Source organism: Micromonospora sp. LOL_025, assembly GCF_048060285.1.
Classification (GTDB): Bacteria; Actinomycetota; Actinomycetes; order Mycobacteriales; family Micromonosporaceae; genus Micromonospora.
Window position 1 is genome coordinate 1 of record NZ_JBHMIR010000009.1, and the last position, 56,977, is coordinate 56,977.

Below are 56,977 nucleotides of genomic sequence, written 5' to 3' on the forward strand. Positions count from 1 at the left end.
CGCAAAAGAGCCGAAGGCAAACGCCACAACGCCGCCCTCATCTGCCTCGCCCGACGCCGCTGCGACGTCCTCTACGCCATGCTCCGCGACAAGATCCCCTACCAGCCACGCCCCACCAGCCCCGTCCCCGCTTGACGAAACCCATAGGGACACCCCCCGCCCCCGCCCCCGCCCCCCGCCCTCGCCCTCGCCCCCGCCCCCGCCCCCGTCGATCATGCAGTTGTGGTGCCCCACGAAAGGGGCGAAGGCGGGCGGATCGGCCACCACGACTGCATGATCGACGCGTTGCCGGCGCGCCCGGCGCGCACCCGCCGCACTCCGGCTAGCACAGGTGCGGGCGGGGTGGGGGTTTTCCACAGAGGGGGTGGTTGTCCACAGGGGGGTCAGGCGGGGCGGGCGGAGTTAGGGCGCGCTCGGCAGGGTGGCTGTTCATGGCAGAGGGGCTGTACCGGTATCCGGAGCTGATCTCCGCAGGGCTGAGTCGGGAGCAGGTGAGGCGACGCGTCGACACGGAGCGAATGCACCGGCTGTCGAGGGGCGTCTACGGCCGACCGGCCGACCGGGGCGAGCAGTTGAAGGCGATCTTCCGTCGGCTGCCGGACGGGGTGGTGGCCGGGTTCCACACCGGCGCCCGGCTGCACGGCTTCGAAGCCGCGCCCAGCGACGACGTCCACGTGATCGTGCCGGCCGGGCTCGTCGTACCCCGCATCCGGGGCGTCGTGACGCACGAGTCCGTGCTGCCGGTCCAGCAACCGGTCCTGCTGGAAGGGGTCCCTTGCGCGCCTGCGGCCCGGTGTGCCGTCGACCTGGCCAGATCGCCGCACCGGATGAACGCCCTGCCGTTGCTCGACCGGTGCCTGCGCGTGGGTGCCTGTCGGCCTGACCAACTCCGGGCCGAGGTGACGCGACATGCCCGGCTGCGCGCCGTGTGCCAGGCGCGACGGCTTATCGACCTGGCGGACCCGAGAGCGGAATGCCCGCAGGAGAGCCAGCTCAGGCTCCTGCTGATCGACGGCGGATTGCCCGCCCCGGATCCCCAACTGTGGGTGCGGGACGCGGACGGCATTCCCCTCTACCGGCTGGACCTCGGCTATCGGAAGCGTCGAATCGGCATCGAGTACGACGGGAGGTCGCACCTCGACCGCGAACGCCTCCGTCGCGACCGCTCCCGCATGAACTGGCTCGCCGCCCACGGCTGGCGCATGCGCTACTTCACCGACCTGGACCTGTATCGCCGCCCTGCCTACATCATCTCCACCATCGCGGCGCTCTTCGCCGCCTGACCTGAACCGGGCGTTTGCCGGGGACCAGTCCCGGTCACGGTGGACAGATGGCGGTACCCGCCGGTGGGGTGTCCGCGTCTAACCCCGCCGCCCTACCGGCCACAGCTGGATCTGGTACTGCTCGCCCGCCTCGGGAGCGAGCCCTCTGATGTCGTCCAACGCGGCGGCGAACTCCTCGCTCGTCCCGGCCTGCGCCATCTCGAACCGGTCGAGGATCTCGTTGTGGTTGTACGCGATCACTCGCGCGCCGTACGGGCCCGCGCCCGACGGCAGTTCGATGCCGAGACGCACCGGAGGGTCGAGCGACTCGTAGATGCGCCAACAGTCGTCTGGGAAGTCCACGACGCCCTCGAACGCGAAGTCGAACGGACGCTGGTCCGGCAGGATCGACGGCATCCGTGACCACGTCTCCACCGACACGAAAGCTCGGCTGAGCTCGGTTGCTGCACGCACCCCGACGGCGCTGAAGGAGAACCCGACCCCGTCCGCGGAGGCCAGCCGCCCTGCTTCCGCAAGATCCCGCAGAGCGTCCACACCCTGCGAGCACAGGCAGAACGTGGTGTACGACGGCACGACAACGGTGTCCACCTGAGAAGTGAGAACAGGCACGCCCAAGCATGCCGCCTCACCCCCATCACGAAGCAGCGGCACTGGCAGAACGGGGGCGATCATGCAGTTGTGGTGCCTCGCAAAACGAGCGAGTGGGGGCGCTCCGCCCACCACAACTGCATGATCGCCGGGGCGGGGCGGGTGGGTGGGTGTGGGTGGGAGGGAGGGAGGGAGGCTGAGGGGCCCCTCGTCAGGCGGGAGCGTGGCGAGGGGCCCCTCAGGCTGTGCTTCGGCTGAGGAGTCCTAGAGGGTCAGGGTCCAGCCGTCGATGTAGCCGGTGTCGCCGGAGGCGGCGTCCTGGACGCGCAGGTTCCAGGTGCCGTTACGCGTCTCCGTGGAGAGGTTGACCGTGTAGGTCTGGTTGATGTTGTCGGCGGAGCCGCCGGTGCGGTTGTGCAGGGTGTAGGCGCTGCCGTCGGGGGCGACGAGGCTGACGACGAGGTCACCGACGTAGGTGTGCACGATCTGCACGGCGACCTTGCTGGTCGACGAGGCGGTGCCCGTGCAGCCGGCGATCGCGACGCTGCTGGTGACCGTCGCGTTGTCGCCGACGGTGACGTTGTTGGCGTTGGTGCCGGTGCAGTTGGTGGTGCCGGAGCCGCCCAGGTTGAGCGTCCAGCTGTTCACGTAGCCGGTGTCGCCGGCGCCCGCGTCCTGGACCCGCAGCTTCCAGGTGCCGTTGGCGACCTCGGAGGAGAGGTTGACGGCGTAGGTCTGGTTGATGTTGTCGGCGGAGCCGCCGCTGCGGTTGTGCAGGGTGTAGGCGCTGCCGTCGGGGGCGACGAGGCTGACGGCGAGGTCACCGATGTAGGTGTGCACGATCTGCACGGCGACCGTGCTGGTGGAGCCGGCGGTGCCGGTGCAGCCCGCGATGGTGATGGTGCTCTCCACCGTGGTGTTGTCGCGGATGGTCACGTCGGTGCCGTTGGTCTGGGTGCAGCCGGTGGGCGGCGGGGGCGGCGGGGGCGTGGTGCCGCCGTCGCCGACGTACAGCAGCTTGTTGGGCGAGCCGGTGCCGGGGCTGGTCACCGCGTTGCTGGTGGCGTCGGCGACGAGCTTGTCGCGCACCTGCTGCGGGGTGAACGTCGGGTTGGCGGCGAGCACGAGTGCGGCGGCGCCGACCACGTGGGGGGTCGCCATCGAGGTGCCGCTGATGCTGTTGGTGGCCGTGTCGCCGGTGTGCCAGGCCGAGGTGATCGAGCTGCCCGGGGCGAAGATGTCCAGGCAGGTGCCGATGTTGGAGAACGACGAGCGGGCGTCGGTGTTGGTGGTCGAGCCGACGGTGATGCCGGCGAGGAGGCTGGCCGGCGAGCTGTTGCAGGCGTTGGCGCCGTAGTCGTTGCCGGCGGCCAGCCCGTAGGTGACGCCGTCGGCGATGGACCGCGCCACCGCGTCGTTGAGGGCCTGGCTGAACCCGCCGCCGAGGCTCATGTTGGCCACCGCGAGCTGGCCGGCGGCGTGGTCGCCGGTCACCCAGTCGACGCCCTGGATGACGCCGGCGTCGGTGCCGCTGCCCTCGCAGTCGAGCACCCGGACGCCGACCAGCGTGACGCCCTTGGCCACCCCGTAGGCGGTGCCGCCGACCGTGCCGGCCACGTGCGTGCCGTGCCCGTTGCAGTCGTCGGCGCTGCCGCCGTCGATCGAGTCGAAGCCGGTGACGGCCCGACCGCCGAAGTCGCCGTGGCTGAACCGGATGCCGGTGTCGATGATGTACGCCTTCACGCCCGAGCCGGTGTTCGGGTAGGTGTACGAGCTGTTCAGCGGCAGGGCGCGCTGGTCGAGCCGGTCCAGGCCCCAGGAGGGGGTGGGGCTCTGCGTACCGCTGATCCGCATGGTGTGGTTCTGCTGGACGTAGCGCACCGAGGGGTCGGCGGCGAGCCGCTTGGCCTCCGCCTCGGACATCCGGGCCTCGAACCCGCGCAGCGCGTTCTGGTACGTCCGGTTGACCGCGCCCCGGTGCCGGCCGGCGAGGTCACGCGCCTTCTTCGTGACGTCGGTCCGGCCGACCGAGGTGTCCTTGAACACCACGATGTACGAGTCGTCGACGGCGGTGGCGCCGCCCGCCATGAGAATCTGTCCCTCGGCGGGGGCGGCCGTCGCGGGGGCGCCGAACGCCACGGCGGTGGCGACGGCGGCGGTCAACAAACCGGCGCGCCAGCGGCGCGCGGCGGGGTAGGGGAGTGTCATCCCTCGGGTGTTCCTCTCGCTACACGACGGCGGGTACGCCATCGATCGCAATTGATCAAAGTGAGCAAGAGCGTAGGGCCTCCACGGCAAAATGTGGAGACGTGAGGGGGCCTTGTATTAGGGGGGCGGACTGCGGTAAGGGATCAGCCGGGCTCACTGCCGTGCGGAGGTCTACGCTGCTGCGTGTGGACCCGGTCGCCTTTCATGTCGCCTCCCGCCCCGCCCACGGCGAGGGCGAGGGCGAGCTGACCGTCCACCACCCGTACGACGGGCGCGCCGTCGGTCGTACCACCCTCGCCACCGCCGAGCAGGTCGAAGCGGCCGTCGCGGCAGCCGCCGGGGTGGCCGCGGTGGCCGCGGCCCTGCCCGCGCACGCCCGCGCGGCGGCCCTGGACCACGTGTCCCGCCGGCTCGCCGAGCGGGCCGAGGAGGCCGCGCGGCTGATCACCGCCGAGAACGGCAAGCCGCTGAAGTGGGCCCGCGCCGAGGTCGCGAGGGCCGTCTCCACCTTCCGCTGGGCCGCCGAGGAGGCCCGGCGCTTCTCCGGCGAGCTGCAACGCCTCGACACCGACCCCGCCGCCACCGGGCGGATCGCCCTGGTCCGGCGGGCGCCCAAGGGGCCGGTGCTCGGCATCGCGCCGTTCAACTTCCCGCTGAACCTCGTCGCGCACAAGGTCGCCCCGGCCATCGCGGTCGGCGCCCCGATCATCGTCAAGCCCGCCCCCGCCACCCCGCTGTCGGCGCTGCTGCTGGGCGAGCTGCTCGCCGAGACCGACCTGCCGGAGGGGATGTTCTCGGTCCTGCCGCTGCCCGACGAGCGCGCCGCCGAGTTGGTCGCCGACCCCCGGCTGCCGGTGGTCTCGTTCACCGGCTCCGGGCCGGTCGGCGCCGCGATCCGTCGCCGCGTGCCCGAGAAGCACGTCACCCTGGAGCTGGGCGGCAACGCCGCCGCCGTCATCTGCGAGGACTGGAACACCGACGAGGACCTGACCTTCGCCGCGCACCGCATCGCCACGTTCTCCAACTACCAGGCCGGGCAGTCGTGCATCGCCGTGCAGCGGGTCTACGTGCACGAATGGCTCTACGACGCGTTCCTGCCCCGCCTCGTCGCGGCGGTGCAGGAGCTGCGCGTCGGCGACCCGTCCGACCCCCTCACCGACGTCGGGCCGCTGATCTCCGTCGACGCCGCCCGCCGCGTCGAGGCGTGGGTGGACGAGGCCGTCACCGCCGGCGCCACCATCGAGCTGGGCGGCCGGCGAGACGGCGCGACCTATCCGCCGACCGTGCTTCCCGGCGTGCCGGCGGACGCCAAGGTCTGCGCCGAGGAGGTCTTCGGGCCCGTGCTGGTGGTCGCCCGCGTCGCGCACGACCAGGCCGCCTTCGCCGCCGTCAACGACTCGGCGTACGGGTTGCAGGCGGGGGTCTTCACCCACCGCCTCGACACGGCCTTCGCGGCGCACCGCACGCTGGAGGTGGGCGGGGTGATCGTCGGCGACGTGCCGTCGTACCGGGCCGACCAGATGCCGTACGGCGGGGTGAAGGGCAGCGGCGTCGGGCGGGAGGGCCTGCGCAGCGCCATGGAGGACTACACGGAACCCCGGGTCATGGTGCTGACCGGCCTGTCGTTGTAGCCCTCACCGGGTGCCGCCCGCTCACCAGCCGTCGCCCGCTCACCAGGTGCCGTCGTCGCGGACGCGGGCCGGCGCCCGGCCGAGCAGCAGGGTGGTCAGCGCGGCGTCGATGTCCTCGCCGAGGAACCACTCACCGGCCTGGTCCAACGCGAAGACGCGCCCCCGCTCGTCGACGGCGAAGTTGCTGTCGCCGTGCTCGGATCCGACGGGAAAGAGCCTCGTCCCCAATACGGCGGCGAAGTCGGCGAGTGTGTCGGCCGAGTACGCGCTCCGGAGTGGGTTGGTCGTGAACCGACTTATCCAGACCTGCTCGCCGGGGCCCCGGCGGCTGCTCACGATCGCGGGGAAGGCGGTCAGCGCCCGTTCGGCCGCAGGGAAGGGCTCGTGGCGGTGTCGCTGACCGGCGATCTCGCACGTCTCCCGGATCGCCCCGGCGGCCAGGGCGGGGTTGAACTCGCTGTCCTCCCAGCCGGCATCCATGAGTGCGTCGCCCACCGGGGGCGGGAAGCGGCCCGGATGATGCGGGTGCTGTGGCTGCGGGTGCCACTCCGAGGTGAAGGCCAGGTCTGCCCAGGACAGCGCGTTGAAGTGGACCAGGAAGTTGACGCACGAGTCGCAGGCTCTTTCCGCCCTGCCGCCATAGGGGTCACCCGCCTCCCGTACCCGGAAGACCTCGAAGCGGGCACCGCCCAGCAGCATCTCCGCGTCGGCCATGCCGAGCGGCGCGATGCCCTCGGCGGCGCGGCGGTGGTCGTAGTCGTGCAGGACGTCGGAGACGACGATCAGCTCGGCGTGCCGGTCGCCGCCGCGCACCAGGTGCCCGGGGGGCAACCCGTCCAGGTAGGACCGCACCAGCGGGTGGTGGTTCAACGTGACGTCGCCCTTGGCGCCCTGCGCGCGGAACAGTCGCCCCCCGACCGTCAGGTGCGCCGCCGTGCCGGGGGTCGGCAAGCGGCGGATCTCACGGAGCAGTTGGCTCGCCGGATCGACCGTACGGGGCACCGCGGGGCCCTCCGGCCGGCTCCGGCGGTACATCTGCGCAACGACGTCGACCGGCACCCGCGGCCAGGTGCTCACCTCGCCGGTCAGCTTGTCCACCACCGTGGTCGGCAGGTCGCCGGGCATCGTCCTCGCCTCGATGGGCACGGTGGACGTGATGACGTAGCCGAGCTCGAACTCGTCGACGCTGGGGCGGCACTCGTGTCCCAGGCGCTGTGACTCGCGGCGGGCCCACACGGCGGCGAGCTGCTCGGCCTGCTGGCGATCGATCACGGCTTGAAAGTACCGGACCCCCACGGATTCGTGGCGCCCGGTATGGTTCGCCCTACCGACGGTAACCGGGGAGGGTGGCGTTGGCCGAGAGTGTGGACCGCGACGCCAACCGCGCGCTGCGGGCGCGGTTCGACGAGGTGTACGGGGACTACCAGCGACTGAGGTCCGGTCTGGACGAGCTACAGGGTCGGCTCGCCGAGCTACGGGTGACCGAGCGCTCCGAGGACGGTCAGGTGACCGCCACCGCCGGTGCCCGGGGCGAGGTGATCTCGGTCGAGCTGCACCCCTCCGTCTTCCAGGCCCGGGACGCCAAGGCGTTGAGCCGGAAGATCACCACCACCGTCCACCGGGCCGGTGCTGCGGCGGTCGCGGCCACCCAGGAACTCGTGGCCGGCTACCTGCCCGCCGGGTCCGGGGCGACTGACTTCCTGCGTACCGGTGACTTCGGTTCGTTGCTGGGTCGGGCCGACGCCGTGCTGCGCCGGGGCGAGTGATGGACGGTCAGCTCTGGCTCGACCCGCAGCGGGCCCGGCGCGGGGGCGTCGACCTCTCGCTCTCCGGCGAGGCGATCACGGCACGTCGCCGCCAGGTGGGCGGCGCCGTCGCGGCGGCGAGCGGCCGATCGCCCTGGGGCAAGGACGACATCGGGGCCGCGTTCGAGCAGAAGTACCGCGGCTTCGAGGAGTTGGTTCTGCGCACGTGGGAGGGCGTGGGTCGGCACCTGGAGGGTCTCGGCGCGGACGTGGTCCGGTCGGTGGATGCCAACCTGCGGACGGACGCGGCGGGTGCGGGCCGGCTCGGCCGCGTCGGCGACCGGCACCAGCAGCGCTGATCCGCTGAGGAGACCCGGATGAGTGTGTTGCCGAGCCCCATCCCGCACCCGCTCGACTACTCGCCCTGGCAGTTGCCCGGCTGGGTCTACGAGGCCCTGGACTGCGTCATCGGTGTCGAGTGGCCGGAGGGCAACGAACGCGCGGTCTGGGAACTCGCGGACCAGTGGTACGCGGTGGCCGCCGCGCTGGCCGGGCCGCGTGCCGACGCCGTTGCCGCCGCCGGTGAGGTGCGTAGCGGGTACGGCGGCGTCGGGGCGGTCGCCGCCGCTTTCGACACCGCCTGGCGTCGGGTGGCGGAGGGCGACGAGGCACCGTTGCCCGTGCTGCTAGCCGTCAGCACCGAGCTGGGTCGGCTGGTGGAGGAGTGCGGCTGCGACATCGAGGGCGCCAAGCTCGAGGTCTGGATCGAGCTGGGCATCCTGGTGGTCGAGCTGCTGTCGCTGGCCGTCGCGACCGTGCTCACTGCGGGCGCGGCCTCGCCCGCCGCCGGGGCGGCGATCACCGCCACCAGGCTGATCGTGCAGCAGATCTTCAAGCGGCTGATGGCTCAGCTGGCCCGCAAGTCGCTCAAGCAGGGGCTCAAGGAGGCCGGCGAGCGGGCGGCGAAGGAGGTCACGAAGGGCGGTGTGCGGGGGTTCAGTCGCCGCGCGGCGCTGAGTGGTGTGTCCGAGGCGGCCGAGGAGAGCGGCATCAACCTCGCCACGCAGGCGTACCAGAATTCGACCGGCCGCCGGCACGGGTTGGACGTGACGGAGCTGGGCACCACGGCTCTCGGCGGTATGGCCGGCGGGGCGGTGGCGCCGCTGGCCGGTCTCGGGCGGCACGCCACCGGCCGGGGCGCCCGGATCGGGGAGCACTTCGGCCGCGAGATGGCCGGCGAGGTGATGGCCGATCAGGCCGCGAGCCTCGCCACCGGCCAGGGGCTGACCTCCGTGGAGGACGCGGCCCGCGCGGCGGCGTCCGGTGCCCGTGGTTCCGCCACCGCACAGGCCGACGCGGCGTTGCAGGCACGGCTCAACGGCCAGATGAGCGCTCTGGCCGGGATGCCTTCCATCTCGGTGGACAGTGGGGTTCCCACGCAACCCTCGACCTCCATTGCAGGTTCGATGCCGGGTGTGGAGGCGGCGCGCCACGCGCTCTCGACGCCGGACGTGGATACGCCCCGATCGGTGCCTGCCGTCGGGATCGACACGCCAGTCGAGGCGAGGGCGGCGACCGTGACGCCAGCGTCTCCGGAGGCTGGCGCATCCGAGTCCGACAGCCGGATTCCCGAGCAGCGCGTGGCCTCGTCCAGTACGCCGTCTCAGGTTTCCGACTCGGTCTCCGCCGCCCATGTGGTCAGCCCGGTGGTTGAGGGTGTGCCTGCGGAAGCACGAATCGCTCCACCGTCCCCAACCGGCGTCGATTCCGGGGATCGGTCCGTACTCTCGGCGTCGCAAGCCGAGGCACCCAGGGCCCCGCTCGACCCGACGCTCTCCTCAGTCGCGCCCGCAGCACCTTCGACAGTTGCTCATGCCCCGTCGGTGGCCCCGGGTCCCGTCAACGAATCGGTGCCCGGTTCCGGGCTGGCCGCGCAGAACACCGGCGCCGCGGCAACCAACCCGCCGACGACCGGGGGACCAGCGCCCCACGGCTCAGCAGTGAACTCACCGCTCGCCGGCATCCCGGCGCAGGCGTCCCCGGTCACCACCACGGGGCCGGCAGCGTCCGGTGAGACGACGGCGAGAACCGCAGGGCCGAAGGTGGGGCCATCGCGCATCCCAGAAATGGGGCCGGAGACGCCCGTGGTCCCGTCACCGACAGACCGGACGCCCGAGGCGGTGCCACACCCGTCAAAAGCCGCAGGGCAACCGCCTCCGCGTCCGCGCACGCCGGAGTGGTACGCCGCCAGATGGGCTGCGGACCAGGACGCGTTCGAGCGGCGCCGTTACCGCGGGCACTTCGAGTTCCAGCGCAGGACTCATGAGGAGAACCGCCGCCTGGACAGCGCGGCGCGACTGCGTCAGGCCGCAGATCGGAGCTACGACGAAGCCCGGTGGCTGGTCAGCGAGGGCCGTCGCCTGGCGCAGGCCGGACATCGCGCTGCCGCTGAGCGCCACTTTCTGGGGGCCCGTGAGCGGGAGCGCTGGTGTCACCAGCAGAGGGATCTGGCAGAAGCGGTCCTTGCCGGAGCAGCCGCCCCAGGCGTCGTCGCCGTCGATGGTACGGACTTCCGCCGGATCAACGACGACGTCGGCGACCTGGCATACGGTGCCGTGGAGACAGCCGACCGCTCGGCCTTGACGGGCGACGACTACCCGCCGCCGATCGACCGGTCCCGGAACTACGGCCAGCCCGGCGGTCTGCGGCCGCCGCTGGCACTGCACCAGACCGACATCGAACGGCAGGTGCCCCGAGAACCCGACGGAAGCGTCCGGCGCAACGCCGACCCGCGAGTGGGTGGCTGGTTCGGGTTGGTCAACGACGGCGGACCGCAGGCCGACCCGACCCGCGGCATCAACTGCATCGACTGCACCCTGTCGATGTTCGACACCTGGATGCACGGACGCCCCCGAGTAGCCGCTCCCCGCACCTTCGACGCCTACCTGGCCGGCGACATCACGTGCCCCATCAACGGCGAACGCGACGGCATCGGGCGGGTGGAGGACCTCACCGGAGGACGCTTCCAGCGCCTCTGCCAGCCGACCGAGGACATCCAGGGTGTTGAGCGGCAGCGGGCCATCGACACGGGATACCGCAACCTGCACGACCAGCTCCGCCTCGGCGGCCACGGCAGCTTCGCCTTCGTCATCAACAACTGGGAGCAGGGCGGTTCCCACATCTGGGTCGCTCTCAACCAGAACGGCACCATCCTCTACCTCGACCCGCAGACCGGCGTCGTGTCGACGGCGCCCCTGTACCGGCACCACGGCGTCCCGCATCCGCACAACGCCGTCGACACCGAGGTCCTGGTGATCGGTTCGGACGGCAGACCGATGCCGCTGGGCGGACTGCGGCGGGGGCGGTTCAGCCAGCGACCGGACCTGCCGGATTACCCACCCGTCGAAACCGACCAGGGGTACGGCGAACTGTTCCTCAACCGCATGCACCTGCTGGACGGGCCGGGCTCGGCTCCGTCCGACGGGTCGATGCCACCAGGGTTCCCACGGCAGTCCGACGAGGCGGGACCGGCCCCCGAACGCAGCGACACACCGTCCGAGGACCTGCGGACGGCGCGGGAACGCGCGCAGGCGGAACGGGCGGGAAAGCCGGTTGCCGTCGACGCGGTCCTGGCCGCAGAGCCCAACCTGGAACGGGTCTTCGCCGCAGGCGTGACGGCGGCCGAGGTGGCGGCCGGCGTAGACCCCCCGGCACTCCGGCGACTCGTACCGCAACTTGACGACGCGGGCGCCGAAGACGTGGCACGGCTGTTCGCGGATCCACGCGTGCAGCGGATGCTGGACGAGACGTGGCGGCAGCCGCCCAAGGACGAGCCGATGTTGGCCGAGAGCCTCGTCCGACAGTTGGCGCAGCGACCTGACCTGGCGCGGATGGTCCTCGCTACGCCTGAATTGGCCACTTCGCTGACGGCTCGTCCCGTGACGCTGCATCACCTCGCCAGTCAGCAACAGGCGGTCAACGTCCTCGGGTCGGTCTTGGATCACATCGAGGAGTCCGGTCCCGAAGCGGTGCCCGCCATGGAGGTGCGGCCACCTGAGGGATCTCTGAGTGACGGGCTGAAGGTGCTCGGTGACTCGGTCAGTCCTCGGAAGCGGAAGGTCCACCAGCCGAGCTTCGACCCTTCCTGCAAGGGAGACGAGAACTATCGGTTGAACTACCTCAGCAATCTCTACAGGGAAGCGTGGGCGGCTCAACTGGAACTCAACGAACTGGCGAAACGAATGGCCGGCGAGCGTGGTCTGGCGAGCTGGCGCAAAAAGCCCAAGGACCATCAGCGCGTACTCGACAAGATAAGTGAATATGGGAACGATGTTTCGTCTCTAAAGGATCTCGCCGGAGCCAGGATCCAGTTCAACAGCCTGAGCGACCTGTATCAGACCTTGTCGCGAATCGGTCAGGATCCCAACGTCGAGGTGATAGCTAAGAAGGATCGTTTCCTTGGACCCCAGATGAGCGGGTACCGAGATGTGCTGTTAAGTTTGCGGATGTCGAATGGTCACATTGCGGAACTTCGCCTGCAACTCCTTGCGTTGGATGAGGTGGCAGAGTGGGAGCACGCGCTTTACGAGGTGCGTAGGGACCTTGATGCCATGGCAGAATCGCAAGATCGTCCCTTGACGGCAAGAGAGTTGGCAATCCGGGACGGACTCGTTCTGAAGGAGCAGGAGGCGTTTCGGCTCGCCCTGGAGCGCCACCAGGAAGGAAGGGGAGAGTAGTGAACCACCGACCTCCGGGCAGTCTCCCTGCCTTCTTCAGCTACTACGAGACTCCGGTCAAGCTGGTGGCTGATGAAGTGGGCCATGTGGTCGGATGGAAGCTTTCGAAAGCTGATGGCGGCTGGGAACGAGCCGACAATCTCGTCAGGAAGATCCTCCTTGTCGGCGGCGATGAGATCGAGGAGTTGTCCCGCAGCGAGTTCATCGAGTACACCGAACATGACCGGGGGAGATACCTCCGCGGAGTCGGCCCGATCTTCGCGCTTTACGAGACAGTGAACGCGATCGTGGAGCAGGCGGACCTGGAACGGCGACCGCTCACGCCGCGTGAGTCGGCGTTGGTGGCAGGTATTCGCAGGAAGACCTTCGTCATGTTCGAAGAACAGCTCCAACAGGCAGGCGACCCCGCAGCTGATCCTTCATTGGGGATTGAGGGAAGCGGTTCTTCCTGAGCTTGGCGCGCTGCGGAAACCTGCTGCGGCTCGTCGAGCCTTGGCCCGGGGCGCTGGTACGGCTGACTCTCCATCGACCAAGCCACCGCTCTCCTGCGATGCCCTCACCCGGCGCTTTGGCTGGTCGGACTCGTTCCTCCACCCGACGATGATCCTTGCTCAGGCGGCGACACGGTCGATGGACCGCGTCTGCTCGTCGAGTGCTGCGGGATCAGCGGTCACCTATGAACCGAGGTGCGTCTCCTGGCTGCAGTCGGCTGGTAACCCGCCGTCGCGGAGAGACGCAGATCCAGGTCGGCTTGCCGGATCGGAATACCATGGCGAAATGGCTGAAACAGACAGTGGGCAGAAGTCGTCCGGCCCTGGTGGGTGGCGTTCCAACACCTGGGCTTGGCCGATCGGCCTCATGCTCGGTCTGGTCATCGGCCTGGCCGCGTTGGACGGGGCCGCCGGGGTGGGCGTCGGCATCGCGATGGGGGTGGCCTTCGCCGTCGCCCTGGGAGCCGGCAGCACCCAGGACGACGACAGCGAGGACGAGGACAGCGCCGACAGCGAGGACGACGACAGTGAGGACGCCGTCAGCGATCCCGCCAGCGTGGACGGCGACGGGCGGAACGCTAACGAGCAGAGCGCCGAACGACAGCGAGTCGGCCCGGAGGGTGCCGGCACACCGGGTGCCGACGGGCAGGGCGTCGACAGATCGCGCACCGACGGGCCGTCGTGACCTCGGGCGCACCCGGGGCCGTGCGGGTGGAGACGACCGGGGCGCCGGACCCTCGGACGATCGCGCCCGGCAGTGTGGCGGAGGCGTTGGCCGTACAGGAGCGGTTGCGACCGCTGGTGGACCTGGTCGGGCCCGGTCCGGCCGAGCCCGCGACGGTGGCCGGCCTGGACGTGGCGTACGCCGAGAGTGGTGACCGGCTCGCGGCGGCCGTGACCGTGCTGGACGCCCGGACCCTGGCGGTGATCGACTCGGCGGTGAGCGTGGGCCGGCCCGCGTTCGCGTACGTCCCGGGGCTCTTCGCCTTCCGCGAGCTGCCCGCGCTGCTCGACGCGCTCGACCGGCTGAGCGTGCGGCCCGAGTTGCTGGTCTGCGACGGGCACGGGCTGGCCCACCCGCGCCGGTTCGGGCTCGCCTGCCACCTGGGCGTGGTGACCGGCCTGCCGGCCATCGGTGTGGGCAAGACGCCCCTGCTGGGGGAGTGGGCGCCGCCGGCCGACCGCCGGGGCTCGTGGGCGCCGTTGCGCGACGGGGGCGAGGTCGTGGGTCGGGTGCTGCGTACCCGGGACGGCGTGAAGCCGGTCTTCGTCAGCGTCGGCCACCGGATGAGCCTCGACGACGCGACCGCGCGGGTGCTGGCGTTGACGCCGCGCTACCGGCTGCCGGAGACCACCCGTACCGCCGACCGGCTCTGCCGCGACGCCCTGGCCGCCGGCGAAGCGACCGCCCGCCCCGTCTGAAGCCCGCCGCCGAAACGACCTGAGGCCGCCGACGGACCGACCACCCGCGCCGTCTGGGGCCGCCGCCAATTGCGGCGACCCGGCCCGACCGGCGCGCGAGGGTGTCCCGCCGTGGACCAGGTACGCGGACCCGGTCACGGGGTAATACGGCGCACATCCGGGGCGCTCGATGACCGGGTCCCGTCCGGGCCCGGTAGTAGCCTGACCGGCGGACCCCCGTCGGGGGAGGAACGGCGAGGTGATCATGGCGGTACGTCGGCACGCGGCGCGGCTCGCGACGGTCTGCGCGTTGCTGGGCGGCCTGGCGGCGCTCGGCGCGACGCCCGCGCTCGCCGCAGGCGACTCGGTCCGGGTGCGTTCGGCCGGCAGCTTCACCGCCGGCGGTTCCGCCGGGGGCGTCTCGATCGAGGTGCGCAAGCGCAGCGACGGCTGCGTGCTGCTGCGTACCGCACTGGGGCTGCGCCTGGCCGGCCTACGCGCCGACCAGGTCAGCGCGCAGGTCAACGTGGGCGGACGCTGGTTCCCGGTGCCGCTCTCCGGGGGCCGGGGCAGCGCGGCCACGTCGGCCACCTCGCCGCTGAACCCGAGGCTCTGCAAGGGTAAGAGCATCACCGTGCGCTACCGGGTGGCGTTCGCCGCGGAGGTGCCGGGCGGCCGGCTGACCGTGAGCGGCGCGGCCAGCGACGCGCTCGGGCGGGCCCTGGGCCGGGGCGCGGTGGCGTCCCGGGTGGTCGGCGACCTGGCCACGCCCTCGCCGACGCCGAAGCCCTCGAAGAAGCCGTCGCCCACCCCGAGCGCGGTCGCCACCGAGGTGCGGGCCGGCGCGGCGGACCCGAGCCTGGCCGCCGGCCAGGGCGTTGGCGCCGTCAGCAACGCCGCCGAGGAGGAGTCCTCCGGCGGCTCGGTGGTCATGTTCTTCGGCATCGCCATGGTCGTCGTCGGGATCCTGCTCATCGTCCTGCTGTTCCGCCGCTCGCGGGCGGACAAGGAGCCGGCCGACCCGGGCCACGTCCCGCTGCCCCGCAACCCCGGCGGCACCACCTACCGCTCCGGGCAGGGCCCGGCCGCCGCCCCCGGCCCACCCGGCCAGGTGTACGGGCAGCAGCCGCCCGCCCCCGGCCGGTACGGCGGCACGCCCGCGCCGCGCCCCGCCGGCGGCGTGTACGGCAGCCGCCCGGCACCGGCCCCGGAGGCCACGCAGGTGGTGCCCGGCGCACCCGCCTCCCCGCCCGTGTCGGCCCCGCCCGCGAGCCCGAGGCCGACGCCCCCGGTGCCGGGGCAGTACGGGGCGCCGCCGCCCGTGCCGCCCGCCCAGGGCAAGCCCGGTGACCCGCCGCCGGAGACCGGCGGTGGCGACCACACGGTGTTCATGCCCCGGCTCCCCGGCTGAGCCGGGCCGCGCGGCACCCCTCCGATACGCTCAGGCCGTTGAGGACCTGCGGCGCAAGGAGCGAGACCGGTGTCTGATCTGTCCCAGATCGTGAAGGCCTACGACGTCCGTGGGACGGTGCCGGACCAGTGGGACGAGCAGGCCGCCGAGGCCCTCGGCGCGGCCTTCGCACAGGTGCTCAACGGCTTCGGCGAGCAGGACGAGGCGGTACTCGTCGCGCACGACATGCGCGCCACCGGGCCAGGTCTGGCCGCCGCCTTCGCCGCCGGCGTCCGCGCCGAGGGGCGCGCGGTCGTCGAGCTGGGCCTCGCCTCGACCGACATGCTCTACTACGCCTCCGGGGCGCTGGGGCTGCCCGGCGCGATGTTCACCGCCAGCCACAACCCGGCGCAGTACAACGGCATCAAGATGTGCCGCTCCGGGGCTCGCCCGATCGGGCAGGACAGCGGGCTGGCCGAGATCCGCGAGCGGGCGCAGGCCCTGCTGGACAAGGGCGAGCGCCTGACCGGGACGTCGGCCGCGCCGGCTGAGCGCCGCGACCTGCTGGCCGACTACGCGGCGTACCTGCGGCGGCTGGTCGACCTCTCCGGCATCCGTCCGCTGAAGGTGGTCGTCGACGCCGGCAACGGCATGGGCGGCTACACCGTCCCGGCCGTGCTCGGCGACACCGTCCTGCCGGCGCTGCCGCTGGAGATCGTGCCGCTCTACTTCGAACTCGACGGCACCTTCCCCAACCACGAGGCCAACCCGCTGGACCCGGCCAACCTGGTCGACCTCCAGCGCGCGGTGATCGAGCACGGCGCCGAGATCGGCCTGGCGTTCGACGGAGACGCCGACCGCTGCTTCGTGGTCGACGAGCGCGGCGAGCCGGTCTCGCCGTCGGCGATCACCGCCCTGGTGGCGGCCCGCGAGCTGGCCAAGCACCCCGGCTCGACGGTGATCCACGGCCTGATCACCTCCAGGGCGGTGCCGGAGATCATCCGCGAGCACGGCGGCGAGCCGGTCGTCTCCCGGGTCGGGCACTCCTTCGTCAAGGCGGAGATGGCGCGGACGAACGCGATCTTCGGTGGCGAGCACTCCGCCCACTACTACTTCCGGGACTTCTGGTTCGCCGACACCGGCATGCTGGCCGCACTGCACACCCTGGCGGCCCTGGGCGAGCAGTCGCTGCCGCTGTCCGTGCTGGCGAGCGAGTACGAGCGGTACGTGGCCTCTGGCGAGATCAACTCGACGGTGGCCGACCAGGCCGCCAAGGTGGCCGAGGTGCGGGCCGCGTACCCGCAGGCCGACGCCGACGAGATGGACGGGCTGACCCTGCGCTTCCCGGACGGCGCGTGGTTCAATCTGCGCGCCTCGAACACCGAGCCACTGCTGCGGCTCAACGTCGAGGCCCCGACGCGGGAGCGGATGGCCGCCCTCCGTGACGAGGTGCTCGACCGGGTTCGCCGATAAGATCGCCTGCGCCGGTCGGCACCGTCGATCGGTGAGACCGCATACGTGGAAGGAGCCGCGCCGTGGCCCTGGACCCGCAGTTGCTGGAAATCCTCGCCTGTCCGGACACGCATCACGCCCCGCTCGACTACGACGCGCAGGCGCAGACGCTGACCTGCACCGAGTGCGGCCGGATCTTCGAGGTCCGCGACGACGTGCCGGTGCTGCTGCTGGACGAGGCGCGCGGCCCTTCGGAGCAGTCATGATCGACGGTACGGCCGGGGTCAGCGGCCGTCGCGAGCCCGACGAGGCACTCCTCGACGACCCGGCCGCGCTGGCCGAGCACGACCCGGGCGGCATGCTGCGGCACACGGCCTCCGCCGGGGCGCAGGTCCGCGAGACGGCCGCCCTGGCCGCCGAGGCCAACCTCCAGGTGCTCGCCGACGAGGGCCGCCCCCGGGCGGTCGTCATCGCCGGCATCGGCACCGCCGGGCGTACGGGCGACGTGCTGGCCACCGTCGCCGGGCCGCGCTGCCCGGTGCCGGTCATCCCGCACCGCAGCGCCGGCGTGCCCGGCTGGGTGGGCGCCGCCGACGTGGTCATCGCCGTCAGCGCGTCCGGTCGCAGCCCCGAGGCGCTGGGCGCCGCCGAGGCCGCGCACCGGCGGGGCGCCCGGCTGGTCGCCGTCGGCGCGCCCGACTCGCAGTTGCAGTCCGTGGCCGAGCGGGCCCGGGCGCCGTTCATTCCGGTACCCCGGCGCGCCCCGGCCCGGGCCAGCCTCTGGGCGCTCACCGTGCCGGTCCTGCTCGCCGCCCGTACGCTCGGGCTCGTGAAGGTCAACGAGGCGGATCTGGCGGAGACCGCGGCCCGGTTGGACGCGGAGGCCGACCGCTGCCGTCCGACGGCCGAGTCCTTCGTCAACCCGGCGAAGTCGCTGGCCCTGGGCCTCGCCGGCTCGGTGCCGATCGTCTGGGGCTCGTCGCCGCTGGCGACGGTGGCTGCCCGCCGGTTCGGCGACACCCTGTCCGCCAACGCCCGCTACCCCGTGGTCAGCGGGGCACTCGGCGAGGCGGGGCGCGGTCGGGTCGGCCTGCTCGACGGCGTCTTCGGCGGTCTGGCCGAGGGGGACCGCGACATCTTCGCCGATCCCGACGCGGAGGTGCCGTCGGGCACCCGGCTGCGGTTGGTGCTGCTGCGTGACGGAGGGCTGAACCCGGAAGACGACGCCGACGAGCCCCTCGACGTCGAGGAGCGCCGCGCGGACGCCGTGCAGACGCTCGCCGAGCGGCGGGGTGTGCGCTGCGACGTGGTGACCGCCGAGGGCGGCTCCGCGCTGGAGCGGCTCGCCTCGCTGGTCGCCGTGCCGGACTTCGCCTCGATCTACCTCGCCCTGGCACACGGACTGGACCCGATGGCCGTGCCGGCCATCACCGAAATGAAGGAGCTGGCAAACCAGTGAGCGATAGCAGGGAACGGGACGAGCGGCGCACCGCGCCGATGCCCGGCGGGGACGCGCGGCGGAACGGGGCGACGGCGTGAGCGCCAACGGCGGTACGAAGGCGATCGTCGCCGCCCTGCTGGCCAACTCCGGCATCGCCGTCACCAAGTTCGTCGCGTTCCTGCTGACCGGGTCGTCGTCGATGCTGGCCGAGTCGGTCCACTCGGTCGCCGACGCCGGCAACCAGGGGCTGCTGCTGCTCGGCGGGCGGCGGGCCAGGCGCGCGGCCACCCCGCAGCACCCCTTCGGCTACGGCCGGGAGCGCTACATCTACGCGTTCATCGTCTCCATCGTGCTGTTCAGCGTCGGTGGCCTGTTCGCCCTCTACGAGGCGTACCACAAGTGGTCGCACGCCGAGGGCATCACCTCGTGGCACTGGGTGCCGGTCGCTGTGCTGGTGGCCGCGATCATCATGGAGATCTTCTCCTTCCGCACCGCCATCGTCGAGTCCAACCTCGTCCGGGGCAACCAGTCGTGGGTGAAGTTCGTCCGGCGCGCCAAGGCCCCCGAGCTGCCGGTGGTGCTCCTGGAGGACCTGGGCGCGCTGGTCGGTCTGGTCTTCGCGCTCTTCGGCGTCGGCATGACGCTGATCACCGGCAACGGCCGGTGGGACGCGGCGGGCACCGCGATGATCGGTGTGCTGCTCGTGGTCATCGCGATCATCCTGGCCATCGAGACCAAGAGCCTGCTGCTCGGTGAGGGCGCTGAGGCGCACGACGTCGCCGCGCTGGAGAAGTCGGTCACCGACGGCCCCGAGTTCGAGCGGATCATCCACATGAAGACGCTCTACCTCGGCCCCGAGGAGCTGATGGTGGCCGCCAAGGTCGCCGTGCCGGCCGGCGTCACCGCGGAGGTGTTGGCGCAGAGCATCGACACCGTCGAGGGTCGGATCCGCGCCGCCGTGCCGACCGCCCGGGTGATCTACCTGGAACCGGACATCTACCGCGCCAGCGCCGAGCGGGCGGGTGCCGGGAGCGCGTCGCCCTCCGAGCCGGGTGAGGTCGCCGGGCGGCCCGGGAGCTGACCGGTGGAACTGCTGCACGGACCGATCCGCGACTACGCCTGGGGGTCCCGTTCGGCGATCGCCGAGTTGCAGGGGCGCCCGGCGCCGAGCGACGGCCCGGAGGCCGAGTTGTGGCTGGGCGCCCATCCGGGCGGCCCGGCCCTGGTCGACCGCGACGGTGACCGGGTGAGCCTGACCGACCTGCTGCTCGCCGAGCCGCACCACTGGCTCGGCGAGCGGCTGGTCGGCCGGTTCGGCACCCGGCTGCCGTTCCTGCTCAAGGTGCTCGCCGCGGACGCCCCGCTGAGCCTTCAGGCGCACCCGGACGCCGAGCAGGCCCGCGCCGGGCACGCCGCCGACGCCGCCCGCCCCGACGGGCAGCGCAACTACGTCGATCCGTACCACAAGCCGGAGCTGCTGGTCGCGCTCTCGCCGATGGAGGCGCTCTGCGGGTTCCGGGACCCGGCGGTCTCGGCGGCGGCGTTGGCCGGCTTCGGCGTACCCGCGCTGGAGCCGGTGCTGGCGGCGCTGCGGACCGGGCCGGCGGGCCTGCGCGACGCCGTACGACTGCTGCTGACCTGGCCCGCCGACCGGCGCGACGCGCTGGTGGCGGCCGTGGCGTCGGCGCCGGTCGCGGGGCCGGACGCGGAGCTGGCCCGGGATCTGGCCGCCGCCTACCCGGGCGACCCCGGGGTGCTGGTGGCGATGCTGCTCAACCGGGTGCGCCTGGCCCCCGGCGAGGCGATCTGGATGCCGGCGGGCAACCTGCACGCCTACCTGCGCGGCACCGGCGTGGAGATCATGGCGGCCAGCGACAACGTGCTGCGCGGCGGGCTGACGCCGAAGCGGGTGGACGTCGAGGAGTTGCTGCGGGTGCTGCGCTTCGAGGTGCTGCGCGATCCGGTGGTGCCGCCGCTGGAGGTCGCCCCGGGCGTGGTCACCTGGCCGGTGCCGGTGGAGGACTTCGCGCTGCACCGGGTGACGGTGGGCGCGGGGCTGCCGGAGGTGACGGTCGAGGTGCCCGGGCCCCGGGTGGTGCTCTGCCGCTCCGGCGAGGTCTCGGCCGACGACGGGGCCGGCGCGGTGACGCTGGCGCCCGGACGGGCGGCCGTCGGAAGCGCCGCCGCCGGACCGCTGCGTCTGGGCGGCACGGGGGAGGCGTACGTCGCGAGCTGCGGCCTGAGCTGAGGCGCGGGGCAGGGGCTCGGGCGGCGCAAGTCCGACTTTCCCGGAATAGCTTGACTCTGTGTTGGCAGAGTGTGATTCTATGGGTACGCAGCGTTATCGCGACGAAGGTCCGAGAACGCGCGGGGGAACCAAACCGGGGGGATGCACGGGGCGGGCGGCTGGTGGACGGGACACCGTTCACGACCGACCGCCCCGTGCGCTGTCCGCTGATGTCTTCGTGCTCTCTTCACCGGCCGGTCCTCGCGCCGGCGGTCCGCGAGCGTAAGGTGAATGGTCGCGCAGCACATCGTCCGACAGGAGATTTCATGACCAGCACCCTCCCGGCGTCCGCCAGCGGCACGCCGTCCGAGGCCCGGCCGAGCACTCTCGCCGAGGGCGACTACAAGGTGGCGGATCTGTCGCTCGCCGAGTTCGGGCGTAAGGAGATCCAGCTCGCCGAGCACGAGATGCCCGGCCTGATGGCGATCCGTCGTGAGTTCGCCGACGCCCAGCCGCTCGCCGGTGCCCGGATCACCGGGTCGCTGCACATGACCATCCAGACCGCCGTCCTCATCGAGACCCTGGTCGCGCTCGGCGCGCAGGTCCGCTGGGCGTCCTGCAACATCTTCTCCACCCAGGACCACGCCGCCGCCGCGATCGTGGTCGGCCCGGAGGGCACCCCCGAGGCCCCGGCCGGCGTCCCGGTCTACGCCTGGAAGGGCGAGAGCCTGGAGGAGTACTGGTGGTGCACCGAGCAGGTGCTCGCCTGGCCCGACGGGCAGGGCCCGAACATGATCCTCGACGACGGCGGCGACGCCACCCTGCTGGTGCACAAGGGCGCCGAGTTCGAGAAGGCCGGCGCCGTGCCGCCGGTCGAGTCCGCCGACTCCGAGGAGTACGCGGTCATCCTCGGCGTGCTGCACCGCTCGCTCGCCGAGGACGGCCAGCGGTGGACCCGGATCGCCGCCGGCATCAAGGGCGTGACCGAGGAGACCACCACCGGCGTGCACCGGCTCTACGAGATGCACCGCGCCGGCACCCTGCTCTTCCCCGCCATCAACGTCAACGACTCGGTGACGAAGAGCAAGTTCGACAACAAGTACGGCTGCCGCCACTCGCTGATCGACGGCATCAACCGGGCCACCGACGTGCTGATCGGCGGCAAGATGGCGGTCGTGCTCGGCTACGGCGACGTCGGCAAGGGCTGCGCCGAGTCGCTGCGCGGCCAGGGCGCCCGGGTCGTGGTGACCGAGGTCGACCCGATCTGCGCGCTCCAGGCAGCGATGGACGGCTACCAGGTCGCCACCCTGGACGACGTGGTCGACAAGGCCGACATCTTCATCACCGCCACCGGCTGCTTCGACGTCATCACCAACGAGCACATGGCCCGGATGAAGCACCAGGCCATCGTCGGCAACATCGGCCACTTCGACAACGAGATCGACATGGCCGGCCTGGCGAAGCGTTCCGACGTCGAGCGGGTCAACATCAAGCCGCAGGTGGACCTCTGGAAGTTCGCCGACGGGCACGCCATCATCGTGCTGTCGGAGGGCCGCCTGCTGAACCTGGGCAACGCCACCGGACACCCGAGCTTCGTGATGTCGAACTCGTTCGCCAACCAGACGATCGCCCAGATCGAGCTGTACACCAAGACCGAGGAATACCCGATCGGCGTCTACGTGCTGCCGAAGCACCTCGACGAGAAGGTCGCCCGGCTGCACCTGGAGGCGCTCGGCGCCAAGCTGAGCACCCTGACCAAGGAGCAGGCGGCCTACCTCGGCATCTCCGTGGAGGGTCCGTTCAAGCCGGAGCACTACCGGTACTGACACCGACCGCACCAACCGGGCCGGCCGCTTCTTCCCAGCGGCCGGCCCGGTCGGCGTTTCCGGGACGGGCGCGCGCCGCCACGGGTCGAGCCCGCCGGCGTCCGCGCGCCGCCACGGGTCGATCCGCCCGGCGTGCGCGCGGGCGGACGCGCGCCGCCGGGCGGTCAGTCCCGGGGGGAGCGGCGACGGGCGGGGCGGATCCAGCTCCACACGCACCAGACGAGCCAGGCCACCGAGACCACGGCCGCCAGCGTGCGCAGGCGCAGCGCGTCGAGCAGCAGCACCACGGCGAGGACGGCCAGCCACGGCCCGAACGCCCTCACGACCGCCACCGGCCGAGCACCATCCGGCGGACCAGCGGCGGAGCGACCCACGACCAGACGCAGAAGAGCATCCAGGCCAGGGCGAACAGGCCGCCGAGCACGTCCAGGCCGGCGGCGCTGAGCAGCACGATCACGCCGACCGCGAGCAGCCAGGTGCGGAAGATCCCCAGCCGGTAGAGCGGGCGCAACGGCAGCAGCAGCGGGTGCGCGTACACCCGGGTCTCCCAGGCGGCGTCCGCGTAGTCGGCGTCGGTCGGGTCGTGCGCCGCCGCCTGCCCGAAGGCGCGGTGGGCGGCGCCCACCCGGCCGCGGTGGGCGGCGGCGACGCCGTGCAGGGCGAGCGCCACCGGATTGCCCGGCCACGCCCCGAGGAACTCCCCGGCGACCCGCTCGGCCGCCCGGTCGTCACCACGGGCGTACGCGAGCTGGAACCGGGAGGCGAAGACGGCCGGGGCGTCCGGGACGATCGCCGCGGCGCGGGCCACCAGGCGTTCCGCCTTGTCGGTCTGGCCGACGGCGCAGCAGAGGTCGGCGTACTGGCAGAGCAGCCACGGGTTCTCCGGCTCGATGGCGAGCGCGTCCAGCAGCGCCCGCTCGGCGAGGTGGTGCTCGCGGCGGTGCCGCAGCGCGAGGCCGAGCCGGCCGAGCAGTTCGGCGTCCGGGCCGTGCTCGGCGAGCCCCTGCCGGGCCACGGCGACCACGTCGTCCCAGCGGTCGAGCACGGTCAGCGCGCCCGCCCGCAGCCGGAACGCGAGCAGGCTGGTGGCCAGCGGGGCGGGCAGCCGGTCGACCTCCGCCAGGGCCTGCTCCGGGCGGTTCACCTCCAGCAACCGGGCCACCCGCGCGAGCTGCATCTCCGGGGCGGTCACGCGGCGGCCACCAGGAAGACCAGCACGGCCTCGGCGAAGCCGAGCAGGAGCACCGCCCCGAGACCGGGCAGCCACAGCGAGGCGGGCTGGCCGCCACGCAGCTCGTACGCCCGGAACTGTCGTTTCTGGGTGGTGGCGGCGACGAGCCAGACCAGCCCGCCGGCCAGCGCCCCGACCAGTCGTACGGGGCGGTTGCCCCCGTCGTCGAAGATCGCGAGCGTGATCGTCAGCCGGGCGATCAGCGCGGCCAGCCCGGTGCCGAGCACCGCCAGGCGTGCCGGGCGGGACACCCCCAGCCGGTGCCCGTTGACCAGGGCCAGCACGGTGACGGCCGTCGGACCGCCGAACACGGCCGGGAAGATCAGCGACTGGGGCCGCCACGGCGGGCGTCGCACCTCGTACGTCGGCGGCGCGATCGTGGGGGTGAACAGGTCGTCAGCCACGGTCATCCTGTCTCGTAGGGGCGAGCCGGATCCTGCCACAGCCGGCGCCCGGCCCGCTTCCGCGCTGCGGCTCAGGTGCGGGAGTCGACCGTGGACGGGGCGTCGTCCCGCGTCGCGGGGAAGACCGCCGGTCGTACCGCCGGGGCGGCCTGCGCCGGCACGGCGGGCCCGGCCACCAGGGCGAGGTCCGGCGCCGCCGGCCGGATCGGGCCGGGCCGGGAGGTGGCGCCGGGCGGGACGGACACCAGCTCGGGCCAGAGCGTCGCGGCGGCCGACCGGCCGAGCCCCAGCCGGTGCCTCGCCCGCCGGTGCCGCTCACCCAGGACCGCGGCCAGGTAGACCGACTCGGGCATGCCCGGGGGCGGGGGCGGCGCGATCACCGCGGAGACCTCGGTCCACAGCCCGCGCCCAAGCCGCCCGCGCGCCGGCTCCGCCAGCTGGTGCACCCGGGCCAGGTACTGGCGGGCGGCCAACGCCAGGCCGTCGTCGAGCCGGCTCAGGTCCACCGTGCCCGCCCAGCCGGCCAGCGCGGGGACCGCCGTGGGGACGGGCCGCCAGGCGGTCGCCGTCCGGGTGTGCACGACGAGCGTGCCCGCCACCAGGTCGCCCAGTCGGCGCCCGCGCCGGTCGGTCACCATCACCGTCACCCCGGCCACCCAGCTCAACAGCGGCAGCACCAGACCGGGCCACTCCACGGCCACGCCGACCAGCGCCCGGATCAGCGACTGCCGCGCCGCGACCGGAGCGCCGTCGGCGCTGACCACGCGCAGCCCGACGGCCATCTTGCCCAGCGTGCGGCCGTGGTTGAACCGCTCGCAGAGCACCGGGTAGCCGATTAGCACCAGGATCAGGCCCACCGTCGCGATCGCGCCGGCCAGGGCGCCGTCGACCAGCCCCTCCGGCAGGTTGAGCAGCGCGACGCCGACGCTCATGGACAGCACCACCATGAGGACCGCCTGCGCCAGGACGTCGAGCAGCAGCGCGAGCACCCGGGAACCGATGCGGGCGGCCCGGACGTCCAGCTCCACGGCCTCCCCGCTGACCAGCCCGGCGTCGCCCCACGGGGCGGGTCGGACCGGCGGTCGCGGTTGTGCTCTCACCCCGACAGTGAACACTATGATCGCCGGACGGGGGTGACGGTGGATCTCGACGCGTACGTCGCGGAACACGGCGGGGAGTGGCGACGGCTGGAGGAACTCTCCGGGCGCGGCCGGCTCGACGCCGCCGAGGTCGACGAGCTGGTCGCCCTCTACCAGCGGGCGACCACCCAGCTGTCGGTGCTGCGCAGCCGCTCACCCGACCCGGCGCTGGTCAGCCAGCTCTCCCAGGTGGTGCTGCGCGCCCGGGCCCGGCTCACCGGGCGCCCGCGCCCGTCGTGGGCGGCGGTCGGACGGTTCTTCGTGGCCGGCTTCCCCGCCGCGGTCTACCGCGCCTGGCCCTGGTGGTGCGGGGTGGCGACCGGGTTCAGCCTGCTCAGCCTCTTCCTCATCTGGTTCGTCGCCGGCAACTCGCAGACGGCGGCGGCCTTCATCGGCGACGCGGCGGCCGCCGACCTGGTCGAGTCCGGCTTCGCCGGCTACTACACCGAGTTCTCCGCGCCGACCTTCGCCTTCCACCTGTGGACGCACAACGCCTGGCTCGCCGCCCAGTGCCTCGCCGCCGGGGTGCTGATCGTCCCGGTGCTCTACCTGCTCTGGCAGAACGCCCTCAACATCGGCGTGGTCGGCGGGGTGATGGTCGCCTACGGCCGCGCGGATGTCTTCTTCGGGCTGATCACCCCGCACGGGCTGCTGGAACTCACCGGCGTCTTCGTGGCCGCCGGGGTGGGCCTGCGCATCGGGTGGGCGTGGATCGCGCCGCCGACGCAGCTCACCCGGGGGCAGGCGGTGGCCCGGGCGGGACGCGAGGGCGTCCTCGTCGCCGTCGGGCTGGTGGGACTCTTCGCGGTCTCCGCCGTCATCGAGGCGTTCGTGACCCCCGCGCCCGTGCCGGTTCCGCTCCGCGTCGCCGCGGGCGCCGCCGTCTGGCTGGCCTTCCTGGCGTACGTGGTGGTCCTCGGTCGCCGCGCCGTCGCCGCCGAGCCTGATCAGAGCTGACCGAGGGCCTTCAGGCGCAGGTAGGTGTCGGCCAGCGTGGGGGCCAGCCGGCCCGCCGGGGCGTCGACCACGGTCACGCCGTGCCGGCCCAGGGCGGCGCGGACCCGGTCGCGTTCGGCGAGCGCCCGCCAGGCCGCCGCCGCGGCGTAGGCGTCCCCCGGGCGCTGTGGAACGCTGGTGGTGAGGGCGGTCAGCACCGGGTCGTGCGTCGCCGCGATCACCACCCTGTGCCGGGCGGCCAGCCGGGGGAGCACCGGCAGCAGCCCCTCGCCGAGGGCACCGGCCTCCAACGCGGTGAAGATCACCACCAGGCTGCGTTGGCGCTGCCGGCGCAGCAGCTCGCCCGCGATCAGGTCGAAGTCGGTCTCCGCCAGCGTCGGCTGGAGCGGGGCGAGGGCGTGCACCACCCGGGAGAGCAGGGCCGGCCCGCCGGTGCCGGTGACGGTGGCCCGCACCGCCGTGTCGGCGGCGAGCAGGTCGACCCGGTCGCCGGCGCGGGCGGCGAGGGCGGTGAGCAGCAGCGCGGCGTCGATGGCGGTGTCCAGCCGGGGTTCGTCGCCGACCCGCACCGCAGACGTCCGCCCGGTGTCCAGCACGCAGAGCAGCCGGCGGTCCCGCTCCGGCCGCCACGTGCGCACCAGGACGTCGGCCCGGCGCGCGCTCGCCCGCCAGTCGATCGACCGCACGTCGTCGCCGACCACGTACTCGCGGAGGGTGTCGAACTCGGTGCCCTGGCCCCGGCCTCGGCTCACCTGGGTGCCGTCGATGACCCGCAGCCGGGACAGCTTCTCCGGCAGGTGCCGGCGGGAGTCGAAGCGGGGCAGCACGCGCACCGTCCACGGCGGGGTGGCCGGTCGGCCGGAGCGCTGCCGGAACCCGAGCCCCAGCGGCCCGAACGAGCGCACCGTCAGCGCCATTGCCGGCCGGTCGCCCCGCCGCACGGGGGTGAGCCGGCTGGGCAGCGCCACCGTCGTGCCCGGTTCGACGCGTACCAGCCGCGCCGGGGGCACGTCGGGGCGGGCGCCGGCGGAGGGCACCCAGGCGTCGCGGACCCTGGCCCGCAGCGTACGGCCGGAGGGGTTGTGCAGCAGCAGCGTGACGGTGGCGGTGCCGCCGAGCCGGACCGCGCGGTCCCCCTCGCGGGCGGCGGTGAGCGCGCCCGGCGGCGTGGCCAGCGCCCGGTCGAGCAGCACCAGCAACAGCACCGCCCCGGTCATCACCAGCAGCCCGGCGAACGGCGACGGCCAGGCCGGCAGGGTCAGCGCGCCGACCGCCAGCAGGAGCGCCGCCCGCCAGGTCATCGCGGCGTCGGCACGGTGGCGAGCACCGTGTCCAGCACCGCGTCCACGCCGACGCCCTCCAGCTCCACCTCGGGGCGCAGCCGCAGCCGGTGCCGCAGCGTCGGCCGGGCGACCGCCTTCACGTCGTCCGGTACGACGTGGTCGCGACCGGCCAGCCAGGCCCACGCCTTGGCCGTGTTGAGCAGCGCGGTGGCGCCCCGGGGCGAGGCGCCCAGCTCCAGCGCCGGGGTGCTGCGGGTGGCCCGGCAGAGGTCCACGATGTAGCCGAAGAGCGGCTCGGCCACGTGCACCCGGCCGACCGCCGCCCGGGCCGCCGCCAGGTCGGCCGCGTCGGCCACCGGCCGTACGCCGGCAGCGCTCAGGTCGCGGGGGTCGAAGCCGGCGTGGTGCGCGCGGAGCACGCCCAGCTCCTCGTCCCGGTTGGGCAGCGGCACGGTGAGCTTGAGCAGGAACCGGTCGAGCTGCGCCTCCGGCAGCGGGTAGGTGCCCTCGTACTCGATCGGGTTCTGGGTGGCGGCGACGATGAACGGGTCGGGCAGCGCCCGCCGTTCGCCCTCCACCGAGACCTGCCGCTCCTCCATCACCTCCAGCAGCGCCGACTGGGTCTTCGGCGGCGTCCGGTTGATCTCGTCGGCGAGCAGCAGGTTGGTGAAGACCGGCCCCTCGCGGAAGGTGAAGGCGGCGGTGCGCGGGTCGAAGATCAGCGAGCCGGTGACGTCGCCCGGCATCAGGTCCGGGGTGAACTGCACCCGCTTGGACCCCAGATCGAGGGCGGTGGCCACGGTGCGGATCAGCAGGGTCTTGGCCACGCCCGGCACGCCCTCCAGCAGCACGTGCCCGCGGCAGAGCAGGGCGATCACCAGGCCGGTGACGACCGCGTCCTGCCCGACGACCGCCTTGGCGACCTCGGCACGCAGCCGGTGCAGCGCGGCGCGCGGGTCTGCGGGGTCGGTGGTCGGCGGCTCGGCGGTACCGGCGGGTCGGGTCACCGGGGGTCTCCTTCGGCTCGGTGCGGGTGCGGTGCGGCTGGCGGGGGCGGCCCTTGGGCGGGCGGGGGCGGCGCCGGCCGCACCGGACCGGGCGGCTGAGCCGCCGGCCCCTCGGCGGTCGGCGGCGGTGCCGCGGCGGGCGGGTGCGGCCCGGCGGCGGTCGGCGGCGGTGCCGCGGCGGGCGGGTGCGGGCCGTCGGTGGCGTGCGGGGCGGCGACGCGGGTCAGCCGGTCCAGCGCGCGGGCCAGGTCCAGCAGGTCCTGGTCGGTCTCGGGCCCGGCGCCGTGCAGCACCTCGGAGGTCCACCGGGGGTCGTCGCCGGTGCGGGCGGCGACCGCCGCGGCCACGTCGGCCGGCGGGGCGGTCGGCGGCAGGTGCAGCCGGGGCGTCAGGCGGTCCAGGGCGGCGGTCCGCAGGGTCCGCGCGGCCGCGTCCCGGGCGCCCGCCTTCTCGTAGAGCCGCGCCCGGCCGAGCACCGTCTCCGCCGAGCGGACCGTGACCGGCAGCGGCTCCACCGCCGGCGGGCCGAGCCGGCGGGCCCGCCAGAGCGCGGCCAGCAGGGCGGCCACGGCGAGCTGGGCCAGCAACGCCCACAGCCACGCGGGGAAGGCGGACCAGAGCGGGTCCGGCGGGTCGGGCCTGTCGGCCCGGGAGTCGTCGCGGCCCTCGCTGTCGCTGTCGTCGTCGGGCTCCCCGCCCGGGTCCGCCGGGTCGCCGGGGCGTCCGTCGCCGGTGCCGTCCCCGGTACCGGTGCCGCGGCCGGGACCGCCGTTCCCGGTGGAGCCGTCCGGCGTCGGCGACCAGGCCGGGCTGCCGCTGCTGCCGTCGCCGAGGACCGGCGGGGGCTCGGGGCCGTCCAGGTCGAGCCACACCACCCGGCCGGCCCCGCCGAGCAGCGCGGTGGCGAACGCCCGGTTGTCCCACTCGTCGATCCGGTCGTTGCGGAACGGATCGCTGGCGCCCACCGCCACGGTGCTCTCGGGGACCCGGGACAGCAGGGCGAGCCCGTCGGCGAAGCAGAACCGGACGGGCGCCGACGCGCCCGGGGCGGGCGCGTAGCGTTGCAGCCCGACCGCCACGCGCCCGAGCTGGCGCAGCTCCGGCAACGGGCAGGGCAGGCCCCGCGCGTCCGGCCCCACCGCCTGCGCGGCCCACCGGCGGCCGGCCGGTTCCACCGGCAGCAGCCTGACCGCCTCCAGCACCCGCCGCGGCGGGTCCACCAGCACGAGCCTGGTCGTCGAGGGCAGCGAGTCCAACGCGCCGACCGTGTCCGGGTGCAACAGCTCCGGCGCGGGCACGAAGAGCGTGGCCGCGCCGCTGCGGGCGGCCAGCAGGGCGCGCAGCGTGTCCGTCTCCCGCTGGACGGTGACGCCCCGCCCGCGCAGCGCGTCGGCGAGCCGGCTGCCGCCGTCGTCCCCGGTCGCGACCGGGGAGAGGAAACCCCGGTCGCCGGGGTCGGGCTGGTCGACCGCGTGGGTGATCAGGGTGGTGGCCAGCAGCGCCGCGGCCAGGCCCAGCGGGATCAGCAGCCGGTGCCGGCGGCGTCGTCGCCGGGGGGCGGCGTCCGCGCGTGGCGCCGGGGGGACGGCGGTGGCCTGTGCGCTCATGGTCGTGGCCCGTCCTCGGGTCGGCCGGTCAGCACCCGGTCCAGGTCGGCGGCGTGCTCCCGCATCCGGTGGTCGTGCTCGGCGGAGGCGGGACGCTGGCCGTACCAGAGTTCGGAGAAGATCGCGCCGGCGGCGCTCAGCGGTGGTCCCACCTGGGGCCGGGTGTCCGTCGCGGCCCGCACCAGCTCGGCGACGGTCATGCCGGGCTGCGGCTGCACCACGCGCCGGGCGGCCAGCTCCCGGACCATCGCACGCAGCCGCTCCCGGACGGCTTCGGCGTACCGGTCCTCGGCGGCGAACCGGTCCGCGAGGGAGACGTACGCGGCGGCGGGCAACTCGGGCTCGCGGGGAGCGGGGACGACCGGCGGCGGGGCGTCCGGCGGCGAGGTCCTCCGGCGGCGTCGGCGCAGCCGGGGCAACCGCCGGGGGACCCAGGAAGGGAACGTGTACCAGCCGGCCGCGACCAGCACCGCGGCGAGCACCAGCAGCAGCGCGACCAGGGACAGCGGCACCCGGTCGCCGAGCGCCGCCGTGGTCTCGGTCCACCATCGGCTGAAGCTCATCGCCCGGCCGCCAGCAGGACGGTCTCCGGCGTGCCCGCCCGGGCCCGGGAGAGCCGGATGTCCAGCCCCTCGGTACGCATCCGGGTCTCCAGGTGCAGCACCGCGTCCAGGCAGGCCAGGGCCGGGTAGGCGACGCTGTTCACACCCGCCCAGACGGCCAGCGACAGCCACCCGGCCCAGTCGCGGTCGACGAGGTCGAACGAGTCCAGCCCGAGGTGGACGCCGACGCCGAGGCCGACACGGACGATCCACCACACCAGGTAGCCGAGCAGCCGGATCCAGCCGCCCCGGCCGGCGGCGCGGACGGCCAGGGCGGCGGCGCGCAGCGGGGCGCGCAGCGGGTGCACCCGGTCCACGACCAGTGCCGGCGCCACGGCGCCGAGCAGGGCGAACCCGACGATCCACAGCGGTCCGAACAGCGCGACCCCGCACATCAGCACGCCGACGAGGACGGCGAGCAGCGCGGTGGCGCCCCAGCGCGCGCCGGCCGGGCGGAGCAGTTCCCGGGGGCCCGCCGCGCGGCCGAACAGCGCGGCCCCGGCGGCCCGGGCGGCCGGGTTGCCGAGCAGCAGGACGATCACCGCCTCGGTCGCCGCGCCCACCGCCAGCAGCAGCCAGTACGCGCCGAACCGCCCGAACTCCGGCAGCCAGGCGGGTGGCGCCGTGCCGGCGGCGAGCCGCAGCGGGTGCAGCAGGAGCTGCTCGGCCACGGCCAGCACGAGGGCGACCGGCACCAGCACCCGGGCCTGCCCGCGCAGCAGCAGGACCGCGGAGTCCAGCAGCTCGCCGACCGTGAGGGGGCGGCGCGGGAGCACGGCGGTCGGGCCGGCGTCGGGCACGCGTACTCCTGGGGAGGGACGGCGGTGGCGCGTGACGGCGCACGCGGGGATCATGGTGACACGCCCGTTCCGATCGGGTGGACCCGCACGTCGGGGCGGCGACGCCGGGCACCTGCTGCTGGGCGGCGACGTCCCACGGCAGTACCGTGCCGGGTGACGGGGATCCCACCGAACTGAAGGGGATGGAAACATTAACCCCATGAGAGCCCGGGTACTGGTGGTCGACGACGACCCCGCGCTCGCCGAGATGCTCGGCATCGTCCTGCGCAGCGAGGGGTTCCTGCCCTCGTTCGTCGCGGACGGGGAGCGGGCACTGGCCGCGTTCCGCGAGAACCGCCCCGACATCGTCCTGCTCGATCTCATGCTCCCCGGCATGAGCGGCATCGACGTGGCGCGGTCGATCCGGGCCGAGTCGGGCGTGCCGATCGTCATGCTGACCGCCAAGAGCGACACCGTCGACGTGGTGCTCGGCCTGGAGTCCGGGGCCGACGACTACGTGGTCAAGCCGTTCAAGCCCAAGGAACTGGTCGCCCGGATGCGGGCGCGGCTGCGCCGGGGCGAGGACGTCGCCCCGGAGATGCTGACCATCGGGCCGCCCGGCAACCAGATCACCATCGACGTGCCGGCGCACACCGTCAGCCGCAACGGCGAGGAGGTGAAGCTGACGCCGCTGGAGTTCGACCTGCTGGTCGCGCTCGCCCGCAAGCCGCGCCAGGTCTTCACCCGGGAGGTGCTGCTGGAGCAGGTCTGGGGCTACCGGCACGCGGCCGACACCCGGCTGGTCAACGTGCACGTGCAGCGGCTGCGGGCCAAGATCGAACCGGATCCGGAGCGGCCGGAAATCATCCTCACCGTGCGGGGCGTGGGCTACAAGGCAGGCACCGGATAGCCTGGTCACACTGTGGCCACCTCCCCGATTCCGGACCTCCCGACGGCAGCTCCGCGCCGGCGTGTCGCCGCGCGCGAGCTGTGGCGTGGCGTGAGCGGCCGGGCCGCGCGCCTGCTCGCCGGGTTGCACCAGAGCTGGCGGCGCTCGCTCCAGCTGCGGGTGGTGACCATCACACTGGTCGCGTCCAGCCTGCTGGTGGGCGGTTTCGCCTACCTGATCGCCGACAAGATCACCGGCATCCTCGTGGAGAACGTCGAGACCGACGTGCGGCTACGGCTGGGCAGCGGCGCGGACTACGCGGCGAAGCAGTTCGGCCTCTACAACCAGCCGCAGGAGGGTCAGCTCCAGGAGACCATCGACGGCACGGTCAACTACCTGGCCGGCGGTGACCCGCAGCAGACCACCGGCGTGATCGTGGCGCTCACCGCCGACAACCACACCGGGGCCATCCAGCCCCGGTCCTCGCCCGCGGTGAACGTCCGCCCGCTGATCAGCCCGGAGCTGCGCGAGACCGTCGCCGGCGGCAAGGTCGCCAGCCAGATCCGCACCGGCCGACTGGGCGAGGAGCGCACGAAATACCTGGTCTACGGCTCGCCGGTGCCCACCCGGTTCGGTCAGGTGGAGCTCTACTACCTCGTGCCGCTGGTCCGGCAGGACGCCACGGCCGCCGACGTACGGGGCACCGTGGCCGCCACCGGAGCGGCCCTGGTGCTCCTGCTGGCCCTGCTCGCCGGCCTGGTCACCCGGCTGGTGGTGACCCCGGTGCGGGTGGCCGCCCGCACGGCCCAGCGGCTCTCCGCCGGCCTGCTCGACCAGCGGATGGTGGTCAACGGCGAGGACGACCTCGCCCTGCTCGCCGCGTCGTTCAACCAGATGGCGACCAACCTGCAACGGCAGATCCTGCGGCTGGAGGAGATGTCCCGGCTGCAACGCCGCTTCACCTCCGACGTCTCGCACGAGCTGCGTACGCCACTGACCACGGTCCGGATGGCCGCCGACCTGATCTTCGCCGAGCGGGACGAGTTCGACCCGGCGGTGGCCCGCAGCGCCGAGCTGCTCCAGGCCGAGCTGGACCGGTTCGAGGAGCTGCTCACCGACCTGCTGGAGATCAGCCGCTTCGACGCCGGCTTCGCCATGCTGGACTCCGAGCCGACCGACCTGGTGCCGGTCGTGCACCGGGTGGCCGACCGCCTGGCCGGTCTCGCCGAGCGGGTCGGGGTGGCCATCGAGCTGGACGTTCCCGGCACCCCGGTGATCGCCGAGGTCGACCCCCGGCGGGTGGAGCGGGTGCTGCGCAACCTGGTCGGCAACGCCGTCGAGCACGGCGAGGCCAAGCCGGTGCTGATCACGCTCGGGGTGGACGACACGGCGGTGGCGATCACCGTCCGCGACCACGGGGTGGGGCTCAAGCCGGGCGAGGAGAAGCTGGTGTTCAACCGCTTCTGGCGGGCCGACCCGTCCCGGGCCCGGCAGACCGGCGGCACCGGGCTCGGCCTGTCGATCAGCCTGGAGGACGCCCGGCTGCACGGCGGCTGGCTGGAGGCGTGGGGGGCGCCCGGGCAGGGCGCCCAGTTCCGGCTCACTCTGCCGTCGCGGGCCGGCGACCGGCTGACGACCTCGCCGTTGCGGCTGGTCCCGGCCGACGCCGCGCTGCCCTTCGGCGGACCCCGGGCGGGCGGGCTGCTGGCCATCGGTCCCGGCACCGGGGGCGCGCTCACGATCGGCCCCGGCGGCGACGGCGCCCTGGCCGTCGGCCCGCGCCGGGCGGGCAACGGGGGGCACGCGGAGGTGGGGTCGTGAGGCGTCGGCTGCTCGCCGGCCTGCTCGGCGGCGCGCTGCTGCTGGGCGGTGTGACCGGCTGCGGCATTCCGGAGAACACCGAGGTCCGGGTGGACGGCCCGGGACCGGCGGCGGAGGGCGGTTCGACCAGCGGCAGCCGGGGCGAGCCCCCGAGCCGGAGCGCGGCCGGCACCGACGCCGAGCAGTTCGTCCAGAACTTCCTCTCCGCCGCGGCCGGCGAACCGGACGGGGCGTACCAGCGGGTCCGGCAGTTCATCGTGCCGGCGGACCGCGACCGCCTCCAGATCAAGCAGGGCAGCGAGGTCGCGCTGGCCGTCGTCCGGCTCACCGAGGAGCCGGTACCCGTCTACGCTCCGGACCGGACCGAGGTCACCCTCAAGGTGCAGCAGGTCGGGCAGCTGCGCACGGACGGCACGTTGGCCCCGCCGGAGACGAGCACCACGACCTACACCTTCGAGCTGCGCAGCCAGGCCGGGCAGGACGGCCTGACGGACGGCGGGCTGTACGTGGCGAACCCGCCGACCGCGCTGCTGCTCAGCGTCGAGGCGCTGGAGACGTACTACCAGAGCCGGACCATCTACTTCTGGAACAACGACCGCACCCGCCTCGTCCCCGACCAGCGCTACCTGCCCCTCGCCGTGCCGGACGAGCGGCGGGTGAGCGAGGTGGTCAAGTGGCTGACCGCCGGCCCCTCCGCCTGGCTCGGCACGGCCGTCAGCAGGCTGCCGGACGGCACCCGGCTGATCAACAACGCCACCCGGACGGACGGCCGCTGGGAGGTCGACCTGGAGATGCCGGAGAACAAGGCCCGGCTGGAGCAGCTCGGCACGCAGCTCGCCTGGTCGCTGCCGGACTTCGACGGGCCGCTCGACATCAAGATCCGCAACCAGTCCCAGGAGTTCATCCCCGACCTGGAGCGGCGCCGCCTGGACCGCCCGGTGCACCAGCTCCCGGATAGCTTCCAGCGGTTCTGCGTCTACGAGGGGGCCGTCCACCCGCTGGCCTACGCCGGCGAGCCCAGCGGCCCGGTGCCCGTGGACGCCAAGGCCAACCGGAACGTCGTGTCCGCCGGGCTCAGCCGCGCCGACAACCAGGTCCTGGCGGCGCTGGTGGTCACCGACGCGGGCCGGCAGTGGCTCTCCGTCGGCACCGGCACCGACCCGGTGGCCGTGTTCAGCCGCAGCGCCAAGGGCTACGCCGCCATGAGCCGGCCCGTCTGGCTGCGCTCGACGTACCGGGGGCAGCCGGCCGGGCTGGTGGTCGCCGACGGAAGCCTGTACCGCTTCGACGCCCAGGCGCAGCTCACCGCCGTGTCGCTGGGCGTACCCGGCCCGGTGACGGCGGTGGCGGCCTCGCTGGACGGCCACCGGATCGCCGCCATCGCCGGGGGCGCGCTCTACGTCGCCGCCCTCAGCCCCGACGGTGCGGGGGTCACGCCCGGCCCGGCCCGTCGGCTGCCCACCCGGCTGACCAGCCTGTCGGCCGTCGACTGGTACGGCGAGAACGCCCTGGTCCTCGCCGGCGCGGTCGGCCGCCCGGCGGTCTACGAGGTCAGCGTGGACGGCGCCCGGGAGAGCCGGCTGGAGGACAAGATCGGCGCCCGCGTGACGCACCTGGCCGCGTACCCGGCGAACGCCGTGGGGCGCGTCGGCGCCGCGATGTACGAGGCGAATGGGGTGGCGTACCGCAGCGGCCCGTTCGAGCGGATTCCGCCCGAGCAGGTGCAGGAGGTCGCGCCGTCGGCCGGGGCGCGCGCCGGCAACCCGACCGCCCCCTTCTTCCTCTACTGATCTCCGTGCGGGATCTCGGCGGGCTCTGGGCGGACCTCACCGACCTGGTGCTGCCCGTGGAGTGCGCCGGCTGCCGCGAGCGCCGACCGGGGCTGCGGCACGGCGTCTGCCCGGAGTGCGTGGCGGCGCTCGGCGCGCTGCGCCCCCGGGCCGTACGCCCCACTCCCGTCCCGCCCGACCTGCCGCCCTGCGTCGCCCTCGGCCCGTACGCGGGCCCGCTGCGGGAGGCACTGCTGGCGTACAAGGACCACGGCCGGCACGGGCTGGCCCGGCCGCTGGGGTCGCTGCTCGCCGAGGTCGTGGCGGCGGCGGTCGGCGGGGTCCGCCCGGTGACGCTGGTGCCGGTGCCGGACACCGCGGCGGCGGCCCGCGCCCGGTACGGCGACCACCTCGGCCGGCTGACCCGGCACTGCGCGGACCGGCTGCGCCGGGCGGGCTGGCCGGTGCGGGTGCGGCGACCGCTGCGGGCCCTGCCCCGCCCGGACTCGGTGACGCTGGACAGCGCGGGTCGGGCGGCGGCGGCCGAGGCGGCCTTCCGGGTGCGCCCGCGGGTCCCGTCCGCGCCCGACGGGGCGGCGGTGGTGGTGCTCGACGACATCCTGACCACCGGGGCCACCCTCGCCGCGGTGGGGCGGGAGCTGACCGCGAGCGGGCTGTCACCGACGGTCGCCGCGGTGCTCGCCGCGACCGAGAGACGCCGCAAGTTGTGACGGTGCGTGTTTCCGTTTCACCCGTTGGTGTATGAGCTGTGAAAAGTTGTTGGCCGTGGTGGCGACCGGGGGTGACTGTCGGGCGAACAGGAGTTAGCGTTTTCGTGTCGGGGGTAGGAGGTCTTTCCACCCGCCCCCGGCGGTGAAAGGAGGCGTAGCCGCACTGACCGGTCGACGCCGAGTGGGACCTCCCCCAGGGGCGCGCGACCGGATGCCGGAACGAACGACCGTCCGAACTAGGGAGGTCACATGGACATCGTGGTCAAGGGCCGTAACGTCGAAGTGCCGGATCACTACCGGGTGCACGTGGCGGAGAAACTCGCGAAGATCGAACGCTACGACCACAAACTTATTCGTGTCGATGTAGAGCTGTTTCACGAGCGTAATCCACGCCAGGCGGACCACTGCCAGCGCGTCGAGATCACCTGCGTTTCCCGTGGCCCGGTGATCCGGGCGGAGGCCTGCACGAACGACTTCTACAGCGCGCTCGACGCGGCCATCGCCAAGCTGGACACCCGGTTGCGCCGGGCGGCCGACCGCCGCCGCGTCCACCGGGGACGGCACGCGCCGCTCTCCGTCGCCGCGGCCACCGCCAACCTGCCGGTAGCCGGCCTCGACGCGCCGCTGGGCGCGTCCCCCGACGGCGCCGGGACGGCCACCGCCGTCGCCGAACGGGTCGAGGAGGAGGAACGCGACCAGCCCTGGCACATCGCGCGGGAGAAGGTGCACCCCGCCGAGCCGATGACCGTCGACGACGCCCTGTTCCAGATGGAACTCGTCGGCCACGACTTCTACCTGTTCCAGGACAAGGAGTCCGGCCGCCCGAGCGTCGTCTACCGGCGGCACGCCTACGACTACGGAATCATCTCCCTCGCCGTCTGACCCTCCGGCGCCGTGGTGGCGGCCCACCCCGCCACCACGGCCCGCCGGGGGCGGGCAAGATCGCCGGGCACCCGGGGCCGACACCGCCCCCGGAGCGCCGGATCCGGGCGGGCGGGTCAGCGGAGTTCGTCGGGGAGCAGCCCGAAGACCAGGTCGTCGAGGCGGGCGCCGGCGAGCCCCGGCAGCCGCCCGCGCAGCAGGCCCTCCCGGCGGAATCCGACCCGCTCCAGCACCCCGTGCGAGGCAGTGTTGTCGGGCACGGTGCCGGCGACCAGCCGGGCGATGCCGGCCGGGCCGAACGCCCAGCCGGCCAGGAGCCGCACCGCCCTGGTGGCCAGCCCGCGTCCCCGCTGGTCGGGCAGGAGCGCGTAGCCGATCGAACCCTCGCCGGCCGCCGGGTCGGAGAGGCTGAGCCCGCAACTGCCCGCCGGCTCGCCGGTGACCGCGTCGACGATCAGCAGGCGGGCGGTGGCGCCGGTGAGCCACGCGCTCTCGGCCAGCAGGCAACGCCGCTCGATGGCCGCCCGGGTCGGGGGCACCGGCGGGGCCTGGTTCGCCACCACCTCCGGCCGGGTGTGCAGGCGGTACATCACGTCGACGTCGTCCGGGCCGAGCCGGCGCAGGGTCACCACGCCGTCGGTGAGCCGGCCGTCGGGCAGGTCCGGCAGGAGCCGGGGGGCGGGACCGGGCGGGTCGTCGGCGAGCCGCACCCATGCGAGCAGGTCCGTCCGGCCGCCGCCGCGCAGCTGGCCGGCCGCCCGGCGTACCCCCTCGTGGCTGAAGCCGGCGGCGAGCGCCACCCGCTGGCTGGCCGGGTTCTCGGCGTGGGTCATCAGCTCCAGCCGGTCGACGCCGTGCCGGAGCGCGGAGTCGGCCAGGGCCCGCGTCGCGGCGGTCGCGATCCCGCGCCGCCGCGCCCACGGCGCCACCCAGTAGCCCACCTCCGCCTGTCGGCGCGGCGCCACGACCTGGCCGATGCCCGCGCCGCCGACCAGCCGGTCGGTGGTCCGGTCGGCGATGGCGTACGCGGCCCCGCCGGTGGCCCAGGCCGCCGGGGCGCCCTCGGCGATCCACCAGCGGGCGTCTGCCTCCGTGTACGGCTGCGGCATGCCGGGGTTGAAGCGCAGGTTGACCGGGTCGCCGCAGCCGGCGGTCAGGTCGGCGGCGTCGGCGGGGCGGAACTGCCGCAGCCGCACCCCGTCGGCCTCGATCACCTCGGGCGTCACGTCAGGTCCCCGGCGAGCAGCGCGCCGACCCAGACGTCCACCCGCTCGCCGCGGTGGGTGAGCCCGCTCCGGGCGATGCCCTCGACCGTGAAGCCGGCCTTCTCCGCGACCCGGCGGGAGGCGGTGTTGCCGACGTTGGCCCGCCACTCGATCCGGGCCAGGCCCAGGGTGGTGAAGCCCCAGGCGCTCAGGGCGGTCAGCGCGGCCGGCAGGTAGCCCCGGCCCCGGGCCGCGGGGGCGGCCATGTAGCCGACGTCGGCCAGCAGCGGGTCGGCGGGGGAGAGTCGCAGGTCGATCGTGCCGACGTACCGGTCCTCGGCGTCGGCGACCACGAAGCAGGCGCTGGTGCCGCCGGCCCAGGTGCCCCGGCCGAACTCCAGGTACGACTCGGCGTCCGCCCGCTCGTACGGGTCGGGCACGCTGGTCCAGCGGAGGGTCTCCCGGTCCCGGCAGGTGTCGACGATCGCGTCCAGGTCGCGTTCCTCCATCGGGCGCAGCCGCAGCTCGGTGGCGCCGGCGGTGGCGAAGAGGACGGGCTGGGACCCGCCGAAGACGGCGGCGCGGCGGGCCTCCAGGGTGCCCGGCCCGGCCGGACCGGTCTCCCCGGGGGCGGGCACCTCGCCGGGGAGCAGGGAGCCGATCCAGCCCTCCGTACCGCCGCCGGGGGCGGGGTCGGCGAGCCGCAGCCGGCCCTCGACGCGGAAGCCCGCCCGGAGCGCGACCAGGCGGGAGGCGTGGTTGCCCACCTCGGCCTGCCAGATCAGCCGGCGCAGCGCCAGCGAGTCGAAGGCCCAGCGGGCGACGGCCCGGGCGGCCCGGACGCTGACGCCCGCGCCCCGGGCCCAGGGCGCGGTCCAGTAGCCGATCTCGCCGGAGCGCAGGCCGGCGTCGATCGAGACCAGCCCGCAGGAGCCGAGCAGCTCGCCGGTGGCGGCGTCGCAGACCGCGAACGGCGCCCCGGTGCCCGCCGCCCAGTCCGCCGGGGTCACCTCGGTGACGAACCCGAGGGCGTGTTCGGCCCGGTACGGGCGCGGTACGGTGGTCCAGCGCTGGATGTCCGGGTCCTGGCACGCCCGGTGCACCGCGTCGGCGTCGGTCGCCCGCCAGGGTCGCAGCAACAGGCCGTCCTCGGTGATCTCCACAGGTTCCACCCGAGCCATCGTGCCGGACCGTTCGCGGACGGCGTAACCGGATTTCGGCGGGCCGGCGCGAGTCGAGCGTGTTATGTCGGTTTCGCCGGCTCGGAGGGCCGCCACCAGTGACCATCGCGCCGATGAAGCGCCTACGATGGTTCGAGACTGTCTAGGGGAGCGTTGATCCGTGTCGATTCTGGAAAAGGTCCTCCGCGCGGGCGAGGGCCGTATGGTGCGCCGGCTCAAGGCCATCGCCGCCGCCGTCAACTCGATCGAGGACGACTACGTCAACCTCACCGACGACGAGCTGCGCGGCATGACCGACCAGTTCAAGGAGCGGCTCGCCGAGGGCGAGACCCTCGACGACCTGCTGCCGGAGGCGTTCGCGGTGTGCCGTGAGGCGGCCGCCCGGGTGCTCGGCCAGCGGCCCTACGACGTCCAGGTGATGGGCGGCGCGGCGCTGCACTTCGGCAACATCGCCGAGATGAAGACCGGTGAGGGCAAGACCCTGACCTCGGTCATGCCGGTCTATCTGAACGCGCTCTCCGGCAAGGGCGTGCACGTCATCACGGTCAACGACTACCTGGCCCAGCGTGACGCCGCCTGGATGGGGCGCGTGCACGAGTTCCTCGGCCTCACCGTCGGCGTGGTGCTGCCCAACCGGCCGGCCACCGAGCACCGGGCCGCCTACGAGTGCGACATCACCTACGGCACCAACAACGAGTTCGGCTTCGACTACCTGCGCGACAACATGGCGTGGTCGAAGGAGGAGCTGGTCCAGCGCGGCCACAACTTCGCGGTGGTCGACGAGGTCGACTCGATCCTGATCGACGAGGCCCGCACCCCGCTGATCATCTCCGGCCCGGCCGAGCACTCCGCCCGCTGGTACGGCGAGTTCGCGGGCGTCGTGGCCCGGCTCCAGCCCGGCAAGGACGGCGAGGGCGACTACGAGGTCGACCACTCCAAGCGCACCATCGCGGTCACCGAGCGCGGCGTGGCCAAGGTCGAGGACCGGCTGGGCATCGACAACCTCTACGAGTCGGTCAACACCCCGCTGGTGGGCTACCTCAACAACGCCATCAAGGCCAAGGAGCTCTACAAGCGCGACAAGGACTACATCGTCAGCGACGGCGAGGTCCTGATCGTCGACGAGTTCACCGGGCGCATCCTGCACGGCCGCCGCTACAACGAGGGCATGCACCAGGCGATCGAGGCCAAGGAGGGGGTGGAGATCAAGCAGGAGAACCAGACCCTGGCCACCATCACCCTCCAGAACTACTTCCGCCTCTACGAGAAGCTCTCCGGCATGACCGGTACCGCCCAGACCGAGGCGGGCGAGTTCAACAAGGTCTACAAGGTCGGCGTGGTGACGATCCCGACCCACCGGCCGATGGTCCGGCAGGACCGGCCGGACGTGATCTACAAGACCGAGAAGGCCAAGTTCAACGCCGTGGTGGAGGACATCGCCGAGCGGCACGCGATGGGGCAGCCGGTGCTCGTCGGCACCGTCTCGGTGGAGAATTCCGAGATCATCTCCCAGCTGCTGCGCCGGCGCGGCATCCCGCACTCCGTGCTGAACGCCAAGTTCCACGCCCGCGAGGCCGAGATCGTCGCGCAGGCGGGCCGCAAGGGCGCCGTCACCGTCGCCACCAACATGGCCGGCCGCGGCACCGACATCCTGCTCGGCGGCAACCCCGAGTTCCTCGCCGCCAACGAGCTGCGCCAGCGCGGCCTCGACCCGGTCGAGCAGGAGGAGGAGTACGCCAAGGCGATGGAGGAGGTCCTGCCCCAGTGGAAGCATGCCTGCGACGCCGAGGCGGAGGAGGTCGCCGCCGCCGGTGGCCTCTACGTGCTGGGCACCGAGCGGCACGAGTCCCGCCGCATCGACAACCAGCTGCGCGGTCGGTCGGGCCGCCAGGGTGACCCCGGCGAGTCCCGCTTCTACCTCTCGCTCCAGGACGAGCTGATGAAGCGCTTCCGCTCCGGCGCCGTCGAGGCGGTCATGGAGCGTTTCAACATCCCGGAGGACGTGCCCATCGAGTCGAAGATGGTCACCAAGCAGATCAAGAGCGCGCAGGCCCAGATCGAGGGCCAGAACGCCGAGATCCGCAAGAACGTCCTCAAGTACGACGAGGTCATGAACAAGCAGCGCCAGGTGATCTACGCCGAGCGGCTGCGGGTGCTCAACGGCGAGGACCTCTCCGACCAGGTCCGCAACATGATCGACGACGTCGTCGAGGCGTACGTGCGGGGGGCCACCGCCGACGGCTACGGCGAGGACTGGGACCTGGAGCAGCTCTGGGCCAGCCTCAAGCAGCTCTACCCGGTGGGTATCACGATCGAGGAGCTGGAGGAGGAGGCCGGCGGCTCGCGGGCCGGCATCGACGCGGACTTCCTGCTCTCCCGCCTCAAGGAGGACGCGCACGCCGCGTACGACCGGCGCGAGGAGCAGCTCGGCGAGGAGGGCACCCGCCAGCTGGAGCGGATGGTCCTGCTCCAGGTCATCGACCGCAAGTGGCGCGAGCACCTCTACGAGATGGACTACCTCCAGGAGGGCATCAGCCTGCGGGCGTACGCCCAGCGCGACCCGGTGGTGGAATACCAGCGCGAGGGCTTCGACATGTTCGCCACCATGATGGACGGCATCAAGGAGGAGACGGTCGGCTTCCTCTACAACCTCGAGGTCCAGGTCAACGAGCCGGAGCCCGAGGCCGAGGAGGTCCAGCTGCTCGACAAGCCGGTCGAGATCCGGGCGAAGGGCCTGGGCCGGGCCCCGCAGCAGCAGGGCCTGCAGTACTCCGCGCCGACCATCGACGGCGAGGCCGGTGCCGGCGCGGTGGCCGTCGAGCGTGACGAACAGCAGGCTCCCGCGCTGGGTGTCGGTCGTCCGGTCCCGGCCGCCCCGGCCGCGCCGGGCACGACCGCCCCGGCGGCGCCGCAGCGTCCGGCGTCCGGTCTGCGCGGCCCGGGCGTCCCGGCCGGCAACAACCGGCGGGTGGCGCCGGGGCAGGCGGAGGCCGGCAACGGCCCGTCCCGCAACGCGCCGTGCCCGTGCGGGTCCGGCCGGAAGTACAAGCGCTGCCACGGCGCCCCCAACGGCGGCGCGTGACAAGCAGTTGAGCGGGCCCGCGCCCGCCCGAGCAGTGTGGAGCCGCGGTCCCCAGACCGCGGCTCGCCTGCGTTTCAGAGCACCTGGAGGGCCGTGCAGAGCCAGCTGCCCCGGCGGTGCTCCAGGCGTAGCGCCATCGCCCAGGTGCGCCCGCCCGTGCTGGCGAGCACCGCGGCCACCTCGACGGCGGCGGCGCGCGGCTCGCAGACCCGCAGCCGGAGCAGGCGTACGGCCGGTCGGGTCGACCGGCGGCGGACCGGACCGGAGCGGGCGGTGGCGCGGGCCAGCTCGGGCAGCAGTCCGGCCGCCCGCGCCGGGTCGAGCAGCGGCCTGAGCTGCCCGGGCGGGCGGTAGCCGTTGAGCACCTCCAGGCAGGTGCGGAGGAAGCGGTGCGCGGCCCGGGTCGCCTCGGGGGTGGCGGTCACCAGCGCGTCCAGTGGCAGCGGGGCGGCGGGTTGACGACCGGGGCCGCTCGGCACCGGCCGCTGCCGTCGGCCGGGTGGCCGGTCGGCCCCGCGCCGGGACGGCTCGAACAGGTCGAGGACGAGCTGGGCGTGGCCCGCAGCCGGCCAGTGGGCGGTGTCGTCGTCGGTGAACGGCGGCTCGAACGACGGGGCGGGGCGCAGTCGGACGGGAGGTCGCGCCGGCCCGGGGCGGCGGGGGTCGGTCATCCGGATACCTCCCATGATCTTGCGTTTGCTTACGTTTGCTTCCGACAGCGTTCATTCTCGGGCATGGCAGAGCCCACGGTCAATGCCTGTGCGGATCGGTCCGGTTACTCGGGGTCGCGGTCGGCCAGCGGGTTGCTCCGCACCCAGTCGGCCGTCTCGGCGTACTTGCGCTCGATGTACTCCTCCAGCCGGGCGCGTTCCACCCGCCACTGACCACGCCCGCCGATCTTGATCGCGGGCAGTTCGCCGCTGCGCACCATGTGGTAGACCTGCGAGTCCGACACGTTCAGCTCGGTGGCCACGTCGGAGAGCAGCAGGAACCTCGGCTCCACGAAAACCCCCGGGGTTGGCGTCGTTTGGTTCAGTTTGCCACCGACGGCCGACATGGCCCAGCCGCCCCGGACGCGACCTGCGGCGACACGCCCCGGGACACACCGGCGGGACGCTTCCACCGGGAAGGTGCGCGGTGTATGACGGTCACGGCATAGGGCATGATCGGCCGGGACCGGCGGAGGCCGGCGCAGGACCTGAGCGGGGGAGACTACCGGTGACCGAGGAGCTTGTCCGGGTGTACGTGCCGGCGACCGTCCCGATGCTGACCCTCCTGCGCGGCGCGGGCCTGCCGGTGGCCGCCGCGCACGCGGTGACCCCCACCCTGCGGGAGTGGTACGCCGATGGCGACGAGGAGGAGCTGGAGTACGTCGCCTTCACCCGGGCCGCCCAGGACGCGTTGCAGCTGCTCCGGGCCGACCCCGACGCGCCCCGCCGCCGGGTCGTCGTCTCGGTCGACCTGCCCGCCTCGGCAGTGGGCCGGGGCGACGGGGAGCTGGGCTCCAGCGCGGTCGAGCTGGGCGCCCCCGTGCCGGTCGGCGCCGTCGCGGCCGTCCACGTGGACGGGGCCGACGCGGTCGACGACGTGTCCGCCGCGGCGGAGGTGGTCACCGAGGCCCTGGCCGGCGACGAGGACGCGCAGTTCACGGTCGACGGCGCCGAGGACCACGAGCTGGAGTGGTACGACGTCACCGAGTTGGACCTGCTGCTCCGCGCGACCTCCTGACCGGCGCGCGCCACCTGCGGTGCCCGCCGACGGGGTGTCGACCGACGCCGGCGGCACCGGCGGGTGACGCCCGGCGCCGGCGGCGCGGGCGGGCGCCGGGGTCAGCGGGTGGGGGCGGCCTCGGCCGGCTCGTCGTCGTCGGCGTGGGCCGGCCCCAGGGTGCGGCCGAAGGCGATCATCGCGGTCAGGGCACCGACGAAGAGCACCCAGATGGCGTTGTCGATCCGGGAGGTGCCCAGCGAGGTCTGGGCCACCGCGTCCGCCTCGCTCAGCGCGCCGGCCAGGTCGAGCAGGGACCGCCCGCCGACCCGGATGATCACCTCGGCGACGATCAGGAGCAGGCCGGGGCCGGCGCCGGCCAGCAGGTAGGCGGGCCAGCGGGGCGCGGGCGCCGCCGCGTCGTGCCGGGCGGCCCGGCGGCGGGCGAGGGTCAGGTATCCGAAGGCCAGCAGCCCGGCCAGCAGGCCGGCGAGCAGCGACTCGGTGCGGGACACCCACTTGGCGGCGCTGAGCAGCGACTCCTGGGTGTCGCCGCCACCGAACAGGTCGAAGAGCGGGTCGCGGGCCCGGCTGAACGCCACCACGAAGATCAGCGTGCCGAGGGCGGCCGCCACCACGGCCCCGACCACGGACCCGCTCCGGGCGCCGGCGATGGCCCCGCCGACGGTCGCGGCGGCGGCGGTGGTCGCGGCGATCACGTTGGTGGTCGCGTTGTCGGCGTACGTCAGGTTGATCGCGAACGCGGCGGCGAGCCCGACGAGCAGGCCGGTGCCGATCGCCGCCACGAAGCGCAGGGTGACCCGGTCGCTGCCCCGGCGGGCGAGCAGGTCGACGCCGAAGAGAGCGAAGCCGGCGCCGGCGACCAGCGCGGCCGAGATCACCCCCGGCAGGGCGAACGCGGAGAGGCTGATGGCGGTGAGCCCGGCGGCAGCGAAGCTGATCACCTCGCGGGTCGACCAGAGCATCGCGGCCAGCCACCCGAGCGACAGGAGCGCGAGCAGCGGCGCACCGGGCGCGAGCGCCGGCACCGTCCCGTCGGCCGGGCGCCCGGTCCCGGCACCGGTGCCGTCCGTCGCGTCCGCCGGCGCGGTGGCGCTGTCGCCGGCGGGGTCCGACCCCGCGGCTGCGGAGCTGCCGGGCTGCTTGGTCATCGTCTTCCCTCCGACGGACGCCCGGCCCCGGTGGGCCGGCAGTTCACCGGCCACCCAGCGTACGCGTCCACCACCCCCACCACCCGTGGCCCGCCCCGCGCAGGGTGGGAAGGCCGAGGGACCGGGGCGTGGAAGAATCGGGGAGAGGTCCCGCTGCCGTGACCGGTCAACCCGGCGCGGCGTCGGCGCCGGTCACCCGGCCGGTGCCCGCGGGTCCGGTTTCGCCACCGCTGTCGAGATCGCCAGGAGCCTTGATGGACGCCGTGTTCTCCGTACCTGAGCCGCGCAACGAGCCGGTGCGCAACTACGAGCCGGGCAGCACCGACCGGGAACGGCTCCAGCGGAGGCTGACCGAGCTGGCCGCCGAGCGGATCGAGCTGCCGATGACCATCGCCGGTGAGCAGCGGATGGCCGGCGGCGAGTCGATCGACGTCGTGCAGCCGCACAAGCACGCGCACGTGCTCGGCGTCACCGCGCACGCCACCCACGACGACGCCCGCGCCGCCGTGAAGGCCGCCAAGGACGCCGCCCCGATGTGGCGGGCCCTGCCGTTCGAGGAGCGGGCCGCGATCTTCCTGCGCGCCGCCGAGCTGCTCGCCGGCCCGTGGCGGGACACGCTGAACGCGGCCACCATGCTCGGCCAGTCGAAGACCGTGATCCAGGCCGAGATCGACGCGGCCTGCGAGTTCATCGACTTCCTCCGGTTCAACGTGCACTTCGCACGGGAACTGCTCGAGGCGCAGCCGATGTCGTCGCCGGGGGTGTGGAACCGCTTCGACCACCGCCCGCTGGAGGGCTTCGTCTACGCGGTCACCCCGTTCAACTTCACGGCCATCGCCGGCAACCTGCCCTCGGCGCCGGCCCTGCTGGGCAACACCGTGGTCTGGAAGCCGGGCCCGACCCAGCAGTTCGCCGCGCACTTCACCATGCGGCTGTTCGAGGCGGCCGGCCTGCCCCCCGGCGTGATCAACATGGTCACCGGGCGCGGCGAGGAGGTCTCCGACGTCGTCCTCGCCGACCCGGACCTGGCCGGCATCCACTTCACCGGCTCCACCAAGGTCTTCCAGCACCTGTGGCGGACCGTCGGCGAGAACATCTCCCGCTACCGGGGCTACCCGCGGCTGGTCGGCGAGACCGGCGGCAAGGATTTCGTCGTCGCGCACCCCAGCGCCGACGTCGACGCCCTGCACACCGCCCTGATCCGCGGCGCCTTCGAGTACCAGGGCCAGAAGTGCTCGGCGGCGTCCCGGGCGTACGTCCCGCGGTCGCTGTGGGAGGGCGGGCTGCGCGACCGGCTGGCCGCCACCGCGGAGTCCCTCACCTACGGCGACGTCACCGACTTCGGCAACTTCGGTGGCGCGGTGATCGACGCCAAGGCGTTCGAACGGCACACGGCCGCGCTGGAGCTGATCTCCGGCGACGACGCCTGCCGGGTCCTCGCCGGCGGCACCGCCGACGACTCCGTCGGCTGGTTCGTCCGGCCGACGCTCTTCGAGTGCACCGACGCGGCGCACGAGACGTTCACCACCGAGTACTTCGGGCCGGTCCTCGGGGTGCACGTCTTCGACGACGGCCGCTTCGACGAGGTGGTCGGCCAGGCCGAGTCGATCGCGCCGTACGCCCTGACCGGGTCGATCTTCGCGACGGACCGCCGGGTGGTCGACGCGGTCGCCGAGAAGATGCGGTACGCCGCCGGCAACTTCTACATCAACGACAAGCCGACCGGCGCGGTGGTCGGGCAGCAGCCCTTCGGCGGCGCCCGGGCCAGCGGCACCAACGACAAGGCCGGCTCCTGGCACAACCTCGTCCGGTGGATGTCGCCCCGGACGATCAAGGAGACCTTCGTCGCGCCGACCGACCACACGTATCCCCACATGGGCTGAGGTGTGGCGCAGGGGCCTTCTCCCGACGTAGGGGAGAGGGCCCCTGCGCGCCCGCACCGCGGGAGGCGGGGGCGGCAGGGCGGCGGTACGGTGGCCGCTGTGACCCACCCCACCCCCGCGCAGGATCCCCACTTCGGCGAGCAGGGTGGCCTGCTCACCTACACGGACTATCTCCGGCTGGCCGACCTGCTGGCCGCCCAGGTGCCGGAGTCCGACCCGGCCTCCCACGACGAGCTGCTCTTCATCACCATCCACCAGGTCTACGAGCTGTGGTTCAAGCTGCTGCTCGCGGAGCTGACCGACGCCCGGGACCGGCTGCTGGCCGGCGAGACCTACCTGCCCCGGGTGCGGCTGGAGCGCTGCCACGTGGTGGAACGGGTCCTGATCGGTCAGGTCGACGTGATCGACACGATGACCCCGCAGGACTTCCTGGCCTTCCGCACCAAGCTCGCCCCGGCCTCGGGCTTCCAGTCCGCCCAGTTCCGGGAGATCGAGTTCCTCTCCGGCCTGAAGGACCCCGACTACCTGCGCCGCTTCCGGGGGCTGCCCGACGTGGAGCGGGAGCGGTTGGAGCGGCGGCTGGCCGAGCCGAGCCTCTGGGACGGCTTCCTGGCCGTGCTCGGCCGGGCCGGCTTCGACGTCGCCGAGGAGGAGTCGCGCTTCGCCGCGTACGCCACGATCGCCGGGGACCGGGAGCGGTTCGGGCCCCTGTGGGACCTCGCGGAGGCGCTGGTCGCCCACGACCAGGCGTTCTCGCTGTGGCGGGCCCGGCACGTGCTGATGGCCGAGCGGCAGATCGGCACGAAGCCCGGCACCGGGGGCTCGGCCGGTGGGGCGTACCTGCGCTCCCGCGTGGAGACCCGCTTCTACCCGGAACTGTGGGAGCTGCGTAGCCGACTGTGACCGTCGCGCGCCTCCCCGGCGGACTGTCTCGCGCCGACAGTGCACATAGGAACCCGACCGGGTGGCGAAAATGCCAAATCCTGGACGCCGCGTCGGCAAAGTGGCAGCGTGAGGGGCATGGCGGATTCCGGAGTCAACCCCACGGCGGCGGCCCTGCTCGGGCTGCTCCACGAGGGCCCCATGACAGGTGGCCAGTTGATGGCCGCCGCCGAGCGCCGACTGGCGCCGTACTGGTCGATGACGCGTAGTCAGGTCTACCGGGAGTTGCCGGTGCTGGCCGAGCGGGGCCTGGTCCGGATGGGCAAGCCCGGCCCGCGCTCGAGCCAGCCGTACGCGATCACGGCGGCGGGAAAACGGACATTTTCCCGCTGGCTGGCCGAGGAGCCGGGGCGGGACACCATCCGCAACCCGATCGCCCTGCGGATCGCCTTTGGCGAGCTGCACTCGGCCAGCCAGCTCAAGAACCTCCAGGCCGCGGCCAACGACTACCACACCGAGGCCCTGGCCAAGGTCCGGGAGCAGGTCAAGAACGCCAAGAAGGAGGGCGACGCGTACGACGCCAGCGCGCTGGAGTTCGCCGTCGCCTACCACAAGGCCGCCCTGTCCTGGCTGAAGAGCGCCCCGGTCGGCTGACCGCCGCCGCTCCGCAGACTCGTTTTCTCGCCCGAGCTGCACCTTTCTGGCTCGTGACTGCGGGGCTGACAGGCCCGCTCCTCGCACGAGCTGCACCTTTTTGGCTCGTGACTGCGGGGCTCGCAAGCTCACTCCTCGCACGAGCAGTACCCTTGTCTGTCGTGACCGCTGCCGATTACGCCGAACAGCTCAAGGACCTCGACGCCACCCTGCGCAACATCGAGGCGGTGCTCGACATCGACCGGCTGCGCGCGGACAAGGACCGCCTGGAGCAGGAGGCCTCCGCGCCCGACCTGTGGGACGACCAGGCGAAGGCCCAGCAGGTGACCTCGCAGTTGTCGTACGTCAATGGCGAGATCAGCAAGCTCGGCAGCCTCCGCTCCGGGCTCGACGACGCCAAGGTGCTGCTGGAACTGGCCGAGGCGGAGTCCGACCCGGGGGTGCTCGTCGAGGTCGAGGCGGAGATCGCCTCGCTGGGCAAGGCCATCGAGGAGATGGAGGTCCGCACCCTGCTCTCCGGCGAGTACGACTCCCGGGAGGCGCTGGTCGCCATCCGGGCCGGCGCCGGCGGCGTGGACGCGGCGGACTTCGCCGAGATGCTGCTGCGGATGTACCTGCGCTGGGCGGAGCGGCACGGCTACCCGACGGAGGTCTACGAGACCTCCTACGCCGAGGAGGCGGGCCTGAAGTCCGCAACCTTCACGGTCAAGGTGCCCTACGCGTACGGCACGCTCAGCGTCGAGTCGGGCACCCACCGGCTGGTGCGGATCAGCCCCTTCGACAACCAGGGGCGTCGGCAGACCAGCTTCGCCGGTGTCGAGGTGCTGCCGGTGGTGGAGCAGACCGACAGCATCGAGATCCCCGAGAACGAGATGCGGGTCGACGTCTACCGCTCCTCCGGCCCGGGCGGGCAGAGCGTCAACACCACCGACTCGGCCGTGCGGCTCACGCACATCCCGACCGGCATCGTGGTCACCTGCCAGAACGAGAAGTCCCAGCTGCAGAACAAGGCGTCCGCGCTGCGGGTGCTCCAGGCCCGGCTGCTGGAGCGCAAGCGCCAGGAGGAGCAGGCCAAGCTCCAGGGCCTCAAGACCGACGCCGCCGGCTCGTGGGGTGACCAGATGCGCTCGTACGTCCTGCACCCGTACCAGATGGTGAAGGATCTCCGGACCGAGCAGGAGACGGGCAACCCGACCGCGGTCTTCGACGGCGATCTGGACAAGTTCCTCGAGGCGGGCATCCGGTGGCGCAAGCAGCAGCAGCTCGCCGGCGACACTGCGTGATCAACCGTGGGCGGAGCGCGCCGTCGATCTCTCCGGTACGCCCGAATTGGATGACGCGACTCGCAACGGCGGGGCGTGGGGCTTGGCTCCCCGGTTACACCGCGTAGACTCACGACCCGTGATTCAGCTTGAGCAAGTGACGAAGACGTACCCGAAGGCGTCCCGGCCTTCGCTCGACAACGTGTCCGTCTCGATCGAGAAGGGCGAGTTCGTCTTCTTCATCGGTCCCTCCGGCTCCGGCAAGTCCACCATCATCAAGTTGCTGCTGCACGAGGTCTCGCCCAACAAGGGCCGGGTCGTCGTCAACAGCAAGGACGTCACGTCGATGCGTTCCTGGAAGCGACCCCACTTCCGGCGTTCCATCGGCTGCGTGTTCCAGGACTTCCGGCTGCTGCCGAACCGCACCGCGTACGAGAACGTGGCGTTCGCCCTCGAGGTGATCGGCAAGACCAAGGCGGTCGCCCGCCGGGTCGTGCCGGAGGTTCTGGAGCTGGTCGGGCTCGGTGGCAAGGAGCACCGCTACCCGCACGAGCTCTCCGGTGGTGAGCAGCAGCGGGTCGCCGTCGCCCGGGCGTTCGTGAACCGTCCGCTGATCCTGCTCGCGGACGAGCCGACCGGAAACCTGGACCCGGACACCTCGATCGAGATCATGCGCCTGCTGGACCGGATCAACCGCACCGGCACGACCGTCGTGATGGTCACGCACGACTCCAACATCGTGAACCAGATGCGCCGCCGGGTCATCGAGATCGAGAGTGGCCGCATCGTGCGCGACCAGGCCCGCGGCGTCTACGGCTGAGCCGACGCCACCCCTGCGCAGCCTGACGACGAACACCTCATGCCGGAGACCCGGAGGAAATCCCGATGCGCGTGAAATACGTCCTGTCCGAGGTACTGGTCGGACTGTGGCGCAACGTGACCATGACCATCGCGATGATCATCACGATGGCGGTCTCGCTGACCATGCTCGGCGCCAGCGGTCTCATGTACCGCCAGGTCGACGACATGAAGGACCTCTACTACAAGAACATCGAGGTCTCGATCTTCCTCGACCAGGAGGTGAGCCCCGAGCAGCGTGACGCGTTGGACGCCAAGCTCAAGGGCGACCCGCTGGTCAAGGAGGTCCTCTACGTCAACAAGGACGAGGCGTACAAGCGCTTCCAGGAGATGTTCCAGGACGCTCCCGACCTGCTCAGCGCCGTCAAGGCGGACAGCCTGCCCGAGTCGTTCCGGCTGAAGCTGAACAACCCGGAGCAGTACAAGAACATTTACGACCAGTACAAGGACGCCGAGGGCGTCGACGAGATCGTCGACCAGAGCCGGCTGCTGGACAAGATCTTCGACATCCTCACCTCGATCCAGAACATCGCCCTGGCCGCCGCGATCGTGATGGCCATCGCCGCGCTGCTCCTGGTCGCCAACACGATCCAGGTGGCCGCGTACAGCAAGCGGCGTGAGGTCGCGGTCATGAAACTGGTCGGCGCGTCGAACTGGTTCATCCAGGCACCGTTCGTGCTGGAGGCCGTGGTCGCCGGCCTGATCGGCTCGCTGCTCGGCCTGGTGGCCCTCATCGCGGCCAAGTACCTGCTCTTCGACGGGTCGCTCCAGGCGTTGCAGGGCCTGCTCTCGCCGGTGAGCTGGGGCGACATCCTGTTCATGTTCCCGCTGATGGCCGGCGTCGGTGGCCTGGTCAGCGCGGTCACCGCCTGGGTCACGCTCCGCTTCTACCTGCGGGTCTGACGCCGTACGGCTCGACGGGACCCTTCCGCGCCAGGAATAAACGGCGCGGGAGGGTCCTTGTCGTTCGGGTAGCATGATCCCCGCCCCGCGGCCGGTCACGTCCGGCGGCGGATCACCGGAAAGGGGGGTGGCGCCGATGCCACGGGAAAAGGGACGCAAGGTCGTCGCCTCCAACAAGAAGGCCCGGCACGACTACGCGATCCTCGACACCTACGAGGCGGGCATGGCGTTGACCGGCACGGAGGTCAAGTCGCTGCGGGCCGGGCGCGCGTCGCTGGTCGACGCGTTCGCGCAGGAGCGCAACGGCGAGCTCTACCTGCACGCGATGCACATTCCCGAGTACACGCAGGGCACGTGGACCAACCACGAGCCCCGGCGGACCCGCAAGCTGCTGCTCAAGCGGCTGGAGATCGACCGGCTGATCGGCAAGACCCGCGAGGGCGGCCTGACCATGGTCCCGTTGCAGGTCTACTTCTCCGACGGCTGGGCCAAGGTGGAGATCGCCCTGGCGAAGGGCAAGAAGTCGTACGACAAGCGGCAGGACCTCGCCAAGCGGGACGCGGACCGGGAGATCGCCCGAGTCGCCGGCCGGCGTGGCAAGGGCATGGATGACTGAGTTGTCCGTCCTGTCCGGTTCGGCGCGCCCGCCGGGGGCTCGGGATGAAACCCGTTGCGGCAGGCGTTACGCTTGTCAGTGCCGCCACAAGGGCGGCCCGTCGAGGGGGTGACTGGTTTCGACTTCGTACGCAGCGACAGGGGAAGCGAGCCGAGGAAGCCGACGTCGTCTCGAGAATCGGTCGTCGGAAACCAATAAGCGCCAAGAACAATCGCGCTGACTTCGCTCTCGCCGCCTGAGGCGAGTAGTGAGTCTGTCGGCCTGGGAGCGCCTTCGACCCAGTTAGCCGGCATCAGCTAGAAGGCTGGCCAATCGGACCCGGTCGCGGGGTCCGTGCGGCGAGATCAATCAGCGACTGGGCCCGTCACACCAACTTGCTCGCGTGAGCGGTGGGGCCAAGTAGAGGCATAGCGAGCTGCGCTCGGAGAAGCCCTGACAAACCGGCGAAGGACCCGGGTTCGATTCCCGGCACCTCCACCAACCAGACGATGCGCCCCGGTCCACCGGACCGGGGCGCATCGGCGTCTCCGGGGCCGGTCGTCCCTGGGGCGCCTGGGTCGCACGGGACGGGTGCGACGGATGGGAACGATGAGGTCCGCCCGCCCCTGGACAGGGCGGACGCGTGGGTTCACCATCGCTGTACGCGGTCAGACGCGACGCGGGAGGTGCCCATGGTCACCGGTCCGATCCAGCAGCCGCCCACCCCGCCCGGAGGGCTCCGGCCGCCCGCCGCGCGCCGGCTCCCCGCCACCCCGCCCGGGGACCTGCACCCGCTCGCCCGGGCGCTGGCCGTCGCGCCGGCCGGACCACGCTGGCGGGAACGCTTCCTCGTGGGGCTCGGGCCCGTGCGACGGGGCTTCACGGAGCACGTCCGGGTCACCGAGGGGCCCGCCGGCCTCTACGCCGAGCTGCTCGGCCAGGCGCCCCGCCTGGAACGCGGGGTGCGGCTGCTGGCCCGGGATCACGTCGCCATCACCGCCGCGCTGAGCGCCCTCCAGCAGGCGGCGGAACGGCCGGACGCCTCGCTCGACGAGATCCTCGGCCGGGCCGCCCACCTGCTACGGGCCCTCGCCCGGCACCGGCAACGCGGCGCGGACCTGCTCTGGGAGGCGTACGAGACGGATCTGGGCGGAGAGACCTGACCGGGGGAACCGGCGTGGGCGTGCCGACGTCCAACCCACATGCGCCGTACCGCCGCCCTGCTGGGCCTTCCGCTGTTGATGATCGTCGCCGGGTGCGCGCCGGCCGGCTCCGACCCGGCCGTCGACCCGGTCGACTCCGACCCGCGTCGGGACGCCTTCGTCCAGCGGGCCACCGAGGTGGCCGACGCGTGGCGACCGCTTCCGGCGTGGAAGTCCGGTTACGTGCCGATGCAGGACGCGACGGTGCTCGTCGGCGACCCGGGCTTCACCGAGGAGACCAAGATCGCCTTCCTCGGCGGCTGGTACCGCGACCAGGTCGACCTGCCCGTCGCGAAGCCCGCCGACGGCACCATCCGGTTCCCGGACGGCACGCTGACCGTCCCGCTGGTCAGTGCCGCCACCGCTTACGAACAGCTCGACCAGGGCGACCCGCCGCCGTGCGGCGGCCGCCCCAGGGACTCGGGGCCGAAGCTTCCCGGTGGCGGCCCCACCATCGAACCGGGGCCCGACGGTCCGGTGAGCAGCGCCCCGCAGGCCGCCTGCGTCCCGCTGACGGTCACGGCCGTGAAGCTGGGGACCGCGCCGGTGCGCACCAGCCGGGGCGAGGCGCAGGTGCCGGCGTGGCTGTTCACCGTCGAGGAACTCACCGCGCCGGTGGCCCGGCTCGCCGTGGCGCCGCAGGCCGTGACCGCCCCGCCCGAGCCCGCCCCGCCGGCCAGCCCGGCCCCGGCGGGCCTGGTCGGTGCGCAGGACGTCCAGTCCGTGGACGGCACCGAACTGACCTGGCGGCTCGGGGTGGGCAGTTGCGACACCGGGATCACGCCGCTGGTGCAGGAGCGCGACGACGTCGTGGTGGTGGGCGGCAGCGTGATCACCGCCACCGGCGTGTGCAACGCGATGCTGAAGTTGGAACCGGTCACCGCCACGCTGAAGGCGCCGCTGGGCGACCGGCCGATCCTCGACGTGCTCACCGGCGCGCCGCTGCGGCTCGCGGCGAGCTGACGCGAGCGGGCCGCCCGTTGCCGGCCGGCGGCGGCCGACCGGCATCGGGCGCTCCGGAGCGGAACGGACCGTGGCGCGGTGCAGGGCCCTCCTCGCAGCCGCAGCGCCTCCGGGGCGTGCAGGCGGAGCATGGTGGCGCGGCCCGGGGCCGGGCGGCTCACAGGAGCCGGGGCACCTCGGTGCTGACCGGCACCGGCAGCACCGTCGGGCCGTCCGCGCGCAGCCCGGTGGCCAGGGCGTCGCCGAGTTGCTCCGGGGTCTCCACGACGGTGGCCGCGCAGCCGTAGCCCCGGGCTATCGCGGTGATGTCCAGCCCCGGCAGGTCCAGCCCGGGCACCCCCGGGGTGTCCTTGAATTCGGCGAAGGCCTTCAGGATGGCGTACTGCTGGTTGACCGGCACCACCACGACCAGCGGCAGGCGCAGCCGCGCGGCGGTCCAGAGCGCCTGCACCGAGTAGTGGAACGAACCGTCCCCGATGACCGCGACCACCGGCCGTCCCCGCCCGGTGTCGCGCTGCGCGAGCGCGATGCCGACCGCCGCCGGCAGCCCGTAACCGAGGCCGCCGCTGGCCATCGTGAAGTACGACCCGGGGCGGGTGCTGCGCAGCCGGCGGCGCAGCGCCGGCAGGTTGGACGGCGACTCCTGGACCAGGATCCCGTCGGCGGGCCAGTGCCGGGCCAGGGCCGCGAAGAGGGCGTCCGGGGCCAACGGCAGCCCGTCCGCCGGCGGGGGCGGGTCGGGGCGCGCCGGCGGCGCCGGCCGGTCCGCCCCCGGGAGCAGGTCGACCAGGGCGGCCAGGGCCAGCCCGGCGTCGGCGAGCAGGCTGTCGCCCACCGGCGCGCGGGCCGCCTCGTCCGGATCGTCGGTCACGTGCAGCAGGCGGGCCCCGGCGGGCAGGTGGTCGCCCGGCACGTGCGGGTAGTAGCGGAACACCGGCGCCCCGACCACCAGCACGGTGTCGTGCCCGTCCAGCGCCTCCGAGAGCGGCCCCATCGCGAACGGGAGCACCCCCCGGAAGTGCGGGTGGTCCTCGGGGAAGGCGGCCCGCTCCGGCGCGGGCGCCGACCAGACCGGCGCGGCGAGCCGCTCCGCCAGCGCCACGGCGGCGGGCCAGCCGTCGGCCCGGTCCACGGCCGCGCCGAGCACCAGCGCGGGCGCGCGGCTGGCGGCCAGCACGGCGGCGAATTCGCGCAGCCGGCGCGGGTCGGGCGCGAACCGGGTGGCCACCGTCCGCACCGGCGGCGGCGGGTCGGCCGGCTGCGCCCAGTCGTCGAGGGGCAGCGAGAGGAAGACCGGCCCGGCGGGCGGCTGCACCGCCGTCGCGTACGCCCGCATCAGGGCCGCCGGGACGTCCTGCGCGCGGACCGGCTCGTGGCTCCACTTGACGTACGGCTGGGGCAGCTCGGTGGCCCGCCGGCTGGTCAGCCGGGGCTCGATCAGCAGCATCTCCCGGGTCTGCTGGCCGGCGGTGACGATCAGCGGGGTGCGGTTGTGCCACGCGGTGACCAGGTTGCCCATGCCGTTGCCCGTGCCGGGGGCGGTGTGCAGGTTGACGTGCGCCGGCCCGCCGGTGGCCTGCGCGTAGCCGTCCGCCATGCCGACGGCCGACGCCTCGTGCAGGGCGAGCACGTAGTGGAAGTCGTCCGGGAAGTCCCGCAGGAACGGCTCCTCGGTGGAGCCCGGGTTGCCGAAGACGGTGGTCAGGCCGAGGGCGCGGAGCAGGTCGTACGTGGTGTCGCGGACCGTTGCCATCGCCCCCAGGCTATCGGGGCGACCCGGGCGATCCGGGCCTTTCGCGCTCCTCGCCTCAGGGGAGCGCGAAGGGCAGGGTGATGCCGTCCAGCGCGCGCCCGCAGGCGCAGTCCCGCTCGGCCGGCAGCGCGGCGACGGCCGCCAGCAGCAGGCCC

51 protein-coding genes, 1 other RNA gene and 1 pseudogene (1 of these 53 cut by a window edge) are annotated in these 56,977 nt (G+C 73.3%); 34 read left to right on the top strand and 19 right to left on the bottom strand.

All coding sequences use genetic code 11. The features are described 5' to 3' along the window. Both ACFHW0_RS14105 and ACFHW0_RS14110 read left to right on the top strand, forming a co-directional pair. A pseudogene (locus ACFHW0_RS14105) lies at window positions 1-135 on the top strand (IS110 family transposase); the annotation flags it as partial. A 296-nt stretch (window positions 136-431) separates the two neighbouring features. Beyond that, entirely contained in the window at window positions 432-1,283 is an 852-nt protein-coding gene (locus ACFHW0_RS14110) for a hypothetical protein (RefSeq protein WP_416607729.1), read from the top strand. 78 nt (window positions 1,284-1,361) lie between these two features. On the opposite strand, the gene ACFHW0_RS14115 is transcribed toward ACFHW0_RS14110, so the two are convergent. Both ACFHW0_RS14115 and ACFHW0_RS14120 read right to left on the bottom strand, forming a co-directional pair. Continuing rightward, window positions 1,362-1,871, bottom strand: a complete 510-nt coding sequence (locus tag ACFHW0_RS14115; RefSeq protein ID WP_416607730.1) for a hypothetical protein — start codon at window positions 1,869-1,871, stop codon at window positions 1,362-1,364. 264 nt (window positions 1,872-2,135) lie between these two features. After that, window positions 2,136-4,079, bottom strand: a complete 1,944-nt coding sequence (locus ACFHW0_RS14120) for a proprotein convertase P-domain-containing protein (protein WP_416607731.1) — start codon at window positions 4,077-4,079, stop codon at window positions 2,136-2,138. Window positions 4,080-4,264: 185 nt separating this feature from the next. Here ACFHW0_RS14120 and ACFHW0_RS14125 point away from each other — a divergent pair, with 185 nt between their 5' ends. Further along, a complete protein-coding gene (locus tag ACFHW0_RS14125) occupies window positions 4,265-5,710 on the top strand; it encodes an aldehyde dehydrogenase family protein (RefSeq protein ID WP_416607732.1) in 1,446 nt (481 codons plus the stop codon). A gap of 39 nt (window positions 5,711-5,749) precedes the next feature. On the opposite strand, the gene ACFHW0_RS14130 is transcribed toward ACFHW0_RS14125, so the two are convergent. Next, window positions 5,750-6,982, bottom strand: coding sequence for an SUKH-3 domain-containing protein (locus tag ACFHW0_RS14130; RefSeq protein WP_416607733.1), 1,233 nt, complete (start codon window positions 6,980-6,982; stop codon window positions 5,750-5,752). A 74-nt stretch (window positions 6,983-7,056) separates the two neighbouring features. Between ACFHW0_RS14130 and ACFHW0_RS14135 the strand changes: the two genes are divergently transcribed. The 13 genes from ACFHW0_RS14135 (at window position 7,057) to ahcY (ending at window position 22,419) form a co-directional block, all read left to right on the top strand. Further along, a complete protein-coding gene (locus ACFHW0_RS14135) occupies window positions 7,057-7,476 on the top strand; it encodes a YbaB/EbfC family nucleoid-associated protein (RefSeq protein ID WP_416607734.1) in 420 nt (139 codons plus the stop codon). Further along, window positions 7,476-7,814: a hypothetical protein gene (locus tag ACFHW0_RS14140; RefSeq protein ID WP_416607735.1), complete on the top strand. Its 339-nt coding sequence runs from the start codon at window positions 7,476-7,478 to the stop codon at window positions 7,812-7,814. The genes ACFHW0_RS14135 and ACFHW0_RS14140 overlap by 1 nt, the downstream gene beginning before the upstream one ends. An 18-nt stretch (window positions 7,815-7,832) precedes the next feature. Then, window positions 7,833-12,191 carry a toxin glutamine deamidase domain-containing protein gene (locus ACFHW0_RS14145; RefSeq protein ID WP_416607736.1) on the top strand — a complete coding sequence of 1,453 codons (4,359 nt, stop codon included), beginning with the start codon at window positions 7,833-7,835 and terminating at the stop codon, window positions 12,189-12,191. A 65-nt stretch (window positions 12,192-12,256) separates the two neighbouring features. After that, on the top strand, window positions 12,257-12,643 hold the full coding sequence (locus ACFHW0_RS14150) for a hypothetical protein (protein WP_416607737.1): 387 nt from the start codon (window positions 12,257-12,259) through the stop codon (window positions 12,641-12,643). 325 nt (window positions 12,644-12,968) lie between these two features. Next, a complete protein-coding gene (locus ACFHW0_RS14155) occupies window positions 12,969-13,367 on the top strand; it encodes a hypothetical protein (protein ID WP_416607738.1) in 399 nt (132 codons plus the stop codon). A gap of 26 nt (window positions 13,368-13,393) precedes the next feature. After that, on the top strand, window positions 13,394-14,104 hold the full coding sequence (gene nfi / locus ACFHW0_RS14160; protein ID WP_416608136.1) for a deoxyribonuclease V: 711 nt from the start codon (window positions 13,394-13,396) through the stop codon (window positions 14,102-14,104). A 244-nt stretch (window positions 14,105-14,348) separates the two neighbouring features. Continuing rightward, window positions 14,349-15,494, top strand: a complete 1,146-nt coding sequence (locus ACFHW0_RS14165; protein WP_416608138.1) for a hypothetical protein — start codon at window positions 14,349-14,351, stop codon at window positions 15,492-15,494. Between the two features lie 69 nt (window positions 15,495-15,563). Beyond that, a complete protein-coding gene (locus tag ACFHW0_RS14170) occupies window positions 15,564-16,946 on the top strand; it encodes a phosphomannomutase/phosphoglucomutase (RefSeq protein ID WP_416607739.1) in 1,383 nt (460 codons plus the stop codon). A gap of 62 nt (window positions 16,947-17,008) precedes the next feature. After that, entirely contained in the window at window positions 17,009-17,191 is a 183-nt protein-coding gene (locus ACFHW0_RS14175) for a Trm112 family protein (RefSeq protein WP_121396478.1), read from the top strand. Further along, the gene (locus ACFHW0_RS14180; protein ID WP_416607740.1) at window positions 17,188-18,384 is read left to right on the top strand and encodes an SIS domain-containing protein; all 1,197 of its coding nucleotides are present in this window, start codon (window positions 17,188-17,190) and stop codon (window positions 18,382-18,384) included. The genes ACFHW0_RS14175 and ACFHW0_RS14180 overlap by 4 nt, the downstream gene beginning before the upstream one ends. 76 nt (window positions 18,385-18,460) lie before the next feature. Beyond that, window positions 18,461-19,447, top strand: a complete 987-nt coding sequence (locus ACFHW0_RS14185; protein ID WP_416607741.1) for a cation diffusion facilitator family transporter — start codon at window positions 18,461-18,463, stop codon at window positions 19,445-19,447. Between the two features lie 3 nt (window positions 19,448-19,450). Next, window positions 19,451-20,614, top strand: a complete 1,164-nt coding sequence (gene manA, locus ACFHW0_RS14190; protein WP_416607742.1) for a mannose-6-phosphate isomerase, class I — start codon at window positions 19,451-19,453, stop codon at window positions 20,612-20,614. A 305-nt stretch (window positions 20,615-20,919) separates the two neighbouring features. Continuing rightward, window positions 20,920-22,419 carry an adenosylhomocysteinase gene (gene ahcY, locus ACFHW0_RS14195; protein WP_121396474.1) on the top strand — a complete coding sequence of 500 codons (1,500 nt, stop codon included), beginning with the start codon at window positions 20,920-20,922 and terminating at the stop codon, window positions 22,417-22,419. A gap of 164 nt (window positions 22,420-22,583) precedes the next feature. Here the strand turns inward: ahcY and ACFHW0_RS14200 are convergent, their stop codons facing one another. From ACFHW0_RS14200 to ACFHW0_RS14215, 4 genes are all read right to left on the bottom strand, one after another. Then, on the bottom strand, window positions 22,584-22,751 hold the full coding sequence (locus ACFHW0_RS14200) for a hypothetical protein (protein ID WP_199729487.1): 168 nt from the start codon (window positions 22,749-22,751) through the stop codon (window positions 22,584-22,586). After that, window positions 22,739-23,611 (bottom strand): tetratricopeptide repeat protein, encoded by an 873-nt coding sequence (locus ACFHW0_RS14205; protein WP_416607743.1) that lies wholly within the window; start codon window positions 23,609-23,611, stop codon window positions 22,739-22,741. The genes ACFHW0_RS14200 and ACFHW0_RS14205 overlap by 13 nt, the downstream gene beginning before the upstream one ends. Next, entirely contained in the window at window positions 23,608-24,060 is a 453-nt protein-coding gene (locus ACFHW0_RS14210) for a hypothetical protein (protein WP_416607744.1), read from the bottom strand. Before ACFHW0_RS14210 ends, ACFHW0_RS14205 begins: the two co-directional genes overlap by 4 nt. A gap of 65 nt (window positions 24,061-24,125) precedes the next feature. Next, window positions 24,126-25,154, bottom strand: a complete 1,029-nt coding sequence (locus tag ACFHW0_RS14215; protein ID WP_416607745.1) for an RDD family protein — start codon at window positions 25,152-25,154, stop codon at window positions 24,126-24,128. Between the two features lie 39 nt (window positions 25,155-25,193). On the opposite strand from ACFHW0_RS14215, the gene ACFHW0_RS14220 reads away from it, so the two are divergent. Further along, complete coding sequence (locus tag ACFHW0_RS14220) at window positions 25,194-26,150, top strand: stage II sporulation protein M (RefSeq protein WP_416607746.1); 957 nt, start codon at window positions 25,194-25,196, stop codon at window positions 26,148-26,150. On the opposite strand, the gene ACFHW0_RS14225 is transcribed toward ACFHW0_RS14220, so the two are convergent. Genes ACFHW0_RS14225 through ACFHW0_RS14245 form a run of 5 tightly spaced genes read right to left on the bottom strand, consistent with a single transcriptional unit; the run spans window position 26,141 to window position 31,449 of the window. Continuing rightward, window positions 26,141-27,451: a DUF58 domain-containing protein gene (locus tag ACFHW0_RS14225; RefSeq protein ID WP_416607747.1), complete on the bottom strand. Its 1,311-nt coding sequence runs from the start codon at window positions 27,449-27,451 to the stop codon at window positions 26,141-26,143. The genes ACFHW0_RS14220 and ACFHW0_RS14225 overlap by 10 nt on opposite strands. After that, complete coding sequence (locus ACFHW0_RS14230) at window positions 27,448-28,440, bottom strand: AAA family ATPase (protein WP_416607749.1); 993 nt, start codon at window positions 28,438-28,440, stop codon at window positions 27,448-27,450. Before ACFHW0_RS14230 ends, ACFHW0_RS14225 begins: the two co-directional genes overlap by 4 nt. Continuing rightward, window positions 28,437-30,047: a DUF4350 domain-containing protein gene (locus tag ACFHW0_RS14235; RefSeq protein WP_416607751.1), complete on the bottom strand. Its 1,611-nt coding sequence runs from the start codon at window positions 30,045-30,047 to the stop codon at window positions 28,437-28,439. Before ACFHW0_RS14235 ends, ACFHW0_RS14230 begins: the two co-directional genes overlap by 4 nt. Next, window positions 30,044-30,610 (bottom strand): DUF4129 domain-containing protein, encoded by a 567-nt coding sequence (locus ACFHW0_RS14240; protein WP_416607753.1) that lies wholly within the window; start codon window positions 30,608-30,610, stop codon window positions 30,044-30,046. The genes ACFHW0_RS14235 and ACFHW0_RS14240 overlap by 4 nt, the downstream gene beginning before the upstream one ends. Further along, window positions 30,607-31,449: a hypothetical protein gene (locus tag ACFHW0_RS14245; RefSeq protein ID WP_416607755.1), complete on the bottom strand. Its 843-nt coding sequence runs from the start codon at window positions 31,447-31,449 to the stop codon at window positions 30,607-30,609. Before ACFHW0_RS14245 ends, ACFHW0_RS14240 begins: the two co-directional genes overlap by 4 nt. A 199-nt stretch (window positions 31,450-31,648) precedes the next feature. Between ACFHW0_RS14245 and mtrA the strand changes: the two genes are divergently transcribed. From mtrA to hpf, 5 genes are all read left to right on the top strand, one after another. Next, window positions 31,649-32,338 (top strand): MtrAB system response regulator MtrA, encoded by a 690-nt coding sequence (gene mtrA / locus ACFHW0_RS14250; RefSeq protein WP_089001893.1) that lies wholly within the window; start codon window positions 31,649-31,651, stop codon window positions 32,336-32,338. A gap of 12 nt (window positions 32,339-32,350) precedes the next feature. Then, the gene (gene mtrB, locus ACFHW0_RS14255; protein WP_416607757.1) at window positions 32,351-34,138 is read left to right on the top strand and encodes an MtrAB system histidine kinase MtrB; all 1,788 of its coding nucleotides are present in this window, start codon (window positions 32,351-32,353) and stop codon (window positions 34,136-34,138) included. Next, window positions 34,135-35,928, top strand: coding sequence for an LpqB family beta-propeller domain-containing protein (locus ACFHW0_RS14260; RefSeq protein ID WP_416607759.1), 1,794 nt, complete (start codon window positions 34,135-34,137; stop codon window positions 35,926-35,928). The genes mtrB and ACFHW0_RS14260 overlap by 4 nt, the downstream gene beginning before the upstream one ends. Window positions 35,929-35,933: 5 nt before the next feature. Further along, on the top strand, window positions 35,934-36,638 hold the full coding sequence (locus ACFHW0_RS14265; protein WP_416607761.1) for a ComF family protein: 705 nt from the start codon (window positions 35,934-35,936) through the stop codon (window positions 36,636-36,638). A 249-nt stretch (window positions 36,639-36,887) separates the two neighbouring features. After that, window positions 36,888-37,520 (top strand): ribosome hibernation-promoting factor, HPF/YfiA family, encoded by a 633-nt coding sequence (hpf, locus tag ACFHW0_RS14270; RefSeq protein WP_416607763.1) that lies wholly within the window; start codon window positions 36,888-36,890, stop codon window positions 37,518-37,520. A 116-nt stretch (window positions 37,521-37,636) separates the two neighbouring features. Here hpf and ACFHW0_RS14275 read toward each other — a convergent pair whose 3' ends face one another. Then, window positions 37,637-38,746: a GNAT family N-acetyltransferase gene (locus ACFHW0_RS14275; protein WP_416607765.1), complete on the bottom strand. Its 1,110-nt coding sequence runs from the start codon at window positions 38,744-38,746 to the stop codon at window positions 37,637-37,639. After that, complete coding sequence (locus ACFHW0_RS14280) at window positions 38,743-39,906, bottom strand: GNAT family N-acetyltransferase (RefSeq protein WP_416607767.1); 1,164 nt, start codon at window positions 39,904-39,906, stop codon at window positions 38,743-38,745. Before ACFHW0_RS14280 ends, ACFHW0_RS14275 begins: the two co-directional genes overlap by 4 nt. A gap of 160 nt (window positions 39,907-40,066) precedes the next feature. Here ACFHW0_RS14280 and secA point away from each other — a divergent pair, with 160 nt between their 5' ends. Then, on the top strand, window positions 40,067-42,988 hold the full coding sequence (gene secA / locus ACFHW0_RS14285; protein WP_416607769.1) for a preprotein translocase subunit SecA: 2,922 nt from the start codon (window positions 40,067-40,069) through the stop codon (window positions 42,986-42,988). A gap of 74 nt (window positions 42,989-43,062) precedes the next feature. On the opposite strand, the gene ACFHW0_RS14290 is transcribed toward secA, so the two are convergent. Together ACFHW0_RS14290 and ACFHW0_RS14295 are read right to left on the bottom strand one after the other, a co-directional pair. Then, window positions 43,063-43,659 (bottom strand): Rv3235 family protein, encoded by a 597-nt coding sequence (locus ACFHW0_RS14290; RefSeq protein ID WP_416607771.1) that lies wholly within the window; start codon window positions 43,657-43,659, stop codon window positions 43,063-43,065. A gap of 104 nt (window positions 43,660-43,763) precedes the next feature. After that, a complete protein-coding gene (locus ACFHW0_RS14295; RefSeq protein ID WP_121396459.1) occupies window positions 43,764-43,991 on the bottom strand; it encodes a helix-turn-helix domain-containing protein in 228 nt (75 codons plus the stop codon). Window positions 43,992-44,206: 215 nt separating this feature from the next. Here ACFHW0_RS14295 and ACFHW0_RS14300 point away from each other — a divergent pair, with 215 nt between their 5' ends. Continuing rightward, a complete protein-coding gene (locus ACFHW0_RS14300; protein WP_416607773.1) occupies window positions 44,207-44,716 on the top strand; it encodes a DUF6912 family protein in 510 nt (169 codons plus the stop codon). 101 nt (window positions 44,717-44,817) lie between these two features. Here the strand turns inward: ACFHW0_RS14300 and ACFHW0_RS14305 are convergent, their stop codons facing one another. Beyond that, a complete protein-coding gene (locus tag ACFHW0_RS14305) occupies window positions 44,818-45,867 on the bottom strand; it encodes a hypothetical protein (protein WP_416607775.1) in 1,050 nt (349 codons plus the stop codon). 254 nt (window positions 45,868-46,121) lie between these two features. On the opposite strand from ACFHW0_RS14305, the gene pruA reads away from it, so the two are divergent. The 10 genes from pruA to ACFHW0_RS14355 all read left to right on the top strand — a co-directional run bounded on the left by pruA (window position 46,122) and on the right by ACFHW0_RS14355 (window position 55,069). Further along, window positions 46,122-47,750: an L-glutamate gamma-semialdehyde dehydrogenase gene (gene pruA / locus ACFHW0_RS14310; protein WP_416607777.1), complete on the top strand. Its 1,629-nt coding sequence runs from the start codon at window positions 46,122-46,124 to the stop codon at window positions 47,748-47,750. 99 nt (window positions 47,751-47,849) lie between these two features. Further along, complete coding sequence (locus ACFHW0_RS14315; RefSeq protein ID WP_416607779.1) at window positions 47,850-48,653, top strand: tryptophan 2,3-dioxygenase; 804 nt, start codon at window positions 47,850-47,852, stop codon at window positions 48,651-48,653. Window positions 48,654-48,770: 117 nt separating this feature from the next. Next, window positions 48,771-49,286 (top strand): PadR family transcriptional regulator, encoded by a 516-nt coding sequence (locus tag ACFHW0_RS14320; protein WP_121396454.1) that lies wholly within the window; start codon window positions 48,771-48,773, stop codon window positions 49,284-49,286. Window positions 49,287-49,447: 161 nt separating this feature from the next. Beyond that, window positions 49,448-50,569 carry a peptide chain release factor 2 gene (prfB, locus tag ACFHW0_RS14325; protein WP_416607781.1) on the top strand — a complete coding sequence of 374 codons (1,122 nt, stop codon included), beginning with the start codon at window positions 49,448-49,450 and terminating at the stop codon, window positions 50,567-50,569. Between the two features lie 118 nt (window positions 50,570-50,687). Further along, entirely contained in the window at window positions 50,688-51,368 is a 681-nt protein-coding gene (gene ftsE / locus ACFHW0_RS14330; protein ID WP_089001878.1) for a cell division ATP-binding protein FtsE, read from the top strand. Between the two features lie 65 nt (window positions 51,369-51,433). Beyond that, the gene (gene ftsX / locus ACFHW0_RS14335; RefSeq protein WP_416607783.1) at window positions 51,434-52,309 is read left to right on the top strand and encodes a permease-like cell division protein FtsX; all 876 of its coding nucleotides are present in this window, start codon (window positions 51,434-51,436) and stop codon (window positions 52,307-52,309) included. Between the two features lie 136 nt (window positions 52,310-52,445). Continuing rightward, window positions 52,446-52,925 carry an SsrA-binding protein SmpB gene (gene smpB / locus ACFHW0_RS14340; protein WP_121399044.1) on the top strand — a complete coding sequence of 160 codons (480 nt, stop codon included), beginning with the start codon at window positions 52,446-52,448 and terminating at the stop codon, window positions 52,923-52,925. A 104-nt stretch (window positions 52,926-53,029) separates the two neighbouring features. Further along, window positions 53,030-53,405: a transfer-messenger RNA gene (gene ssrA / locus ACFHW0_RS14345) on the top strand. 191 nt (window positions 53,406-53,596) lie between these two features. Further along, window positions 53,597-54,067: a hypothetical protein gene (locus ACFHW0_RS14350; protein WP_416607785.1), complete on the top strand. Its 471-nt coding sequence runs from the start codon at window positions 53,597-53,599 to the stop codon at window positions 54,065-54,067. A 39-nt stretch (window positions 54,068-54,106) separates the two neighbouring features. Next, window positions 54,107-55,069 (top strand): hypothetical protein, encoded by a 963-nt coding sequence (locus tag ACFHW0_RS14355; protein WP_416607787.1) that lies wholly within the window; start codon window positions 54,107-54,109, stop codon window positions 55,067-55,069. Between the two features lie 157 nt (window positions 55,070-55,226). Here the strand turns inward: ACFHW0_RS14355 and mdlC are convergent, their stop codons facing one another. Then, window positions 55,227-56,822 carry a benzoylformate decarboxylase gene (gene mdlC / locus ACFHW0_RS14360; RefSeq protein ID WP_416607789.1) on the bottom strand — a complete coding sequence of 532 codons (1,596 nt, stop codon included), beginning with the start codon at window positions 56,820-56,822 and terminating at the stop codon, window positions 55,227-55,229. A gap of 55 nt (window positions 56,823-56,877) precedes the next feature. Continuing rightward, on the bottom strand, window positions 56,878-56,977 hold the final stretch of the coding sequence (locus tag ACFHW0_RS14365; protein WP_416607791.1) for an S-methyl-5'-thioadenosine phosphorylase. 704 nt of this gene lie beyond the right edge of the window; the window shows 100 of its 804 coding nt (coding positions 705-804); its start codon lies beyond the right edge, outside the window; it ends in the stop codon at window positions 56,878-56,880.

What these genes read in the sequence shown, in the direction of transcription:
- ACFHW0_RS14110 (WP_416607729.1), top strand. Translation starts at nt 432, where the DNA reads ATGGCAGAGGGGCTGTACCGGTATCCGGAGCTGATCTCCGCAGGGCTG.
- ACFHW0_RS14120 (WP_416607731.1), bottom strand. Translation starts at nt 4,079, where the DNA reads ATGACACTCCCCTACCCCGCCGCGCGCCGCTGGCGCGCCGGTTTGTTG.
- ACFHW0_RS14140 (WP_416607735.1), top strand. Translation starts at nt 7,476, where the DNA reads ATGGACGGTCAGCTCTGGCTCGACCCGCAGCGGGCCCGGCGCGGGGGC.
- ACFHW0_RS14145 (WP_416607736.1), top strand. Translation starts at nt 7,833, where the DNA reads ATGAGTGTGTTGCCGAGCCCCATCCCGCACCCGCTCGACTACTCGCCC.
- ACFHW0_RS14155 (WP_416607738.1), top strand. Translation starts at nt 12,969, where the DNA reads ATGGCTGAAACAGACAGTGGGCAGAAGTCGTCCGGCCCTGGTGGGTGG.
- ACFHW0_RS14165 (WP_416608138.1), top strand. Translation starts at nt 14,349, where the DNA reads ATGGCGGTACGTCGGCACGCGGCGCGGCTCGCGACGGTCTGCGCGTTG.
- ACFHW0_RS14180 (WP_416607740.1), top strand. Translation starts at nt 17,188, where the DNA reads ATGATCGACGGTACGGCCGGGGTCAGCGGCCGTCGCGAGCCCGACGAG.
- ahcY (WP_121396474.1), top strand. Translation starts at nt 20,920, where the DNA reads ATGACCAGCACCCTCCCGGCGTCCGCCAGCGGCACGCCGTCCGAGGCC.
- ACFHW0_RS14210 (WP_416607744.1), bottom strand. Translation starts at nt 24,060, where the DNA reads ATGACCGTGGCTGACGACCTGTTCACCCCCACGATCGCGCCGCCGACG.
- ACFHW0_RS14225 (WP_416607747.1), bottom strand. Translation starts at nt 27,451, where the DNA reads ATGACCTGGCGGGCGGCGCTCCTGCTGGCGGTCGGCGCGCTGACCCTG.
- ACFHW0_RS14235 (WP_416607751.1), bottom strand. Translation starts at nt 30,047, where the DNA reads ATGAGCGCACAGGCCACCGCCGTCCCCCCGGCGCCACGCGCGGACGCC.
- ACFHW0_RS14240 (WP_416607753.1), bottom strand. Translation starts at nt 30,610, where the DNA reads ATGAGCTTCAGCCGATGGTGGACCGAGACCACGGCGGCGCTCGGCGAC.
- mtrA (WP_089001893.1), top strand. Translation starts at nt 31,649, where the DNA reads ATGAGAGCCCGGGTACTGGTGGTCGACGACGACCCCGCGCTCGCCGAG.
- hpf (WP_416607763.1), top strand. Translation starts at nt 36,888, where the DNA reads ATGGACATCGTGGTCAAGGGCCGTAACGTCGAAGTGCCGGATCACTAC.
- ACFHW0_RS14280 (WP_416607767.1), bottom strand. Translation starts at nt 39,906, where the DNA reads ATGGCTCGGGTGGAACCTGTGGAGATCACCGAGGACGGCCTGTTGCTG.
- ACFHW0_RS14290 (WP_416607771.1), bottom strand. Translation starts at nt 43,659, where the DNA reads ATGACCGACCCCCGCCGCCCCGGGCCGGCGCGACCTCCCGTCCGACTG.
- ACFHW0_RS14305 (WP_416607775.1), bottom strand. Translation starts at nt 45,867, where the DNA reads ATGACCAAGCAGCCCGGCAGCTCCGCAGCCGCGGGGTCGGACCCCGCC.
- pruA (WP_416607777.1), top strand. Translation starts at nt 46,122, where the DNA reads ATGGACGCCGTGTTCTCCGTACCTGAGCCGCGCAACGAGCCGGTGCGC.
- ACFHW0_RS14320 (WP_121396454.1), top strand. Translation starts at nt 48,771, where the DNA reads ATGGCGGATTCCGGAGTCAACCCCACGGCGGCGGCCCTGCTCGGGCTG.
- ftsX (WP_416607783.1), top strand. Translation starts at nt 51,434, where the DNA reads ATGCGCGTGAAATACGTCCTGTCCGAGGTACTGGTCGGACTGTGGCGC.
- smpB (WP_121399044.1), top strand. Translation starts at nt 52,446, where the DNA reads ATGCCACGGGAAAAGGGACGCAAGGTCGTCGCCTCCAACAAGAAGGCC.
- ACFHW0_RS14350 (WP_416607785.1), top strand. Translation starts at nt 53,597, where the DNA reads ATGGTCACCGGTCCGATCCAGCAGCCGCCCACCCCGCCCGGAGGGCTC.
- ACFHW0_RS14355 (WP_416607787.1), top strand. Translation starts at nt 54,107, where the DNA reads ATGCGCCGTACCGCCGCCCTGCTGGGCCTTCCGCTGTTGATGATCGTC.
- mdlC (WP_416607789.1), bottom strand. Translation starts at nt 56,822, where the DNA reads ATGGCAACGGTCCGCGACACCACGTACGACCTGCTCCGCGCCCTCGGC.